This is a genomic window from Rhodanobacter thiooxydans LCS2 (genome assembly GCF_000264375.1).
GTDB lineage: Bacteria > Pseudomonadota > Gammaproteobacteria > Xanthomonadales > Rhodanobacteraceae > Rhodanobacter > Rhodanobacter thiooxydans.
In genome coordinates this window covers 1-47,104 of sequence record NZ_AJXW01000048.1, presented here as the reverse complement: position 1 = coordinate 47,104, position 47,104 = coordinate 1, and the positions used below count along the sequence as shown (strand labels likewise).

At 68.6% G+C, this 47,104-nt stretch carries 51 protein-coding genes and 2 pseudogenes; 18 read left to right on the top strand and 35 right to left on the bottom strand.

Going from position 1 to position 47,104, the window contains the following annotated elements; all coding sequences use genetic code 11:
- Positions 1-42 precede the first annotated feature (42 nt).
- The 5 genes from UUA_RS10985 to UUA_RS10965 form a co-directional block, all read right to left on the bottom strand.
- The gene (locus UUA_RS10985; RefSeq protein WP_008436837.1) at positions 43-780 is read right to left on the bottom strand and encodes a T4 family baseplate hub assembly chaperone; all 738 of its coding nucleotides are present in this window, start codon (positions 778-780) and stop codon (positions 43-45) included.
- Positions 781-785: 5 nt separating this feature from the next.
- Positions 786-1,310: a phage tail protein gene (locus UUA_RS10980; protein WP_008436834.1), complete on the bottom strand. Its 525-nt coding sequence runs from the start codon at positions 1,308-1,310 to the stop codon at positions 786-788.
- Between the two features lie 11 nt (positions 1,311-1,321).
- On the bottom strand, positions 1,322-2,923 hold the full coding sequence (locus tag UUA_RS10975) for a phage tail sheath family protein (RefSeq protein ID WP_008436833.1): 1,602 nt from the start codon (positions 2,921-2,923) through the stop codon (positions 1,322-1,324).
- A 37-nt stretch (positions 2,924-2,960) separates the two neighbouring features.
- Positions 2,961-3,239: a heme-binding protein gene (locus UUA_RS10970; protein WP_235605917.1), complete on the bottom strand. Its 279-nt coding sequence runs from the start codon at positions 3,237-3,239 to the stop codon at positions 2,961-2,963.
- Positions 3,240-3,447: 208 nt separating this feature from the next.
- On the bottom strand, positions 3,448-4,425 hold the full coding sequence (locus UUA_RS10965; RefSeq protein WP_008436831.1) for a sigma 54-interacting transcriptional regulator: 978 nt from the start codon (positions 4,423-4,425) through the stop codon (positions 3,448-3,450).
- A 513-nt stretch (positions 4,426-4,938) separates the two neighbouring features.
- Here UUA_RS10965 and UUA_RS10960 point away from each other — a divergent pair.
- The 3 genes from UUA_RS10960 (at position 4,939) to UUA_RS10950 (ending at position 8,153) form a co-directional block, all read left to right on the top strand.
- Positions 4,939-5,715: a ferredoxin--NADP reductase gene (locus tag UUA_RS10960; RefSeq protein ID WP_008436830.1), complete on the top strand. Its 777-nt coding sequence runs from the start codon at positions 4,939-4,941 to the stop codon at positions 5,713-5,715.
- Positions 5,716-5,831: 116 nt separating this feature from the next.
- On the top strand, positions 5,832-6,311 hold the full coding sequence (locus tag UUA_RS10955; RefSeq protein WP_008436829.1) for a DUF456 domain-containing protein: 480 nt from the start codon (positions 5,832-5,834) through the stop codon (positions 6,309-6,311).
- 69 nt (positions 6,312-6,380) lie between these two features.
- Entirely contained in the window at positions 6,381-8,153 is a 1,773-nt protein-coding gene (locus UUA_RS10950) for a DUF885 domain-containing protein (protein ID WP_008436828.1), read from the top strand.
- 152 nt (positions 8,154-8,305) lie between these two features.
- Here the strand turns inward: UUA_RS10950 and UUA_RS10945 are convergent, their stop codons facing one another.
- From UUA_RS10945 to UUA_RS10935, 3 genes and pseudogenes are all read right to left on the bottom strand, one after another.
- Positions 8,306-8,638 carry a TfoX/Sxy family protein gene (locus UUA_RS10945; RefSeq protein WP_008436821.1) on the bottom strand — a complete coding sequence of 111 codons (333 nt, stop codon included), beginning with the start codon at positions 8,636-8,638 and terminating at the stop codon, positions 8,306-8,308.
- Positions 8,635-9,296, bottom strand: a pseudogene (gene trhA, locus UUA_RS10940) (PAQR family membrane homeostasis protein TrhA). Before trhA ends, UUA_RS10945 begins: the two are co-directional and overlap by 4 nt.
- 159 nt (positions 9,297-9,455) lie before the next feature.
- Positions 9,456-11,597 (bottom strand): TonB-dependent receptor, encoded by a 2,142-nt coding sequence (locus tag UUA_RS10935; RefSeq protein WP_008436816.1) that lies wholly within the window; start codon positions 11,595-11,597, stop codon positions 9,456-9,458.
- A 415-nt stretch (positions 11,598-12,012) separates the two neighbouring features.
- Between UUA_RS10935 and UUA_RS20210 the strand changes: the two genes are divergently transcribed.
- The 6 genes from UUA_RS20210 (at position 12,013) to UUA_RS20010 (ending at position 17,017) form a co-directional block, all read left to right on the top strand.
- Positions 12,013-12,660 (top strand): energy transducer TonB, encoded by a 648-nt coding sequence (locus UUA_RS20210; protein WP_008436815.1) that lies wholly within the window; start codon positions 12,013-12,015, stop codon positions 12,658-12,660.
- A 137-nt stretch (positions 12,661-12,797) separates the two neighbouring features.
- A complete protein-coding gene (locus UUA_RS10925) occupies positions 12,798-13,373 on the top strand; it encodes a cysteine dioxygenase (RefSeq protein WP_008436814.1) in 576 nt (191 codons plus the stop codon).
- A gap of 30 nt (positions 13,374-13,403) precedes the next feature.
- Positions 13,404-14,771, top strand: coding sequence for an FAD/NAD(P)-binding protein (locus UUA_RS10920; protein ID WP_008436813.1), 1,368 nt, complete (start codon positions 13,404-13,406; stop codon positions 14,769-14,771).
- 60 nt (positions 14,772-14,831) lie between these two features.
- Positions 14,832-16,226 (top strand): cardiolipin synthase, encoded by a 1,395-nt coding sequence (cls, locus tag UUA_RS10915; protein ID WP_039953843.1) that lies wholly within the window; start codon positions 14,832-14,834, stop codon positions 16,224-16,226.
- An 8-nt stretch (positions 16,227-16,234) separates the two neighbouring features.
- Positions 16,235-16,660, top strand: coding sequence for a carboxylesterase family protein (locus UUA_RS20015; RefSeq protein WP_008436811.1), 426 nt, complete (start codon positions 16,235-16,237; stop codon positions 16,658-16,660).
- 90 nt (positions 16,661-16,750) lie between these two features.
- Positions 16,751-17,017 carry a prolyl oligopeptidase family serine peptidase gene (locus UUA_RS20010; protein WP_008436810.1) on the top strand — a complete coding sequence of 89 codons (267 nt, stop codon included), beginning with the start codon at positions 16,751-16,753 and terminating at the stop codon, positions 17,015-17,017.
- 7 nt (positions 17,018-17,024) lie between these two features.
- Here UUA_RS20010 and UUA_RS10905 read toward each other — a convergent pair whose 3' ends face one another.
- The gene (locus UUA_RS10905) at positions 17,025-17,459 is read right to left on the bottom strand and encodes a hypothetical protein (RefSeq protein WP_153023005.1); all 435 of its coding nucleotides are present in this window, start codon (positions 17,457-17,459) and stop codon (positions 17,025-17,027) included.
- A 59-nt stretch (positions 17,460-17,518) separates the two neighbouring features.
- On the opposite strand from UUA_RS10905, the gene pncA reads away from it, so the two are divergent.
- Positions 17,519-18,169 (top strand): bifunctional nicotinamidase/pyrazinamidase, encoded by a 651-nt coding sequence (gene pncA, locus UUA_RS10900; protein WP_008436808.1) that lies wholly within the window; start codon positions 17,519-17,521, stop codon positions 18,167-18,169.
- 179 nt (positions 18,170-18,348) lie between these two features.
- On the opposite strand, the gene UUA_RS10895 is transcribed toward pncA, so the two are convergent.
- A complete protein-coding gene (locus tag UUA_RS10895) occupies positions 18,349-18,537 on the bottom strand; it encodes a CPXCG motif-containing cysteine-rich protein (protein ID WP_008436791.1) in 189 nt (62 codons plus the stop codon).
- A 63-nt stretch (positions 18,538-18,600) separates the two neighbouring features.
- Positions 18,601-19,059: a putative toxin-antitoxin system toxin component, PIN family gene (locus tag UUA_RS10890; protein ID WP_008436789.1), complete on the bottom strand. Its 459-nt coding sequence runs from the start codon at positions 19,057-19,059 to the stop codon at positions 18,601-18,603.
- Between the two features lie 68 nt (positions 19,060-19,127).
- Between UUA_RS10890 and UUA_RS10885 the strand changes: the two genes are divergently transcribed.
- Positions 19,128-19,382, top strand: coding sequence for a hypothetical protein (locus UUA_RS10885; RefSeq protein WP_008436786.1), 255 nt, complete (start codon positions 19,128-19,130; stop codon positions 19,380-19,382).
- 44 nt (positions 19,383-19,426) lie between these two features.
- Here UUA_RS10885 and UUA_RS10880 read toward each other — a convergent pair whose 3' ends face one another.
- From UUA_RS10880 to UUA_RS10870, 3 genes are all read right to left on the bottom strand, one after another.
- Complete coding sequence (locus tag UUA_RS10880) at positions 19,427-20,143, bottom strand: HAD family hydrolase (protein ID WP_008436783.1); 717 nt, start codon at positions 20,141-20,143, stop codon at positions 19,427-19,429.
- 100 nt (positions 20,144-20,243) lie between these two features.
- Complete coding sequence (locus UUA_RS10875; protein WP_008436782.1) at positions 20,244-20,762, bottom strand: DUF6630 family protein; 519 nt, start codon at positions 20,760-20,762, stop codon at positions 20,244-20,246.
- Position 20,763: 1 nt separating this feature from the next.
- On the bottom strand, positions 20,764-21,138 hold the full coding sequence (locus UUA_RS10870) for a YciI family protein (RefSeq protein ID WP_008436779.1): 375 nt from the start codon (positions 21,136-21,138) through the stop codon (positions 20,764-20,766).
- A 45-nt stretch (positions 21,139-21,183) separates the two neighbouring features.
- On the opposite strand from UUA_RS10870, the gene tsaA reads away from it, so the two are divergent.
- Positions 21,184-21,750 carry a tRNA (N6-threonylcarbamoyladenosine(37)-N6)-methyltransferase TrmO gene (gene tsaA / locus UUA_RS10865; RefSeq protein ID WP_008436778.1) on the top strand — a complete coding sequence of 189 codons (567 nt, stop codon included), beginning with the start codon at positions 21,184-21,186 and terminating at the stop codon, positions 21,748-21,750.
- Here tsaA and UUA_RS10860 read toward each other — a convergent pair.
- Positions 21,745-21,990 (bottom strand): hypothetical protein, encoded by a 246-nt coding sequence (locus UUA_RS10860; RefSeq protein WP_008436764.1) that lies wholly within the window; start codon positions 21,988-21,990, stop codon positions 21,745-21,747. The two genes, tsaA and UUA_RS10860, sit on opposite strands and share 6 nt — an antisense overlap.
- Before the next feature lie 452 nt (positions 21,991-22,442).
- Positions 22,443-24,125, bottom strand: coding sequence for a L,D-transpeptidase family protein (locus UUA_RS10855; RefSeq protein WP_235605985.1), 1,683 nt, complete (start codon positions 24,123-24,125; stop codon positions 22,443-22,445).
- Positions 24,126-24,283: 158 nt separating this feature from the next.
- On the opposite strand from UUA_RS10855, the gene UUA_RS10850 reads away from it, so the two are divergent.
- Both UUA_RS10850 and UUA_RS10845 read left to right on the top strand, forming a co-directional pair.
- Complete coding sequence (locus UUA_RS10850; protein ID WP_008436760.1) at positions 24,284-24,988, top strand: murein L,D-transpeptidase catalytic domain family protein; 705 nt, start codon at positions 24,284-24,286, stop codon at positions 24,986-24,988.
- Between the two features lie 68 nt (positions 24,989-25,056).
- Entirely contained in the window at positions 25,057-25,848 is a 792-nt protein-coding gene (locus UUA_RS10845) for a DUF4377 domain-containing protein (protein WP_008436758.1), read from the top strand.
- Between the two features lie 199 nt (positions 25,849-26,047).
- Here UUA_RS10845 and UUA_RS10840 read toward each other — a convergent pair whose 3' ends face one another.
- A complete protein-coding gene (locus UUA_RS10840; RefSeq protein ID WP_008436756.1) occupies positions 26,048-26,428 on the bottom strand; it encodes a hypothetical protein in 381 nt (126 codons plus the stop codon).
- A 170-nt stretch (positions 26,429-26,598) separates the two neighbouring features.
- Positions 26,599-28,245, bottom strand: a complete 1,647-nt coding sequence (locus UUA_RS10835; protein WP_081491541.1) for a trehalase family glycosidase — start codon at positions 28,243-28,245, stop codon at positions 26,599-26,601.
- Between the two features lie 105 nt (positions 28,246-28,350).
- On the opposite strand from UUA_RS10835, the gene UUA_RS10830 reads away from it, so the two are divergent.
- A complete protein-coding gene (locus UUA_RS10830; protein WP_008436752.1) occupies positions 28,351-29,202 on the top strand; it encodes an endonuclease/exonuclease/phosphatase family protein in 852 nt (283 codons plus the stop codon).
- Between the two features lie 9 nt (positions 29,203-29,211).
- Here UUA_RS10830 and UUA_RS20005 read toward each other — a convergent pair.
- From UUA_RS20005 to UUA_RS10805, 5 genes and pseudogenes are all read right to left on the bottom strand, one after another.
- Positions 29,212-29,599: pseudogene (locus tag UUA_RS20005) on the bottom strand (acyltransferase family protein); the annotation flags it as partial.
- Between the two features lie 192 nt (positions 29,600-29,791).
- Positions 29,792-30,193 (bottom strand): J domain-containing protein, encoded by a 402-nt coding sequence (locus tag UUA_RS20205; RefSeq protein WP_008436743.1) that lies wholly within the window; start codon positions 30,191-30,193, stop codon positions 29,792-29,794.
- Positions 30,190-30,900, bottom strand: a complete 711-nt coding sequence (locus UUA_RS19615; RefSeq protein ID WP_008436741.1) for a hypothetical protein — start codon at positions 30,898-30,900, stop codon at positions 30,190-30,192. Before UUA_RS19615 ends, UUA_RS20205 begins: the two co-directional genes overlap by 4 nt.
- Positions 30,901-30,903: 3 nt before the next feature.
- Entirely contained in the window at positions 30,904-31,815 is a 912-nt protein-coding gene (locus tag UUA_RS10810; RefSeq protein WP_161940599.1) for a DUF2167 domain-containing protein, read from the bottom strand.
- 343 nt (positions 31,816-32,158) lie between these two features.
- A complete protein-coding gene (locus UUA_RS10805; RefSeq protein WP_008436737.1) occupies positions 32,159-32,569 on the bottom strand; it encodes a YbaN family protein in 411 nt (136 codons plus the stop codon).
- 799 nt (positions 32,570-33,368) lie between these two features.
- Here UUA_RS10805 and UUA_RS10800 point away from each other — a divergent pair.
- Complete coding sequence (locus tag UUA_RS10800) at positions 33,369-34,469, top strand: hypothetical protein (protein ID WP_008436735.1); 1,101 nt, start codon at positions 33,369-33,371, stop codon at positions 34,467-34,469.
- A 17-nt stretch (positions 34,470-34,486) separates the two neighbouring features.
- Entirely contained in the window at positions 34,487-34,822 is a 336-nt protein-coding gene (locus UUA_RS10795) for a hypothetical protein (protein WP_008436733.1), read from the top strand.
- Positions 34,823-35,198: 376 nt separating this feature from the next.
- On the opposite strand, the gene UUA_RS10790 is transcribed toward UUA_RS10795, so the two are convergent.
- The 7 genes from UUA_RS10790 to UUA_RS10765 form a co-directional block, all read right to left on the bottom strand.
- Complete coding sequence (locus UUA_RS10790; RefSeq protein ID WP_008436732.1) at positions 35,199-37,391, bottom strand: M3 family metallopeptidase; 2,193 nt, start codon at positions 37,389-37,391, stop codon at positions 35,199-35,201.
- Between the two features lie 139 nt (positions 37,392-37,530).
- On the bottom strand, positions 37,531-37,689 hold the full coding sequence (locus tag UUA_RS19350; RefSeq protein WP_155943264.1) for a hypothetical protein: 159 nt from the start codon (positions 37,687-37,689) through the stop codon (positions 37,531-37,533).
- Positions 37,690-37,882: 193 nt separating this feature from the next.
- On the bottom strand, positions 37,883-38,392 hold the full coding sequence (locus UUA_RS10785; RefSeq protein WP_081491538.1) for a DUF2127 domain-containing protein: 510 nt from the start codon (positions 38,390-38,392) through the stop codon (positions 37,883-37,885).
- 64 nt (positions 38,393-38,456) lie between these two features.
- Positions 38,457-39,158, bottom strand: a complete 702-nt coding sequence (locus UUA_RS10780) for an alpha/beta fold hydrolase (protein WP_008436728.1) — start codon at positions 39,156-39,158, stop codon at positions 38,457-38,459.
- 101 nt (positions 39,159-39,259) lie between these two features.
- Positions 39,260-40,024, bottom strand: coding sequence for a TerC family protein (locus tag UUA_RS10775; RefSeq protein ID WP_008436726.1), 765 nt, complete (start codon positions 40,022-40,024; stop codon positions 39,260-39,262).
- A 94-nt stretch (positions 40,025-40,118) separates the two neighbouring features.
- On the bottom strand, positions 40,119-40,400 hold the full coding sequence (locus UUA_RS10770) for a TFIIB-type zinc ribbon-containing protein (protein ID WP_008436724.1): 282 nt from the start codon (positions 40,398-40,400) through the stop codon (positions 40,119-40,121).
- A 393-nt stretch (positions 40,401-40,793) separates the two neighbouring features.
- On the bottom strand, positions 40,794-41,345 hold the full coding sequence (locus UUA_RS10765; RefSeq protein WP_008436722.1) for a GNAT family N-acetyltransferase: 552 nt from the start codon (positions 41,343-41,345) through the stop codon (positions 40,794-40,796).
- 81 nt (positions 41,346-41,426) lie between these two features.
- Between UUA_RS10765 and UUA_RS20275 the strand changes: the two genes are divergently transcribed.
- Positions 41,427-41,876: an HNH endonuclease gene (locus UUA_RS20275; protein ID WP_337999122.1), complete on the top strand. Its 450-nt coding sequence runs from the start codon at positions 41,427-41,429 to the stop codon at positions 41,874-41,876.
- Positions 41,877-41,949: 73 nt separating this feature from the next.
- Here the strand turns inward: UUA_RS20275 and UUA_RS10760 are convergent, their stop codons facing one another.
- The 5 genes from UUA_RS10760 to UUA_RS10740 all read right to left on the bottom strand — a co-directional run bounded on the left by UUA_RS10760 (position 41,950) and on the right by UUA_RS10740 (position 46,937).
- Positions 41,950-42,876 (bottom strand): M14 family metallopeptidase, encoded by a 927-nt coding sequence (locus tag UUA_RS10760; RefSeq protein WP_008436712.1) that lies wholly within the window; start codon positions 42,874-42,876, stop codon positions 41,950-41,952.
- Positions 42,877-42,928: 52 nt separating this feature from the next.
- The gene (locus UUA_RS10755; protein WP_008436710.1) at positions 42,929-44,500 is read right to left on the bottom strand and encodes a glycoside hydrolase family 30 protein; all 1,572 of its coding nucleotides are present in this window, start codon (positions 44,498-44,500) and stop codon (positions 42,929-42,931) included.
- A 317-nt stretch (positions 44,501-44,817) separates the two neighbouring features.
- Entirely contained in the window at positions 44,818-45,474 is a 657-nt protein-coding gene (locus UUA_RS10750; RefSeq protein WP_008436707.1) for a thiopurine S-methyltransferase, read from the bottom strand.
- Positions 45,475-45,604: 130 nt separating this feature from the next.
- Positions 45,605-46,120: a DUF3016 domain-containing protein gene (locus UUA_RS10745; RefSeq protein WP_008436704.1), complete on the bottom strand. Its 516-nt coding sequence runs from the start codon at positions 46,118-46,120 to the stop codon at positions 45,605-45,607.
- A gap of 199 nt (positions 46,121-46,319) precedes the next feature.
- Positions 46,320-46,937 carry an OmpH/Skp family outer membrane protein gene (locus tag UUA_RS10740; RefSeq protein ID WP_008436703.1) on the bottom strand — a complete coding sequence of 206 codons (618 nt, stop codon included), beginning with the start codon at positions 46,935-46,937 and terminating at the stop codon, positions 46,320-46,322.
- Positions 46,938-47,104 lie beyond the last annotated feature (167 nt).

Below are 47,104 nucleotides of genomic sequence, written 5' to 3'. Positions count from 1 at the left end.
CGCCACCGATTGCGCGTGCCGCCAGGCGGTCGAGGAAATCGCTCATGGCGCGCACAGCTCCAGGTAGGCCTGGCGGCGGCGCGGGCTCATGGCGAGGATGTCGGCCTCGGTCCAGTGGTAGGCCTGTGCCAGCGTGTCCACCTCGCGCAGCATGTGCAGCGCCCAGGCGTGCAGTTCCTGCCACAGGAAGCGGGCGACGTCGAACAGCGGTTGCCATTCGTGGCCGCAGTCCGGGCAACGGAACGCGAGTTGCAGGTCGGCCTGCGGGTCGGCCTGCGCCATCGCCTGGGCCAGCTCCGCCTGCAGTTCGTGCGGCAGGCTGCGTGGTGCATGCGGTTCGTCGCCGGATCGCGCATCGAGCACGCAGCGTTCGAGCAGCAGCGCGTGCGCAGCCCCGGCGTCGGCGCAGTTTTCCAGCGCCAGCAGGTCGCGGCTGTCGGGCAGGCGGAACTGCACGCGGATGCCGTGCGAGACGTGCTCGATCGTGGGCGCGGCAGCATCCGGAGACGCCAGCCGCAGGTCGTCGCAGTGCAGCGTCGCCTCGATCAGCGCCGCGCACTGCGGGCAGCTCGCCACCGTGTCGATCGCCGCGCCGAACAGGCGCTCGCGCAACTCGAGCAGCCGCACGTCGCGTTGGCCCAGCGGCAGTGCGGCCAGTGCCTCGACGGAATCCTCATCGTCGCAGCTGCAGCCGAGCAGCAACAGCCCGCGTGCCGCGGCGGACGGGTCGCCTCCGCGTTCCCAGACCTGCAGCAGCTGTGCGGGCGTGGGCGTGTGCATGGCGCTCAGGCAGGCACGCTGAAGCTGGGCTCGGTCGGTTCTGCCACGCCGGCGTCGCGCTCCCAGCCCTCGTTCTCCAGCTTCAGGTGCTGGATCGCCACCGCGTTCGCGTTCGCGTCCAGGTCCGGCATCGCCTGGTATTCCGACACCCAGCAGCGGTACAGCTTGTAGGCCAGCGCGAGCTGGCCGGCTTCGTTGTAGACCTCCAGGATCAGGTCCTTGCGGAAGTCCTTCAGCGAGACCTCCGCGCCGAGCCCGGCGCCGAAGTTCCACACCTTGTTCGCCCACTTCTCGAACTCGGTGTCGTGGGTGACGCCGCGCTCGATGGTGATCGCCTCGTACTCGGTGCGCCCGGGCGACTTGCGCGTGCTGCTGGGGTCGCCGCCCTCGCGGTGCTTGACCACCTCGGTGGTGCGCTTCAGGCCCGATACCTTGCTGACTCCGGCCACGTAGCGGCCATCCCACTTCACCCGGAACTTGAAGTTCTTGTACGGATCGAAGCGCTGCGCATTGACGCTGAACTGAGTCATGGCTTTCTTCCTCAGGTCTGGATCTGGCCGGCCATCTGCTGCAACTGGATGACCACGAATTCGGCGGGTTTGAGCGGCGCGAAGCCGACCACGATGTTGACGATGCCGAGGTTGATGTCGTTCTGCGTGGTGGTTTCCTTGTCGCACTTGACGAAGTACGCGTCGTTCGGCGTCTTGCCCTGGAACGCGCCCTGGCGGAACAGGTTCTGCATGAAGGCGCCCACGTTGAGGCGGATCTGCGACCACAGCGGCTCGTCGTTCGGCTCGAACACCACCCACTGGGTGCCACGGAACAGGCTCTCCTCGATGTACAGCGCGAGCCGGCGCACCGGGACGTACTTGTATTCGTCAGCGAGCAGGTCGGCGCCGCGCAGCGTGCGCGACCCCCATACCACCGGGCCCACCAGCGGGAAGCTGCGCAGGCAGTTCACGCCGAGCGGATTGAGCATGCCGTTCTCGGCGTCGTTGAGCGTGACGGCCAGCCCCTGCACGCCGTTCAGCGCCGCGTCGATGCCGGCCGGCGCCTTCCACACGCCGCGCTGCGTATCGGTGCGCGCCATCACGCCGGCGACGATGCCGCAGGGCACGAAGGTGTCTAGCTGGCCCTGGCGTTTCGGATCGGATTCGATCACCCGCGGGAAGTACAGCGCGGCATTGCGCGCGGCCGTGCCGTTGAGGCCGAGAGCCGCCAGCACCGCCGGGGTGATCGTGCCGGCGCTGCCCCACTCGACCGGCGCATCGACGAGCAGCAGTGCGCGCCGCTCCACGCAGAGCGCCATCGCGTTCTGGTAGACCGATTTGCTCGTGTTGCCCCCGCGCAGGTCCGGCGGGATGCACAGCAGGTTGAACAGGTCAGCCTTCTTCAGGGCGTAGATGCCGGTCTTGGCGTCCGTGTTGCCCAGGTAGGCCGCGTCATCCAGCGCGACGCTGTCGACAGCCTGGTCGGCCGCGGCGACACCGGTGGAGGACTTATCCTGCTCCCACACGGTCTTGCCGGCGTCCGGGGCGAGGTGGGCGGCGGGCACGGCGGTGGTCGGCAAGGCCAGCGACGACGCCACGCGCAGCAGCGACGAGCCCGCCTTCAGCACGCGATCGGCGCGGCGCGGGCTCTCCTTCACGCTGAGGTTGAGGAAGCTCTCCTGGATGCCGCTGGCCATGTCGCGCACGGTCAGGTTGAACAGGTCGCCGACCGCCAGCCCGAAGCTGGTGGCGATATCGGTGGACACGTTGCTGTCCACCCGTACGCGCAGCTGGTTGCCCCAGCCGCCGGCCGTGGCCGCTTCCAGCGGCAGATTGGCGATCGCGATGGCCGCCTTCGCCGACTTGCCATCGGTACCCTTGTACAGCCGCACGATCGCCGCCTGCGCGCCACCGTTGAGGTAGAAGTCGCGCACGGCATAGCCCATCGGATAGAGCGGATCGAGGCCGCCGAAGTTGCGCTCGAAGTCGCCGTAGCTGTTGATGATCACCGGGCTTTCCGCACCGGCATCGGTCGGTCCACGCGCGGCACGGCCGACGAAGGCGGTGATCGAGGTGGCCACCCCGGTGATGGTGCGGACGCCGCTGGGAATTTCCTCGATGTAGACGCCCGGATAGGTGAGCGCAGATGGCATGGAATCGGTCCTCCGAAAGTAAAAACCCGTGTCGTGGTCAGTTCGGCTGCGACGACGTGGCCTGCCTGTTCAGCGCGTACAGCACCTCGCCGTCGGGCAACTCGTCGCGGTGCAGCAGGCCCTCGGCGACCAGCCGGTCCAGCACGTGCTCGATGCGCAGGCAGCTGATCTCATAGCGCTGCCGCGGTAGCCACCAGTTGACGATGCCGCGCAGGGTGTCCGCCGCCTGCGGATGGGAATGCAGGTACGCGAGTACCGAGCGCTCGACCTCCATCTCGCCTCCGCCTGCCGTGCTCTGGTCCGGATGTCTGGTCATGACGCCCTGCTGCACACATGCGTGGGGACCGACGCAACATGCGTGCCACCGACGCGGGCCGACTGGATGAGCTGCGCCAAGGCTTGCGGCACGCCGGCACGCGGCCACCGGGTCGACGATGACCCGCTTTGCCGGCGCAGTGGGGAAGATTGCACCCGGGGCCGACGCCCGACGCGGGCTGTACCGGGACCTTGAACGGAACGGGATCTCAGTGCGGACGGAACTGCTTGGTCACGATGCCATGCTTCAGCAGCAGCTTGCCGAGCTGGCGGCGTTCGGTGCCGGACAGGCGGGCGGCGGCGCTGATGTTGCCGCAGGCCTGCTGCATCAGCTGAGTGAGATACTCGCGCTCGAACTGGCGGATGGCGTGCAGCTTGGCCGCACTGAAGCCCAGCTCCGGCTCGTTGGCGCGGCGCCGCGGCGCCATTTCGGTACCGGCGAACGCCGGCTCCGCAGTCACCAGCTCGGCGAAGCCGATGACGGTGCCCTCGGTGGCCATGTAGGCACGCAGCACGACGTTCTCCAGTTCGCGCACATTGCCCGGCCACGCATACGCCAGCAGCGCCCGCAGGGCATCCTCGCCCCACAGCCGGACCGGCCCGCGCAACCGCGCGGCTGCGGCATCGACGAAATGCGCGGCGAGCAGGGCCATGTCCTCGCCGCGCTCGCGCAACGGCGGCAGCTGCAGATGCAGGGCATTGAGCCGATAGTGCAGGTCGCGGCGGAAGCGCCCGGCCGCCACCTGGCGGTCCAGGCAGGCATTGGTGGCGGCGATGATGCGCGCGTCCGACACCCGCGCTGCGCCGCCGCCGACCGGGCGGTACTCGTTGTCCTGCAGGAAGCGCAGCAGGGTCACCTGGCCCTTGTCCGAGAGGGCGTCGACCTCGTCCAGGAACAGCGTGCCGCCGCGCGCATGGTCGACCAGGCCGGGCTGGGCGGCCCTGGCGTCGGTGAAGGCGCCGCGGCCGTGGCCGAACAGCTCGTTCTCGATCAGGCTGTCGGGAATGGCGCCGCAATTGACCGGTACGAACGGATGGTCGCGGCGGGCGCTGGCATAGTGGATCTCGCGCGCCGCCAGCTCCTTGCCGGTGCCGGTTTCGCCCTCGATCAGCACCTGCACGTCGCAGCCGGCGTAGCGCTGCAACTGCGCCCGCACCGCCTGGATCGCCTTGGATTGGCCGAGCATGACCGGCATCATCCGCCCCCGGAGCTACCAGCAAGAACCGCTGCACGCCAACCATCGGCGTGCCATGAAACCCCCTGGTACCCACCGCGAACCGGCCCTGGCGCATCGGACCGCCGGCGACGATGGAGTATGCGCAGTTTCGATGCTGCAGTCCAAGGATGTTCCTGCTGTCGTCCCCGGCTGCTGTCGATGTAGTACCTCTACGGCCGCCGGCGTAGTACACCGCCCTCTTCCGCCGCGGGAATGGCCGCCGGTCACAAACCCGGCATGTCGCACGCCCGGCCAGGGCGGCGACGCGGCACGATGTCGCGGATCGCCTCGCGATCGCCGCCAGGCAGGCGCATTCCGGGGCGCTCGCGTATCCTAGGCAGTTGTCGCCGCGTCCATCCCGGCGCTCGCAAGGCACCGCGGCCACAGCCGCCCTCCCCGCGAGTCCCCGCCACCGGCCTGCCGGGTGGCCTGGCGTGCGACTTCCCCGGCACCCGACAGCGCAACAAGGCGAGACGACCAACCATGGTGGCAATGGCAACCGAGCACGTGATCGACGTGCGGCACTGGAACGACAGCCTGTTCTCCTTCCGCACCACGCGTGACCCCGGCTTCCGTTTCGACAGCGGCCAATTCGTGATGATCGGGCTGGAGACGGAAGGCCGTCCGCTGATGCGCGCCTACTCGATCGCCAGCGCCAGCTGGGAGGAACACCTGGAGTTCTTCTCGATCAAGGTGCCGAACGGCCCGCTCACCTCGCGCCTGCAGCACCTGCAACCTGGCGACCCGCTGATCGTCACGCGCAAACCCACCGGCACGCTCGTGCTGACCGACCTCAAGCCCGGCAAGTACCTGTATCTGCTCGGCACCGGTACCGGGCTGGCGCCGTTCATGAGCATCATCCGCGACCCGGACACCTACGAGCGTTTCGACCGCATCGTGCTGGCCCATGGCGTGCGCCGGGTCGAGGACCTCGCCTACGCCGACTACCTGGAAAATCAGCTGCCGCAGCACGACTACCTGGGCGAACTGGTGCGCGAGAAGCTGATCTACTACCCCACCGTGACGCGCGAGCCGTTCCGCCATCAGGGCCGCATCACCGATGCGATCGTCGACGGCACGATGGGCGCGGCGACCGGCCTGCCGCCGCTGAACCCGGCCACCGACCGCGTGATGCTGTGCGGCAGCCCGGCCATGCTGGAGGACCTGGGCGCCCTGCTCGACGGCCGCGGCTTCCACGCCTCGCCGCGCACGCGCGAGCCGGGCGACTACGTGGTCGAGCGGGCGTTCGTGGAGAAGTAGCGCGCGGCACGCTTCAACGGGCCATCCACGGCCCCGCTGCGCTCCGCCTGGGCGCGACGCTTGTCCACGCGGGCAAACACCCGCACATTGGGCGCGACCAACCGGGAAAACTGCCGATGGAAATCGCGCTCTACCTGCTCGCTGCACTGCTCATCCTCGGCGGCCTCGCCGGCACCGTGCTGCCGATGCTGCCGGGCATCCCGATGATCTTCGGCGGCATCTGGCTGGTCGCCGCGGTCGACGGCTACCGCCACCTGGGCCTGGGCTGGCTGCTGGTGATCGGCGCGCTCGGCGCGCTCGGTGTGCTGGTCGACTTCGTCGCCGGCACGCTGGGCGCCAAGCGGGTCGGCGCCAGTCCGCGCGCGTTGTGGGGCGCCACGCTCGGCACCGTGGTCGGCATGTTCCTCGGCATCCCGGGGCTGATCCTGGGGCCGTTCGTCGGCGCGCTGCTGGGCGAGCTCAGCGCCGGCGCCAGCGTGCTGCGCTCGACCCACGTCGGCGCCGGCACCTGGCTCGGGCTGCTCGCCGGCACCCTGGTCAAGCTGGTGATCTCGTTCCTGATGGTCGGCCTGTTCGGCCTGGCCATGCTGTTCTAGACCTCCGGCATAGGCGCGCCACGGCCGCCACCGGTTACGCTGCGCCGGTCATCCACGGAGGAAAAACCCATGCGCAAGATCCCGGCCCTCGCCCTGGCCGCCACGCTGACCTTCGCCGGAGCGCTGCACGCGCAGGCTGCCCCCGCCGCATGGATCGAGCGCAGCAACGCCGACGCCAAGGTGTTGCTGGATACCATCGCCCGCTTCAACCCGGAGTTTGCCAGCCAGGTCGGCCTGCCCGGCTATGACAGCAAGGTGGCGGACCTGAAACCCGGCATCGACGAGCGCTCGCGCACCGCGCTGGTGCAAGCCAGGGACAGGCTCGGCAAGCTGCTCGCCACGGAGCAGGACCCGAACGTGCGCGAGGACCTCAAGATCATGATCGAGACCACCGCGCAGCGGATCGAGGGCATCGACCTCGACCGCAAATACCTGCTGCCCTACCAGGACGTCGGCGCGCTGGTCTTCAACGGCGAGTTCGTCCTGCTCAAGGACGACGTCGACGCCGCGCGCCGTCCCGCCGCGCTCGCGCGCCTGCAGTGCTACGTCGGCAAGGCACCCGGCTGCACGCCGGTCACCGAGCAGGCCAAGGCGCTGACCACGGCCCGGCTGGGCAACAAGGCGCTGCTCGGCCCCTACCAGGGCGAGGTCGAGCAGAAGCTGGCCAACACGCCGCGCTACGTCGAAGGGATCCGCCAGCTGTTCGCCAAGTACAAGCTCGACACGCCCGAGGGCAACGCTGCACTGGATGCGCTCGATGCACAGCTGAAGCAGTACGACGCCTGGGTGCGCCACACCGTGCTGCCGCGCGCGCGCACCGACTTCCGCCTGCCCGAGCCGCTGTACGCCTACCGCCTGCGGCAGGTCGGCATCGACATTCCCCCCGAGCAGCTGATGAAGCAGGCCGAGCTCGAGTTCATGGAGCTGCGCGGTATGATGCAGGCGATGGCGCCGGCGGTGGCCAAGGCCGAGGGCATCCACGCCACCGACTACCGCGACGTGCTCAAGGCGCTGAAGCAGCAGCAGTTGAGCCGCGACCAGGTCGAGCCGTGGTACCACGAGGTGCTCGGCCACATCGAGGACATCATCCGCCGCGAACGCATCGTCACCCTGCCGCAGCGCCAGATGCAGATGCGCGTGGCCTCGGAAGCCGAAGCCGCGGCGCAGCCGGCGCCACACATGGACCCGCCGCCGTTCCTCAACAATCACGGCGAGCGCGGCACCTTCGTGCTGACCATGGGCAACCCGGCGGCGAACGGCGACAAGAGCCAGGCCTACGACGACTTCACCTTCAAGGCCGCCGCCTGGACGCTGACCGCGCACGAAGGCCGGCCCGGCCACGAGCTGCAGTTCGCCGCGATGGTCGAACGCGGCGTGTCGCTGGCGCGCAGCCTGTTCGCCTTCAACAGCGTCAACGTGGAAGGCTGGGCGCTGTACGCGGAGTCCGAGATGCTGCCGTACGAGCCGCCAGCCGGCCAGTTCGCCGCGCTGCAGGCGCGGCTGCAGCGTGCCGCCCGCGCGTACCTGGATCCGATGCTCAACCTGGGCCTGATCACGCCCGAGCGCGCGCACCAGGTGCTGGTGCACGAGGTCGGCCTGTCCGAGCCGATGGCACGGCAGGAGATCAACCGCTACACGTTCCGCGCACCCGGCCAGGCCACCGCGTACTTCTACGGCTATCTGCGCCTGCAGCAGCTACGCCTGCAGACCGAGCTGGCGCTTGGCCCGAAGTTCGACCGCCTGGCCTTCAACGACTTCGTGATCGGCCAGGGCCTGCTGCCGCCGGAGCAGCTGGCCGAGGCGGTGCGCACCCAGTTCGTGCCGGCGCAGCGCAAGCACTGAGAGGTTGTGACTATTCAACCTCTCAGACCGGCCACGACGGCCGGGCATGAAACAGTCACACGTGACTGTTTCATGTGAGCGAGTACGGGCGTGTACCGGACTCGCGATCGAAGAAAACCACAGGAAGTGGTTTTCTTCACAAGCGCTGAGCGTCAGCGCCGCGCACTCTTCGCCAGCCAGCGGGCGAGTTGCGCGGTGTCGCGACTGAGCGCGGCGGGCAGCACGATGTAGTGCCGACTCGGCGCCGCGCCGGGTTTCGCGACCAGCCGCGCGGTGCCTTCCAGCCGCAGCAGCGCCGACTGGTCGATGGGCGCCAGTTTCAGTGCCAGCCCGGCCGGCGTCAGCCAGGCGCACGGCTGCTCGTCGAGGTATGCCATGAGCGCGCCGAACATCGGCTGGAAGCGCAACTCGTGCGGACGGCCCAGGTGGGTGGCTGCGTCCTCCAGTTCGCGGCGCAGTACCGCGAGGCCCGGCGGCACGCTCACGCCGGGTCGGGAATCACGTACAGCAGCACGGCGAGGAAGTGCAGCACGCTGCCGGCCAGCACGAACACGTGCCACAGCGCGTGGTGGTACGGCAGCCGCCGCCACAGGTAGAACGGCACGCCCAGCGTATAGGCCAGCCCGCCGGCGAGCAGCAGCACGATGCCGCCGGTCTGCAGATGCTCGCTGAGCGGCTTGAACGCGACCATCCGATCCAGCCCATGCCCACGTACAGCAGCACCGCCAGTTTGCGGTAGCGACCGAGCAGGCCCAGTTCCAGCGCGCTGCCGGCCAGCGCCAGCGCCCACACCGCCACGAACAGGCTCCAGCCCCACGCCCCTGGCAACGCAACCAGGGTGAACGGCGTGTAGGTGCCGGCAATCAGCAGGTAGATCGCGATGTGGTCGAGTGCGCGCAACGCCGGCTTGGCCGCCGCCACCGGAATCGAGTGGTACAGCGTCGAGGCGGTGTACAGCAGCACCAGCGAAGTGCCGAACACCGCGCAGGCCACCACCGTCAGCGCATTGCCGTGCAACGCGGCGAATGCCACCAGCGTCGCCAGCCCGGCAATGCTGAGCACGATGCCGAGGCCATGCACGATGCTGCTGGCCAGCTCGTCGCCGAAGCTGTAGCGGGGAATCGCCGCGACGGAGGTGGACATGGCATGGCTCCCGGATCCGGTTCGCGCCTACCTTAGCCGGCGCACCGGCGCTTGCCTACCGGTGACAACCCCATGCGGAAATGCCGCTCCTCTATGCACTTTCCGCCCAGAGCCATGGCCGTCGGCGAGGCGGGCTCGCACTGCCCGCCCCGCCATGGTTCAGAGCCTGACGTTCACCCCCAGGTAGAACGCGCGCGGCGAACCCGGGGTAATGTTGTTGTCGTTGTGCGCGCTGACAAAATACCGTTTGTCGAAAAGATTCTCGACATTCAGCTGCAGCCGCAGCTGCGGACTCAGCGTCAGGAACACCGCCGCGTCGTAGCGGGTGTAGCCCTTCAGCGTCACCCGGTTGCTGGTGGAAGCGAAGACCGGCCCTTGATGGATCGCGCCAACGCCCGCACCCCACATCGGATTGAAGTCGTAGCGGTTCCACAGTGAGGCACTGTGCTTCGGCAATTGCGCCAGCCGGGTGCCGGCGGGGAGACTCGGCGACAACGGCCTGGTGATCTCGCCCTCCTGCCAGGCATAGCCGCCCATGACGCTCCACGCCGAAGTCAGCCTGCCGCTGAAACCAAGCTCGACGCCCTTGATGCGCTGGCCGTCCACCAGCAACGACTGCGGCACACCCGGATTGGTCGCCGGGTCCCAGGCCGGGTTGGTCACCGCCACGTTGCTGCGGTCGAGCCGGTAGACCGCCGCGGTCAGCGCCAGCCCGGGGCTCACATCCCACTTCGCACCGAGCTCGCGGTTGGTGAACCGCTCCGGCTCCAGCGTGCGGTTGCCCAGCGTAAGCGAGGTGAGCTGCTCGCCGGCCCGCGGCTGGTGGGCGATGCTGTAGCTGGCGTACAGCGACAGCGGTTCAACCGGCTTGTAGACCAGGCCCGCGCGCGGCGACACCAGGTTGTCGGTGCTGGAGAAATCCTGGCCACTGCGATTGTCGTGGAACTCCATCGTGAAGCGGTCGTAGCGCAGACCGAGGACCGCCTGCCATTGCGGCGAGAACTCGATCTGGTCCTGGAGATACAGCGCGGCAACCTTGGCGATGCCGTGATTGCTGGGGTCGGTCGCACTCTGCCGGAAATCGACCGGCAGCGTGTAGCGCGGGTCCGACACCGGCACCCTGACCGAAGTCGCGGGGGAGCCGGTCCCGCCGAAATAGCCGGTGCGACGGAAATTGTCGGTGCTCTGCCGGCCCAGCTCGAGTCCGCCGAGCAGGGTGTGGTGGACTGCGCCGGTCAGCAGTTCATACGTCAGGTCGGTCTGGTTGAACAGATTCCGGCGCCGGGTGGCGTTGCTGTAGGCCGAGATCGACACCTGCGTGCCGGCGGCGTTGACCGCACCGGGAAATACATTCTGGTAGAACTTGTCGTAGTCGGCGTAGCGGGTGCGGTTGCGCAAGCCCAGGCCGTTGCCGAAATCGTGGTCGACCAGGGCATTGAACGCGTCCACAGTGACCCAGGTCGGGCTCTGCCGCGGATCGCCGAAGAAGGTCGAGGCGGCGGTGGACAGTGGCAACCCCCGGTACGACGGCACGCCGCGGTCGGTGACCCGTTCGTCGCGGAAATGCTCGTAGCCCAGCGTCACCTGGGTGCGCTCGCCGGCGCGCAACGCGAGCGTCGGATTGATGCCGTAGCGCTTCAGCGTGACGCCGTCGCGGTAACTCCCGGAATCCTCGTACAGCCCGGTCACACGGAATGCGGCACTCTCCCCGATCGGCTCGCCGAAGTCGGCGACAAGGCGCCGGCGCTGCTGCTCGCCCAGTTGCAGTGACAGCTCGCGGTGCTGCTGGCCATCGGCCACCTTGCTGACCCGGTTGAGCACGCCGCCGGAACCGCCGCGGCCGAAGATCATTGCGTTCGGCCCCTTCAGCGCCTCCACCCGTTCGATGTTGTACAGGTCGCGGAAGTACTGCACGTCGTCGCGCATGCCGTCGATGAACAGATCGGCCGTGGAGCCGTTGCCGCGCAGTATCGGCGCATCGCGGTGGCCCTCGCCCTGCCCCATGCCGACGCCGGGCATGTAGCGCACGGCGTCGGCCATGCTCGTCATCGCCAGGTCGCGGATCAGGTCGCCGGTCACCACCGTGATCGACTGCGGGATATCGCGCAGCAGGGAACGCGTCCGGGTCGCCGTGTCGGTGCCGGCCGCCGCGTAGCCGTCGACACTCGCCGCACGGACATTGACCGGCTTGAGATTGGTGGCCTGTTCCGGACCCGACGCGGATCCGGCGACGACGGGCGGGGCGAACGCGAGAAGAAGCGCCGCAGCGAGCGCCGCAGCGAGAGGGTTCGGATTGGACATGGAGCTGCCTTGGGTGGACGGACGGACACATCGGCCCGGTTGGGTATCGGACGATATTGATATTTATTCTCATTTGCAAGATCTTGCGATTGCTCCGGTTGTGCCTTTCGCGCATGCGGGAAGCTGCGCAACGATTGGCTTCGCGGCGCCGCACGCCCGGCGGCCGCGAATCCACGCCCCCCCTGCCCGTGATGGCAACCGGAACCCGTTCGCGGTGGGCTGCACCCATCCTTCCGCACGGCCGCCTGCCGCACCGGCCGGCGCACCGAACCGCCCTTCGACGAACAGCCTTCTGGACGGCCACTTGCGCGGAAACTCTCGCCGGGCATAGCCTGCGGGCGCGTCCCCACGATCCCCCTGCGTCTCCGCGCAGCGTGCACGGACGCATCCAGCCCATCGCTGTCAGGAGGTCGCCATGTCGTCCGCAAGCCTGGCCGTAGCTCATCGTCCCCACCCCGACCGCATCGCCGCCATCAGCGCGGCGATCGCACTCAACCTGGCCGTGATCGTGATCGCCTCGCGGCCGAGCGCCCCGGCGTTCTTCCACGCGATCGAGCAGATCAACCCGATACCCACGCTCCGTCTGGACGAACCGAAGCCGCCCCTGCCTCTGCCGCCGATCACGATGAAACCCCTGCCGCATCCGCCCGCTGCGCCCGTTGCGCACCCGCGGCCAAGTAGTCCGCCGATCGCTGCGCCCCCCGCCGAAGGCAACGTCGCCGCGCCGTCGGCGGCCCCGAGCCTGCTGCCGACCGCAGCCACGCCCGGCCCGACAGCGGCGGCGCCAGTCGAGGCCAGCCTGGCCTATCGCTCGGCCCCGCTGCATTTCCCCACCCGCGCCCTGCAGCAGCGCATGCACGGCACGGTGCTGCTGCGCGTGCTGGTGGATGAAACCGGCAAGCCGGTGCAGGTGTCGGTGGAGCACGGCAGCGGCTACCTGCTGCTGGACCGCAGCGCTGCCGAACAGGTGCTGGCCGGCTGGCAATTCCAGCCGGCGATGGTGGATGGGCAGCCGGTGCGCGCATGGGCGCGGGTGCCGGTGACATTCGACCTGCGCGACTAGCACTTTCGCTGCAGGCGCCCGGCCGGCGAGCGCCGTCCGGGCGCCGCGCGCCGGTGCCGCCGAAACACTATTGGCTTACGCACCTTTAACGATATGCATGCTCCACTGGCGATTGTTCACCCTGCCAGGTTCCACGCATGGGCAAGTACCAGCATCTCCTGAAGATCCTGCGCGCGATCGCGCTCGAGCACACCGCCGTCGAACACCCCGATCTCGCCACCATGGCGCGCGAACTGGGTCGCGTGGTGCACCAGGATGCCTCGGCGCTGGCCGGCCGGCTGGCCGACCTGCGGCAGCGCCGGCACGGTTTCGAACGCTGGCAGCTGGCCGAGCGCAACAAGCCGCCGGTCAGCGTGCTGGTGCTGGCCTGGCCGCCGAACCACGCCACGCCGGTGCACGACCACAGCGGCCTGTGGGGTCTGGAAATGTCCCTGGTGGGCGCGCTCGAGGTGCAGTCGTACGACCGCGCCGATTCCGGCGAACTGAGCCTGCATGGCCGCCATTGGCTCGGCCCGGGCGACGGTTTCTTGTTCGAGAGCGACCGCGCGCAGGCCTACCGCTGCCGCAACCTGTCGCGGCACGACACCGCGCTTTCGCTGCACGTCTACGGCGGCGAGCTGGCCGGGCACGTCATCGGCGCGCGGGCCGAACCTGCCAGCCGCTGGATGGTGCCGCCGCGACGCAGCGCCATCGCCGGCCGCCTGTCCGGCTGACCGCCCGCCACCGCACGCACGGGGGAGTCCATGTTTCGACGGGTCGCCATCATCGGCGGCGGCGCCGCGGCCGCCACGCTGCTCAGCGAGCTGCTGGAGCGCGCGTCGGCGCAGCCGCTGCAGCTGGACTGGTTCACCGGCGACGGCGCGCCGGCACGCGGGGTGGCCTACGGCACCATGTCGGAGCGCCATCTGCTGAACGTGCGCGCGGCTTCGATGAGCATGTTCGCCGGCAGGCCGCGCGGCTTCCTGGATTTCGTGCAGCGCGACGACCCCGCCGTCGCCGGCACCGACTTCCTGCCGCGCCGCCGCTATGGCGACTACCTCGAGTCAGAGGTGGCGCGCGCGCTGCAGCATGGCAAGACGCGCGGGCACCACATCAACATCATCCCGTTTGCGGTCGATGCGCTGGTGCCCGAGCGTGATGGCGTCACCGTGATCCACGGCGAAGAAAGCCATCAGGCCGACGCCGCCGTGCTGGCGCTGGGCGCGCTGCCGCCGCAGCCGCTCCCCGGGGTCGGCGCTGCCGCGCTCGCCAGCGGCCGCTACGTGGTCGACCCGTGGCCGCTACTGGCCGGTGCCGCCGAGCTGCAACCGCCGCCGCGCAAGGTGGTGCTGATCGGCCTGGGGCTGACCGCGGTCGACGTGCTGCTGGAACTGTCCGTGCAGTGGCCGCAGGCCGAGTTCGTCGCGATCTCCCGCCACGGCAGCTTGCCGGAGGCGCACCTGCCCGCAGCCGCCGCCCCCAGCGGCGACGGCGCCGAGCTGGTCGAGGCGATGCGCGACGCGCCGGAGATCCGCCGCTGGATGCGCCTGCTGCGCGAGGCGATCGCGCAGGAAGGCACCGAGTGGCGCGCCGTCGTCGACAGTCTGCGCCCGCACCTGCCGGCACTGTGGGCCGAGCTGTCGCCGGAGCAGCGCGCGCGCTTCATGCGCCACGCGCGCTGGGCATGGGAGCGCGTGCGCCACCGCATGCCGCCGCAGGTATGCGAGGCGATCGCTGCGCTCGAACGCGACGGCCGGCTGCAGCGCCAGTGCGGACGCGTGCACGCGGTGGAGCTCGCCGGCGATGCGCTGCAGCTGACCGTGGGCCACGCCGGCGCAACCCGCACGCTGGACGCCGACCTGGTGATCCAGACCGTGGGCCTGGAGACCGACCTGCGCCGCTGCAACCACCAGCTGCTCAGCCAGCTGCTCACCAACGCGCACATCGCACCCGACCCGCTCGGCCTCGGCGTGCAGGCCGACAGCGACGGCCACCTGTGCGATGGCGAGCGCTACTGGCCGAACCTGTTCGCCATCGGCAGCCTGCTGCGCGGCACCTTGTGGGAATCCACCGCGATGCCGGAAATCCGCCAGCAGGCGCGCCACCTCGCCGACCAGCTGCTCGGCGGCTGAGCGACTGTTCATGATCTCCACATGCCCGGCGTTGCCATCGAGCGGCCCGCGGCGCCCGCGATGACCGCCAGCCTGCTCACCGCCGGCATCGCTACGGCGCACCTGCTGGGCCTGTTCGCGGCGATGCATGCGGTGATGCACATGCGCACGCCGCAGGGCGCGGTTGGCTGGACGCTCGGCCTGCTGCTGCTGCCCTACGTGACCCTGCTGCCCTACCTGTACCTGGGCTCCAGCCGCTTCCTCGGCTACCACGCCGGACACCGCGCGCCGGCGGCGCCCGCGCTGTCCACCACGGCCGACGCCGCGGCGCCGGTCGACCCGGGCTGCGAGCGCTACGCCGCGATCAGCGCGCTGCAGCGAAGGCCGTTCCGCAGCGGCCACCGCCTGCGCCTGCTGATCGACGGCGCGGCCGCGTTCGAGGCCATGCTCGGCGCGATGGCCGACGCCCGGCACAGCCTGCTGGTGCAGTTCTTCATCATCCACGACGACGCGCTCGGCCGGCGCCTGCAGCAGGTGTTGCTGGAACGCGCCGCCGCCGGCGTGCGCGTGTGCGTGCTGTTCGACGGCATCGGCAGCCACGCGCTGCCGCAGCACTACGTCGAGACCCTGCGCACCGGCGGCGTGGCGATCCACCGCTTCGCCACCCGCCGCTGGCGCAACCGCTTCCAGCTGAACTTCCGCAACCACCGCAAGATCCTGGTGGTGGACGGCACGCGCGGCTTCGTCGGCGGGCTCAACGCGGGCGACGAATACCTGGGCCTGAAGCCGCCGCTGGCGCCGTGGCGCGACACCCAGCTGGAACTGGCCGGACCGGCGGTGGCCGACCTGCAGCAGCTGTTCGCCGACGACTGGCAATGGATCACCGGCACGGCGCTGCCGCTGTGCCCGGTGCCGCCCGCCGACGGCCATGCCAGCGCACTGGTGGTGGCCTGCGGCCCGGCCGATCCGCAGGAGACCGGCTCGCTGTTCTTTGCTGCCGCGATCAACGCAGCGCGCCAGCGCGTGTGGCTGAGCACGCCATACTTCGTGCCTGACAATGCGGTGCGCGCCGCGCTGCAGCTGGCGGTGCTGCGCGGGGTCGACGTGCGCGTGCTGATCCCCTCGCGCCCGGACCACCGCACCGTATTCCTCGCCTCCACCCTGCACGCCTACGCCGCCGTGCGCGCCGGCATCCGCGTGTTCCGCTACCAGCCCGGCTTCCTGCACCAGAAGGCACTGCTGATCGACCGCGACACCGCCGCGATCGGCAGCCTGAACCTGGACAGCCGCTCGTTCCGGCTCAACTTCGAGGTCGCCGCGCTGGCAGTGGACCATGCCTTCACCGCCGAGGTGGCGGCGATGTTCAACGCCGACTTCGCCCGCGCCAAAGCCATCGACGAGCGCGAATACCGCGAGGCGCCCTATCTGCGCCGGGTGGCCATGCATGTGGCACGCTTGTTCGACCCCCTGCTGTAGGAACACCCGTGCGCCGACTCGTCCTGTTGCTCTGCCTGCTGGCCACCAGCGTGGCCGCTCGTGCCGGCGAGGCGCCGCGCTTCGTGGAACGCTTGCTGCAGCTACACGGTGCCAGCTACCGCTACCAGGTGTTCGTGCCGGACGGCTGGACGGCCAAACGCGACTGGCCGGTAGTGCTGTCCCTGCACGGCAGCGGCGAGCGCGGCAGCGACAACCGCGCCCAGCTTGGCCAGGGCCTGCCGCGCTGGCTGGCGCAGCACGGCGCGGATTTCCCGGCCGTGGTGGTGATCCCGCAGGCGCCTGACGGCAGCCAATGGAACGGTGCGATCGAGGCGATGGCGCTCAAGGCGCTCGACGACAGCATCGGCGAATGGCACGGCGACCGCCGGCGGCTTTACCTCACCGGCCTGTCGATGGGCGGCTACGGTTCCTGACAGATCGCGCTGGATCACCCCGGCACGTTCGCCGCCGCCGCGATCATCTGCGGCGGCATCCGTCACCCGAACGACAGCCTCGAGCTGCAGGTGGAGGGCATTCCCGCCGACGTCGGCGACCGCTACGCCTGGGTCGCCGCACATATCGGCGCGCTGCCGACGTGGATCTTCAACGGCGCCGATGACGACGTGGTGCCGCCGGCGGAATCGCGCCGCATGTACGCCGCGTTGCAGGCGCGCGGCAGCGAGGTGCGCCACACCGAATTTCCGGGCGTCGGCCACGTCTCCTGGCCGCAGGCCTACGCCACCGCGTCGCTGTGGCCGTGGATGTTCGCGCACCGCCTGCCGGCGCGCTGAGGAACCGCTACCTGCGCCCGCCGAAGCGGCGACGCCAGTCGCCGCTGGCGACTACCCAGCCGACGTAGATGCCGAGCGCCACGCCGAGCAATTCGCACAGCGCGCGCAGGCCCATGTGATCCGGGTCATGCACTCCGGCCAGCTTCACTTTCAGCAGCTGCAGCGACTGCAACCGGCCGTAATTGAAATAGAACAGGTTCCACAGATCGCCACTGGCGGTCAGCGCGGTCGCCAGCAGGAACGACCAGCCGATCTTCTGGCCCCAGCCCCAGCCGTTGCGCCGGCCGAGCCAGTGGAACACGAAAAACAGCAGCAGTCCCGCCGCCGCCGAGATCAGGCCGGCCTGGAGCCCGCCGACGATCCCGTAACCCATCCACGACTGGTCGTACTGCATCACCTGCCCCTGATTCGTATTGCCGCTGCAGCGCGCATTATGGGTCATGCCGGCGCATCGCGGTACGCGCGCTAGACTGGTCGGACCCTCCCTGCGCCTCCCACGCCATGAGCCAGCCCCTCTTATCCCATGCCGCGCTGATCGTGGTCGACGTGCAGCCAGACTTCATGCCCGGCGGCACGCTGGCCTGCCACGAGGGCGACGCGATCGTGCCAGGCCTCGACGCACTGCTGCGCGCGCGCCGCTTCCGTCACGTGGTGGCGACCCAGGACTGGCACCCGCGAGGACACGTCTCATTCGCCAGCTCGCACCCGGGCCACGCGCCGTTCGAGCAGATCGCGCTGTACGGCCAGCCGCAGACACTGTGGCCGGAGCATTGCGTGCAGGGGACGCCCGGCGCCGCATTGCATCCGGGTGTGGACTGGTCGGCGCTGAACGCGGTGATCCGCAAAGGCAGCGACGGCGCCGTGGATTCCTACAGCGGCTTCCGCGAGAACCACGGCCCGCACGGCACGCGCCCCAGCACCGGCCTGGCCGGCTGGCTGCGCGAGCGCGGCGTGGACGAGGTGGTCGTGTGTGGACTGGCGCGCGACGTATGCGTGCTATGGACCGCGCAGGACGCGCAGGCACTGGGCTTCCGCGCCAGCGTGCTATGGGACCTCAGCCGCCCGGTGACGCCGGCCAGCGACGAGGCCACCCGCGCCGCGCTGCAGGCGCAGGGTATCGGCATCGTGGAATCAACGACGTTCGCCGGTTGACGGCGAGGCACGGCTCCCTCCCCTGCAACGCAGGGAAGGGTCGGGTGGGGTGCTCTTGCCCTTTTTCGCCCGCGTGGAGCACCCCCTAAGGACTCCCTGCGGTCGCCAACCTCCCCCTGCCTTGCAGGGGGAGGCGCATGGCGTTGACTTCCCCGCCCGCGGTGCGGGGTGCCCCCAATTCAGGTTTCGTCCTCGCCGCTGGCGCGCACCCGCGGTTCGCCATCCGCGTCGATCTCCACGCTGAGCGTGATCGGCCGGCAGCAGACCTGGCAGTCCTCGATGTACTGCTGGCTGGGGATCGAGGCATCGACCAGGATCTCGATCGGTTCGCCGCAGTAGGGGCAGTCGATAGTGTGCGGGGTGAGCATGGCGCATCTCGGCAAGCGGGTCTGCGAGTACACCACGGCACCGTACCGGCGACGCTGCGACGCTCAACGCTCGTACGGCGGCCACGCCTGCGGCAGGCCGATCCAGAACAGCGCGTCGCGGGCGCAGCGCGGAGCCAGCTTCAGCAGTTCGTTGTCCTTGCTGATCAGCCAGCGCGCGCCCGCAGCCTGCGCCAGTTCCAGGAATTTCTGGTCGTCCGGATCGGCGCAACACGGCAGCGGCAGCGCGGTCGGCGCCATGGCCAGCTCGTCGGGCAGGCAGCGCACCAGCGCATCGAACGCCGCCTCGATCGCCGGCCGGGTGGCGTCGGTGACCGGCAACTGCGGGTAGTGCAGCACGCGCCGCCACTCGTCGCGGCAGTCCGCTCGCGTCACCGCCTCGATCGTGCCGCGCTGCATCGCCACGTGCAGCGCGGCGGACTGCGCGTCGTGGAACACGAACAGGTCCAGGCACACGTTGGTGTCCAGCACGATGCGTGGCACGGGCGGCTCGTCTGCGTTCATCGCGCCATGATGAGGCAAGCGGGCCACGCGATACACTGCACGCCCCACCCCAGCCGGAGCCGCCGCCGATGGCCGAGCGCGAGTTCAACGACTACCTTGCCCGCTCCGGCGCCACGCTGGAGGGCTCGCGCTACGCAGCATGGCTGGCGATCACCCCGCGCCGCCACGGTTTTCCGGTGTACTACGCGATCTGCGAGAACCGCAGCTTCCGCGACAAGGACCTTGCCGAGGCCGCTGCTGCCAAGGCGCTGGCCGACATGCAGGGGCTGGAAGCGGACGGCACGCCGATCTTCCCCGAGGATTACACGGGCTTCGACGATTAAGCGCTGGGCCTGCTTGTGATGGCGAGCGGCGGGCAGTGCCCGCCCTACGCCGCGGCAAACTCCTGCAAGCGTTCCACCGCCGCCGGGATCGCTGCCGGCGCGTCCACCGTGAGCATGCGCGGCTCGTCGGCGGCCAGGCCGTTCTCCAGCTCGTGCGCCCAGGTCACGTGGTAGGGTAGGTGCACGCCCCAGCCGCCCAGGCGCAGCACCGGCTCGATGTCCGAGCGCAGCGAGTTGCCGACCATGGCGAACTGTTCTGGCTGCAGTGCAAATTCGCCCAGCACGCGGCGGTAGGTGGCGGCGTTCTTTTCCGAGACGATCTCGATGCGGCGGAACAGGTCGGCCAGCCCGGACTCGGCCACCTTCTTCTCCTGGTGGAACAGGTCGCCCTTGGTGATCAGCACCACCTCGTACTTCCCCGCCACCGCCTCGACCGCTTCGCGGATGCCCGGCAGCAGGTCCACCGGATGCTGCAGCACCGTCTTGCCCAGCTCGACCAGGCGATGGATGTCGGCCGCCGAGATGCGACCATCGCTGACCGCGATTGCGGTCTCCACCATCGACAGCGCCATGCCCTTCGCACCGTAGCCGAACAGCTTGAGGTTGCGCTGCTCGGTGGCCAGCATGCTGTCGTGCACGTGCTGGTCGCCCAGGTCCACGTAGCGCCCCATGATCGCGGCGAACGCCTCGCCGGCCGCGCGGTAGTAGCCCTCGCTGTGCCACAGCGTGTCGTCGCCGTCGAAACCGATCAGTTGCAACATGCTCGTTCCGTTCCCTCTGTTCCGTCGCCCGGAGTTCGTGAAGAATCGGGCCTCGGCGCATGGCCGGACTCGCCCATGCGGCCGAAAAATTCAAAGCCTCTCAGCCGAAATCGCTGCCGGGACGCAGGTTGATGTGCAACGCGGCAGCCAGTTCGCGCATCGGCTCGCTGTCGCGGGTCAGGGTGATCCAGCCGGCGTATGAATCGTCGTCGGTTTCCCACGTCCACAAGGTATAGCCGGATTCGGCCAGCCGATCGTAGGCGATGCCGAGCAGGCTGCCGGCATCGGCATCGTCGAAATAGTCGTCGTCGTCCGGATCGCCGCCCCAGTCGATCGACAGGTTCCAGCGCGCGGCCAGTTCGTCCAGCGCCTGTACCAGCGAACGCAGGTCATCCTCGGCGACCATGAAGCCCGAGCGCCAGTCGATCACCCGCGCGATCAGCGCCACCGGCTCGGCGTCGCCGTCTTCGGCGAACGCCTCGCGGTATTCGCCGAACTGCTGCAGCGCCGTCTCCTCGTCGCCGGGGTTGATCAGCAGCAGCAACTGCCACACCTTCGCCTCGACCGAGTCGTCCTCGTCGAAGTCGTGATCGTCCTCGAAATCGTCGTCGTCGCGCATTTCAGGCGCCGACCCGCCGCCGCACCGCATCCATGTCGCGGATCGGGCGAACCTCGATCGCGCCGGTACGCGACCACGGGAAGGCCGAGGCAATGCGCACCGCCTCGTCCATGTCGGCGGCCTCGATCAGGTTGAAGCCGCCCAGGTATTCCTTGGTCTCGGCGTACGGGCCGTCGACCACGCTGGTGGCGCCGTTGCGTACGCGCACGGTACGCGCGGTCGAGGGCGCCTCCAGCTGTTGCGAGTCGTGCAGCTGCCCGTTCGCGCGCAGGGCGTCGGCCTTGGCGAAGCAACCGTGCATCAAGGTGTCGAACTCGCCTTCGGGCAGCGCGTCCAGCAAGGTATCGTCGCAGTAGATCATCACGAGAAATTTCATGGCGTCCTCGGCGGGGAAGCAGGGCGAAGGAGCGATAATGCCGCAATGAGCACCGCGCCCGATAGCTTGCACGCCCTGTCCTGCCATCCGATCGCCTTCGTGCGCTCGCCGTATGCGCAGCGCATCGACGCGCCGCACCAGCCCACCGTGGTGGCCGGCACCGAGACCGGGGTAGCGGCCGAGGCCGTGATCGAGTTCGTGCCAGGCTTTCCCGCGGCGGCGTTCCGCGACCTGGCCGGCTTCGAGCGGATCTGGCTGCTGTTCGCGTTCCACCGCAGCGAGGGCTGGAAAGCCGAGGTGCGCCCGCCGCGCGGCGGCGGCAAGCGCAGCGTGCTGGCGACGCGCTCGCCGCACCGGCCGAACGCGCTCGGGCTGTCGGCGGTGGAACTGGTGGCGGTGGAGGAAGGCGCGCTGCGGGTGCGCGGGGTGGACCTGCTCGACGGCACGCCGATCCTCGACATCAAGCCTTACGTGCCTTACGCGGACGCGTTTCCGCAGGCACGCGCAGGCTGGATCGACACAATCGACGCGGCGCAGGGCCGCGGCTCCGCGCCGGGGCCGCGCAAGCCGCGGGCGCGGCCACGCGGCGCCGGCGACGTCAGCGCCTCATGAACAGCTGCCGCAGCAGGTGCTGCCGCCGCTGACGTGGATCTGCTGCGGCTCGGACACGCGAGCGGCCTCGTAACCCGCCTCGCGCAGGGCGGTGATGACCTGGCCGGAGGTCAGCTGCGCCGATACGTCGATCTGTCCGGCGACGGCATCCGCGGTGACCTTCGCGGTGGCGTCATGGGCACGCAGGATGGCGGCGATGGCGCCGGTGTCGCCGGCAAGATCCTTCACTTGAAACAGCATCGGTACGGTCTCCAGGGTTGAGGGCGGCCTATCCGCCGGCGGCGATGGTGACGGCCGCCCCGCCCGGGCGCCCTGACCGGGATCAGGGCAATCCCAGTCGGTGAGACGCGCGCCCGGCATGCGGCGCGGGCCGGCGCGGAGCGCTCCGCCGCCGTCACCGATGCATTGGCAGTGGATCGGTTCCAACCCTGGCCGCGCCATTTCCGCACCTGGCGCGGCCTTTTTTTGCTTCATGGAGCGCCGCCTCGACTCGAAATGTCCACCCCCGTCGTCATTCCGGCGAAGGCCGGAATGACAGTGGGGAGGATTGTCGCAGCCTCGACACTGTGGGCAGTGATCAGGGAAAAGACCCCGCGGCGGGCCACGGCGTGCGGCGAGCGCGCTTCTGAAAATATTCCGGACAGCAGGCGCAAGCCGGGATGACGAACAAAACCGGATTGTTCGGGGTTCCCTCACGGCGGCGTCGCAACCACCGGCAGCCACGGCGACACGCGCGGGCGATCCAGCGCGGCGAGCAGCGGCGGGTCGCGGTCGTACACGTCGGGGCGGAAGCCGACCCGGCCGTCCTCGCGCAGGTCCACCGTCCAGTACGCCAGCAGCAGGGTCACCGGCTTGCGCAGCATCACGGTCTGCGTCTTCAGCGTGTCGATCGCGCCGTCGATGCCCGCGCGGTTCCAGCGCTGCTGATCATCCAGCAGCAGCTCGGCCAGCTCGCGCGGGCGTTCCACCCGGATGCAGCCGGAGCTGAAGGTGCGCTGCTCGTTGGCGAACAGCTCCTGATGCGGGGTGTCGTGCATGTACACCGCGTAGTCGTTCGGGAAGCGGATCACCAGTCGACCCAGCGAATTGCCCGGGCCGGCGTCCTGGCGCAGCACGATGCCGCGCGGGTTGGCCCAGTCCACGCTGGAAGGCGACAGCTCGCGGCCCTGGCCGTCCAGCACGCGGATGCGGTTGGCGGCCAGGTAGCCGCGGTTCTTGCGTACCTTGGGCAGGATGTCGTTCTTCAGGATGGTCGGCGGCACCGTCCAGGTCGGATTGAGCGTGAGGTAGGTGATCTTCGACTTGAACACCGGCGTGCTGCGATAGGGCTTGCCCACCTGCACGCGCGAACGCCACACCGGCTTGCCGTCCTTGTAGTAGGCGACCTGGTAGCCGGCGATGTCGACCACCACGAAATCGCCCTGCAGCTGGTACAGCAGCCAGCGCGCGCGCTCCAGGTTCACGCGCAGCTGGCCGATGCGCGCCGCGACCGGCACGTTCAGCGCCGCCAGGGTGGCCTTGCCCAGGTGGCCGTCGGGCGCCAGGTACTGTTCGCGCTGGAACTGCTCAAGCGCAGTTTCCAGCGCCGGGTCGTACAGGTCGTCCGTACCACTGCCCACCGCGAGACCGCCCTGCTGCAGCCGCTGGCGCAGCGCCGGCACGCGCGCGTCGTGGCTGCCCGGTTTCAGCGTGGGGCCGTCGGCGATCGCGGGCCAGCCACCTTGCGCCGCCACCTCACGCAACTTCACCAGCGCAGTGCGCAGCTGGGCATACAGCGGGTTCTGCGGCCGCGCCCGCGCGAACAGCTCGCCGATCGCGCCCCGCGCCAGCGCGTCGCGCACGGCCTTCAGGCCCTGTGCCGGATCGAGCTGGCGCGGGTCGTAGTTCCAGTGCGTGTCCAGCGTGGCGGGGTCGACCTTGCCGCGATACAGATGCAGCAGCGCCGCCAGGCAGGCATCGGTGGCCAGCAGGTCCAGTTGCGCACGCTGCGTCGGCGTGGCGCGCGGGTCGGCCAGCACGCTGCGCTGGCGCTGCAGCTCGGCCAGCGAGTAGTCCTGCGGGTCGAGGCCGTCGTCGGCCACGTCGCGCAGCGCGGCCAGCAACTGGTCGAGGTCCACCGCCCGCGTCCACGCCGGCGCGAACTGGTTCTGCTCGTAGAACATCGTCACCGCATCGCCGGGCGTGGTGAGGACATCGGCGTTGGCGTGCGCGGCGCGCCACTGCTCGACCCGCTCGCGGATCTGCTCGGCCACCGGACTCAGCGGCTGCTCCGGCGCGGGCTGCGGCAGCGCGGGCTGCTGCGCATGTGCCGCAGCCCCCACCAGCAGGCCCAGCACGAGGACGCCGTGAACGATGCGGGAAAATCTGGATGGCACGGCACGATCCTGCGCAAGGGACCGCCTTGTCATAACACAGCCTCCGGTCAGCGCAAGCGGACGACGGGTTCGCACGGGCCTCACGGGCGAGTACGAACAGGCTCTTAACAGAAGACTGCTAGGATCGGCAGCCACATGTTCGCCCCCTAACCGTTTCGATGAGCCGACTCCCGCGCCACGCTGCCGCCCTGACGCTGTTCCTCGCTGCCGCCGGTTTCAGCGCGGCCCACGCGGCCACGCCGTCGCTGCAGGACGCCCTCAGCCAGCTCGCCCCGCAGGCGAACCCGAAGGTGATCGGGCTGGCGCTGGCCGCCACCGAATGCGCTGCGGCGCAGGGCCAGCCGCCGTCCGACCGGCTGGCGGTGATCGACTACTCGAAGCCTTCGACCGAGCCGCGGCTGTGGGTGTTCGACCTGGCCAAGCGCAAGCTGCTGTACCACGAGCTGGTGGCGCACGGACGCAACACCGGCGACAACCTGGCAACGCGGTTCTCGAATACGCCGGAAAGCCTGCAGTCCAGCCTGGGCCTGTTCCGCACGCTGGACACCTACGCCGGCCGCAACGGCTACTCGCTGCGCATGGAAGGCCTCGAACCGGGTACCAACGACCACGCGCTGGAGCGCGCGCTGGTGATCCACGGCGCGGCCTACGTCAACCCCGCGCTGGCCCATCAGCAGGGCCGCATCGGCCGCAGCTACGGTTGCCCGGCGGTGCGTAGTGCGATCGCGCGGCCGCTGATCGACGCGCTCAAGGGCGGCCAGTACGTGTTCTCCTACTATCCCGATTCACGCTGGCTCAACGCGTCGCCGTACCTCAAGTGCAGCAGCGGGCGGGCCATGACCGCCAGCATCAACGCGCCCTGAACCGCCGCCGCCACGCCGCGCCGCTGCCGGGTTACCCTGCCGGCATACGCCCCCGCCGGAGGCATCGCATGAAAACCCTGCCGTGGCTGCTCCCGCTGGCCCTGGCCGCCTGCACGGCGGCACCGGACTCCGGCACGCCGGCGCCCGCGCCTGCCGCGGCCAGCCGCATGGCAGCATCGACCGCTACCCTGACGCGCTACCACTGGCAACTGCACGACGCCGTCGACGCCCGCAACCGGCGCCTCGACGCGCTGTTCGGCCAGACCGACCGGCCGCCGTTGCAGCTGGAGTTCAGCGCTGGCCAGCTCAGCGTGCGCAACGCCTGCAACGCGATCGGCAGCGACTACCGGATCGTCGACGGCCACCTCCTCGCCACCACGCCGCGGCAGACCATGATGGCCTGCACCGACGCTACCCTGGTGCAGCGCGAAGCCACCATCAAGGCCGTGCTGCAGGGTAGGCCCTCGCTGATCGTGTCGACCGCCGACGACACGCCGCTGCTCACCCTGGCCACCGCCAACGGCCGGACGCTCACCTTTGCTGGCCAGCCCACCGCCGAAACGCGCCATGGTGGCCCCGGCGAAACGGTGTTCCTGGAAGTGGCCGCGCAGACAGTGCCGTGCCAGACCGCGCACGGAAGCTGCCTGCAGGTGCGCGAACGCCACTACGACGCGGACGGCCACCGCGTCGGCGAACCCGGCCCCTGGCAGCCGCTGCCACAGGACATCGAGGGCTACCGGCACCAGCCCGGCGTACGCAACGTGCTTCGCGTGAAACGCTACGCGCCGGAACAACCGCCGGCCGGCGCGTACGTGCTGGACCAGGTGATCGAGAGCGAGACCGTCAAGGCGCAGCCCTGAGCCGCGTCAGAGCGTGCACGCCGGCGCTGCGCCGATCGCCCCCGGTGTAGTCGAACACTGCGCCGTCGGCGCCCACGCGGCGGAAGGTGACCCCGGTGCGCTCGACGCGGAACCACGAATGGTGCGCGCAGCCGAGTTGCTGCGCGCCCGTCGCCGTGTCATCCGCTTCGGCCTGTAGCCGGGGCCCGATGCCCGCGCCTCAGCGCGTCGCCCCCAGCAAGCCCACGTGATACCCGGCCGCACGCAACCTGGCGGTGGCCTTCGCGTTCAGCACCAGCAGCACGATCAGGCTGACCAGCGGCACGAACATCAGCACGATCAGGATCACCCGCACCGGCATCGAATAACCCAGCCCCGAGCACAGGCGGAACGTGCCGATCAGCCCCATCAGCACCGCGCCCAGCACCAGCAGCAGGCCGATCGGGCCCAGGAAGGTCCGCGCGGCGGCGCCGGCGAAATAGGCGAGGATCGAATAGATGATCAGTTTCTGCGCGCTCGCCACCTGCTCGATGCCGGCGTCGTTCGCCACCGGCGCGGCCATGGCGGCCTTCGGCGCCTCGTAAGGATTGTAGGTGTTCATTCCCTTTCCCCTGTTGGTTGACTGGAACCTCGGCGGCGGGAACCGGCCGATGCCGCCACGCGTGGGCAGCTGCCGTCCCGGCCCGAAGGCCGGGGCGGAAAACTCCCGCGCCGCGATACGTATCCCCTGCTCCCTCCGCCGGCGATTATGCCCGACGCCGATGCGTCCGCTTACGGCTCGCCGGGGCGATCGCGCAACAGCGCCCGCATCTTCAGGTACACGCCGTTGCTCCAGCCGAAGCCGATCACGTTGGCGGTGTAGCCGGCGCTTATCTTCACGTCGGCGTTGCCGCTGGCCATGTTGTATTTCTCGCGGATGGTGCCGTCGTGGGCGAGGCTGCGGTCGATGGTGGCGGTGAATTCGCCCGCGATGCGGCGGGCGTCGTCGTGGAAGCCGTAGGCGTCCAGCCCGGCCACCGCCAGCCAGTTGGTCGGCGCCCAGCCGAACGGCGCATCCCACTGCGCGCCGCTGGCGTGGTCGCTGGTCTGCAGGCCGCCCTTGCGCTCGAAGATGCCGAGCTTGCCGCGCAGCGATTCGGCCTGCGCCGGCGAGGCCGCGCCGGCCCACAGCGGGTAGAAAGTGGCGACGAAGTGATAGTCGGACGGCTTGCCGCGCACGAAGTCGTAATCCATGTACATGCCCTGGTCGGCGCGCCACAGGTACTTGTCGATCGCCGCGCGCCGTGCCGCGGCGGCATCGGCCCAGCGTGCGGCATCCGCCGTGTTCCCCAGCTGCACGGCGAAGTCGTGCAGGTCGCGCTCGTAGCGATACAGCAGGCTGTTCAGGTCGACCGGCGCGTAGTGGTGGGTGGAGCCGCTGAACGGACCCACGCGGAAGCTGGTGTCGAAACCTGACTCGCGCATCGCGCGGTCGCCGAGGTAGAAGTCGGCGCTCAGGCGATAGCCTTTCGACCAGGCACCGGCGCAGACCTTCGAAGCCTCGACGTCGCAGCTGGTGGTCTTCAGCCGCGCGGCTTCCGCTGCGTCCGGATGCTCGGCGGCCTTGACCAGGTAGCCAGGATCCTGCGACGGGTGCTTAAGCAGCCAGTCGATCACGCCGCGCAGGTAGCTGCTGTCGCGCATCTCCAGCACCGGCGCGGCGCCGCCGTAATCGTAGTAGCGCGCCAGGCCGGTGGCGCCGGCCTGATGCTCCTTGCGCGTCCAGGTGGAGTAGTCGCGCACGGCGAGCGGGTACGCATGTTCGAGCCACGCGCGGGCTGCGGCCTTGCTCTTGAAGCTGTCCGGGTCGTCCAGCACGGCACGCATCATCGAGCTCAGGAACGGCGGCTGCGAACGGGTCAGGTAATAGGTGCGGTTCGCGTTGAGCACCGCGCCGTAGTACTGCACCTCGAACAGCGCGTTCTCGACCATGTCGCGCGCCAGCGCCTCGCGGTGATCGGCAACCAGGCCAAGCACGATGAAATAGCTGTCCCAGCCGTACATCTCGTTGAAGAAGCCGCCCGGCACCACGTACGGATGCGGCAGATAGAGCAGCCCCTGCCGCGGCAGCGAGGTCGGCGCGACGTCGCCGAGCTGGTCGATCGCCCGCGGCAGCACGTGCACGTCGACGTTGCAGCGTTGCTTCACCGCGGCCAGGTCCGGCGGCGTCGGCAGGTTCGCCGGCAGGTACAGCACCGGCTGCGTGCCCACCTTGGGATCACGCAGCGCCGAGCAGTCGTCCATCGAGCGCGTCAGCGTGGTCCACGCGCGGTGGATGTAGGCCTGCGTCTTCTGCGCATCGGGCGCCTGCTTTGCCGGCACCGCGGTGACGAAGACAAACGACGCGACCAGCAGGAGGATTCGGGACAGCGGTTTCATCGACATGATCTTGCGTCCGGGGAAGGGGCGTGGCCCTGCATCATCACGCGGCTGGCACCGTTATGCTAGCGACGCCCCCGTGCCGATGCGTTCGAAGGAACCGCCATGCGCCTCATCCCGCTGCTGCTTGCCGTAGCCATGCTGTCGCTCCCGTTGCCGCCGGCGGCGGCGCAGACGCTGCGCGTGATGAGCTTCAACGTGCGCCTGCCCAGCCCCGACGACGGCGCCAACCGCTGGGAGCTGCGCCGCGACCTGATGGTGCGCACCATCCGCGAACAGGCACCCGACCTGATCGGCACGCAGGAGCTGTACAAGCTGCAGGGCGACTATCTGGTCGGCCAGCTCACGCACTACGCCTGGTTCGGGCGCGGCCGCCGCGGCGGCGACGGCGACGAGCACATGGGCGTGTTCTACCGCACCGACCGGCTCAAGGTGGTGGAGTCCGGCGACTACTGGCTGTCCGATACACCGGACGTTCCCGGCAGCATCAGCTGGGGCCACCCGTTCCCGCGCATGGTGACCTGGGCGGTCTTCGAGCTGAAGGCCGGCGGCCAGCGCTTCTACTACGCCAACACGCACTTCCCCTACCGCGACCAGGACGAACCGGCGCGCACCCGCGCGGCGCAGGAAATCCTCCATCGCCTCGAAGCCGTGCCCGCGAACCTGCCTATCGTGCTGACCGGCGACTTCAACACCACCCCGGCCAGCCCCGCCCACGCACTGCTCACCGGGCTGCTGCAGGACGCAAGGCTCGCTGCCGACACCCACGGCGGCCCCGAAGCCACCTTCCACGATTTCACCGGCACGCCGGACCGGCGCATCGACTGGATCCTCTACCGCGGCCTGCACGCCGATGCGGCACGCACGGTCACCACGCATCAGGACGGGCGTTACCCGTCCGACCACTTTCCGGTGGTGGCCGAATTCCGCTGGCCGCAGCACGACCGGGCGCACTGAGCCGCCTCCTCAATCAGTAGCGGCCGCCGCCGGCTGGGCTGCCGCTGCGCCCGGCGCCAGCGAATTCGCCCGCGCCTTGCCGCGTTCGCGCAGGCGCAGGAACGGGCGTTCGACCAGATAATGCAGCGCCGCCCCCAGCAGCAGGACCGCCAGCGCATAGGTGGCGAAAGCAAGCGCGCGCTGCCCCTGCAACGCGGTGCCGAACGTCACCTGCATAGGTGCAAGGCGATCTTGTGGCTGAGGTAGAGGGTGTAGGAAACCGCCGCCAGCCAGCCCGCGCCCGGCACGCGCCAGCGGCCGATCAGGCTGTGCCGGTCCGCGCCGGCAAACACCAGCAGGCCGAAGCCGAACGACAGCACTGGCCAGCCCGCGCGTTGGCGAGCAGGCCGGTACGTTCGCTGTTGCCGTAGCTGGTCAGCAGCCGTGGCGACGAGCAGCGCCGACGTTCCGGACAGGGCAGGCGGCAGGAATGTTCTCATCGTCATGGATCAGCCCGTGGTGCATGCACGACATGCCTGTAACCATGGCCCCCGCCGATGCGACCAACACCATCGGACCTCGCTGGCCCCACGTCCTGCCACCCTCACGGCTATCCGCGTCGCAACCGGCAGGCGATGTCGTACGCGGCGTTGATCTCCCTGGAGCGCCGTTCGGCCAACTGACGGAGATCTTCCCCGAGTCGGGCCACCTTGTCCGGGTGGTACTGGCTGATCTGTTGTCGGTAGGCACGCTCTATGTCGCCCAGGCTGGCGGATTCGGCAACACCAAGCACCTGGTACCACGCGGCCGGCGGCGCGGGCGGCGGCGCATCGCTCCATGCCGGGCCGTAGTCGCGCCAGTGGCCGTTCGCGTCGCCCCGCCCGTCCTGTCCATCGGACGGGCGACGCGATGACCTATCCTGTTCACCGGTGCCCGGCGAAAGCAGGTGGCTGACCAGCCGGTAGCCAAAGAACAGTCCGGCGAGAATGATGACGACCTGCGTGAGGGTCATGGCGTGTTGTCCTCGAAGTGCGTCAGGCAGGCCTGCAACGAATCGCTGGCTGCACTGCCCGGCTCCACGAAATCCAGGCTGGTGCGAATCCGCCCGCGCAGCAGATCGAGCAGCGTTGCCTGCTGCGCAGGTGGCAGCATCGACGCGGCGGCGCGACGCAGGTCGGGAACAGCTTGTTGTCGCAGGCTGATCTTCCTGACGATGTTCAGCGCGAATGGCGCGCACAGCAGCGCGTCGAAGGCCAGCGCCAGCACTGCCCGCGGCGAAAGGTTCAGCGCCTTCCGGCGGCGATACACCTGGACCAGCATCGCCACGATCACCAGGTAGGTCAGCAGCAGCCAGCCCAGCAGCACCGCATGCGAACCGAGCCAGAGCGCACATGGCAAACCCGCGAAGAACAGGCCCAGCAGCAGCCACGTCCACGGCGCCAAGGTCGCCAGCGTGAACCGGACGCGCTGCCATCGCACCCGCTGCAACGGCGATGCCGTGCCGGACCAGGCCAGCCGCAGCAGCACTCGATGCGGGCAGCACGGGTTCGGCAGGAACAGGTGCCGGCCGCCAAGTTCCAGTGACGAACCGCCGGAGACGACGAAACCGCGCCGCCGCGCCTCCAGCACCACCTCATCGTGGAACAGCAGCTGGGCGGCGTCGTACAGGTACAGGCCAAGCACACCGCCCATCAGCAACCACGGCTCGGACAACGCCATCCCTCAGCGCTTCTTCAGGAAGAACGACTTGAACCTGGCGCCCACGGCCACGAGGCCGACCAGCAGGAACTTCCAGGCCGCTGCCAGGAAACCGCCGATCACGGCGAAGAAGCCTTTCTTCGCGGCAACCGCCGCGGCTCCCCCGGTGATGAGCGCCGCCAGGCCATAGGCCGCGACGTGATCGCCGGGCTGGTACTCGCCGTAGGTTTCACCGGGCGAGAACTGGAAGCCCGGCACCGTATCCTTGAAGCTGCCGACGGCATCGCCGAGCCTGTCGGGCGCAGTGACGACCACCACTTCCATCACGCCATAGCGGCCCAGCAGGCGGGTGTTGTAGTTCACCACCTGCTGCTGCGTGCTGACGTCCTCGGCCAGGATCGACCAGGCCAGCGACTTGAGCTGGGTGTCGTATTCAGGCTTCGCGCTCCAGCCGAGCACCCGCAGCTCGTCCCAACCGCGCGAGCGCCGCTCCTTGTTGCTTTGCTCGGTGCCCCTGCGGATGGAGTCGAGGATGTCATCGGGATCGATCTGCTCGTTGTCTTTGATGTAACCGGTATCCGCGTACGAAAAATACGCCACCCAGTCGCCGCCATCGTCCACCAGCGCGTATTCGTCGTCATCGTTCGAGGGATTCTGCATCAACAGGTTCAACGCCTTGGTGCCCTTGTTGTCCAGGAACGCGTAACCCTTCGGCACCTGCAGCGAGGCGTGCGTGCCCAGCGAAACGGTAGTCGGCCCCCGCTGCCAGGGCAGCGCCTCGATCGGGTCGGTTTGCGCCGTGGCGGGCGCGCACAGGCATGCCACAAGCAGTGCCGCAAGCACTGGAAACAATCGCTTCATCCTTTTCCCCTGTTGATCCGTGAATATCCCCATCACGGCGTGCAGCCCCCGCTGCGTCGGTGACGGCACGCTCATGGAGCGTGCATCGGACTCGCCATGCCTGCGCACTTTGACGCCGGGCCGGCCATATATCAACCGTCCACCCTCGCTTGCGCACGGCATAGCTGCATGGCGAGAAGCGCGGCGCCCCGCTCACGCAACCTGCGGCGCACACCCGGCCCCTTCCCGGCGTACCGACCTGCATCACGCACCGGTGGAATACCTTCGGCGATCCGTGCGCATGCTCACCTGCGTTCACGACGCCGCCACCAAGCTTCCCCGGCGGCGGCGCTCAACTGCGAGCTCAACGCACCTTTCGTCGGGTCCCCATTGCGCGCTTGGTCCGCCTTTTCGATCAGTGACTACCGCGACTTGGTCATCACGCGCCGTCGCGCGTTTCCCGCAGGCGCAGGATGAACACGATCACCGGCACCGCTACGCCCGCCAGCGCCCATGGCAACCAGGCGTGATCGCGCAGCAGCCAGATCGACGTGGTCATCGACAACACGATCAGCGCGACCGCGCTGAACTTGGCGCGCCGCGGGATCGTGCGCTCACGCTCCCAGCGTGCGATCGCCGGCCCCAGCCGCGGCCGTGCCAGCAGCCAGCGGTGCCAGCGCGGCGAAGCACGCGACCAGCAGGCGGCGGTCAGCAGCAGGAACGGCACCGTCGGCAGCAAGGGCAGCACCGTACCGACCACGCCCAGCACCAGCGACACCGCGCCGAGCGCGAACAGCAGCGCGCGCACGAGGCGGGCGCGGCGTGGTTCCGGGGTGGTGGGATCGGGCATGGACAGAAGGCAGGCTCGTGGGCAGGTGCCGGTCGACTCTAGCGCATGCGGACAGGATGGATCAGCGGCCCCGGGAGATTCTGACCAGCACGCTGCCATGCTGATTATTTCTAGATCGACGGCGGCTACCGACCCATTGCTGCCGGGCGCGAGCGTCTGCTTTGTGGAAGGCTGATAACCCGTGAATATTGGCCTCATTACGAGAGACTTCTGCGAAGTCGACCCGCAAAGCGGAGTGGACATGATTGAATTATCACGTCTCATCTAATGCGCTGATAATGTGCAGATCCCGGCAATAAATGAACATCATTCCGGTAACCCCTGACCATCTCGCTGGTACTGATCAGGGCGCCGAGCTGCGGGATTCGGTCAGGCCCTGCATGCAGGCATGATCATGAGCGGGAGGTTCACTGCTGCGGAACTCCGAGAATTCCCAGCGCACCTATGTCCAGTCTATCCATCAGCCCCGGTCGCGTGTTGCGGCGACGACCAACTCATAGAGCGCACGGCACGGTAGCGTTTTCGCCCCTCCAGACCCAACTCATTCGCATCCATCCGTAGCCGCCGGTCGTGGGAAAAACTCCATTGCGTTCCACCGACTACGGGTGTAGAACGCGTCAGATGCAGGGAGGGGAATGTAATGGGGATCAAAGTTTCCTTGTGCAGGGTGTCCGCGCGAGTGTGGCTTCGCCGTTCGGCAATCGCTTTGGTACTGACGCTCTCTGGCTGCGCATCCGTGGTTTACATGGACTCAGCGACGTCATTCGCGGCTGCGGGACGTACCGCGGAAGCCCAACTGATGAAGTCGTCAAATCAGCTCGATACAGCGCTTGATGCGGCGAGGCTCTCCAAGATTAACTCGGACTCGACCTGTCCCATCGCCGACGCGCACGTCTACGTCCGCTCGGGTTCTCCAACACTGCCAACCGTGACCGCTGCGCTCGCGCGGTTCAAGAACCAGGCGGTCCTGGCCGGTTGCAAGCGGCTCAAGGAATGCGCGGGTGGCGGCACGGCAAAACCCGGCCACCTGCCTGCAGCCTGCAAGTCGGCTTGCTATTCGCGCGACGAGGGCAACTGCCTCAGCCAGCTCGAGCGAAGTTATGCCATCGAGATCAAGTCGCCGACCGACAGCTCATCCGCGTACATCGATGCGCTGCAGAGTGAAGCATCAGACTTCGTCGCTCTTCTCGATGAGGTGCAGTACCAGCGCCCTGGTAGCGTCGAGAACACGCTGGCAGCCTCCGGCGTGCGCGCACTTTCCGAGTATCTCGACGTCCTGAGCAAGGTCGCACAGGGGCGAAAGTCCGAGTATCTGGCCGACGCCGCGCATCTATCGGACAGGCTGACGTTCCTGAGTAACAAGGTGGAAGAGGTCTCTGGCAAACAGCTATCGAGCTCGACGAAGGAGACCAAAGAGCAAGTTCAGACTGCTCTCGGCGCGATCGGCAAGCTCGCTGGCATCCTCCAAACGATGGGAAGCAACGCAACAAGCGCGAACGAGATAAAGCGATTGGTCCGTGAAAATAAAGGTACGGTGGATGGGTTGATCCAGTCATTGCGGGCCGTAGCACTTGGCGATAGCTCGCTGGCCCAGACCTACTCGGATCTAGTCGTCCGAAATCAGCGGTTGCTCCTGGAACAGAAATTCGCCAACGCACGCGACGATTACGATCGGCGGCTGATTTCAGCTCAATTGGAAAACTATCAGTACGGCGATGACCAAGCGATGGCCACTGCCATCAATGCCATGTTCGACAACCTGTCAGCCGCGAACGAGTCAATGGTTTCCCTAGTAGAACATCCAACAGACGAGCAGAAGAAGCTCATTGCGAACGAGCGACTGCAGAATCTAAAGGCAGCCGTCGGCGCCTTGGTCGAGGTCGCCCAGGCGGTCAAATAGTCCATGCGGAGGTCCTCGTGGCAAACCTCAAGACAATCCAAGCGCTCTACCAAGACACGTGCAGCCTCGCCATCAAAGAGACGCACATGTCGATTGACCCTCGTGCGCCATTCGTGCCGAAAGACGCGCAAGCGTTGGCCGATCAGGCCATGCAAGTCGCCGACGCGGCAAAGAGCCTTCGAACCCGGGCGCCGGCGGGGCTCGCCAAGGCCAAGGTGGATGACGCGGCGAGCGCAGTCCTGACGGCGCTCGCGCTGTTCGACTACATCAACAATACCAACCGAAAGCCGCCCATCAAGAGAGACGTACTAGGCGCGGTGTCGAATGCTCTCGACGCACTGGGCGCCATCTGAATAAAAACTCGTCAAAGTGCACTTTCGAGCGGCCGCTCATGGCCGGTAGCAGCCCTTCGCAACAACATCATCAGATCCGCCGGCTGCTCATTCCAGATCGCTGACGATGGTCAGTCCGTTCCGGTTCCTTGACCAATCCATCCCGGCATTCGCGCATCAGCGCATGCCGGCACGCCGGAAGGCACGCAAACGACGAAGCACCGGGGGTGAAGGGCATCGTGCGTTCCGGCGGGGACCTGGCGGCAGGCAACCGGCGCTGATGCTTGCGCCTGGATGGAGTCTACGGGAATCGGCACCTGCTCCCGTGCCCGGCGTCGCGCAAAAAAAACCGCCCGGATCGCTCCGGGCGGCTGCGTTTCCAGCAGTCGGTGCCGGCTCAGTCGAGCGCGCCATCCAGCCCGCGCCGCTTCAGCAGCGGCTCGATCTTCGGTTCCTGACCGGTGAAATCGCGGAACAGCTGCAGCGCGTCCTTGCTGCCGCCGCGCGACAGCAGGGCGGCGCGGAAGCGGTCGCCATTGGCGCGGGTGAGGCCGCCGTTCGCCTTGATCCACTCCACCGTGTTCGCGTCCAGCACCTCCGACCAGATGTAGGCGTAGTAGCCGGCCGCGTAGCCACCCATGATGTGGCTGAAGTACGGCGTGCGGTAACGCGGCGGCACCGGCGCGTAGTCGGTGCCGTTCGCCTTCAGCGCGGCGGCCTCGAACGCCATCACGCCGTTCGCTTCGGGGATCTTGTCCGCGCCGAGCTGGTGCCAGCTCTGGTCGAGCATCGCCGAGCCGAGGTACTCGGTGGTGGCGAAGCCCTGGTTGAACTTCGAGGTAGCCAGCACCTTGTCCAGCAGCACCTTCGGCATCGGCGCGCCGGTCTGGTAGTGCTTGGCATAGTTGGCCAGCACGCTCGGCCAGTCGGACCACATCTCGTTCACCTGCGACGGGAACTCCACGAAGTCGCGCGGCACGCTGGTGCCGCTGAAGTACGGGTACTGCACGTTCGAGAACATGCCGTGCAGCGCATGGCCGAACTCGTGGAACATGGTGGTCACCTCGTCCCAGGTCAACAGGGTCGGGCCGCTGGCCGGCTTGGTGATGTTGAGGTGGTTGGCCACCACCGGCAGGTTGCCGGTGAGCCCGGACTGCTGCACGTAGGCGTTCATCCAGGCACCACCGCGCTTGGACGGCCGCGCGTACATGTCGGCCAGGAAGATCGCCAGCTGGCTGCCGTCGGCGTTGTACACGTCGTACACCAGCACGTCGGGGTTGTAGACCGGCAGGTCGGTGCGCTGCTTGAAGCTGAGCCCGTAGAGCTGGCCGGCGGCGTAGAACACGCCGTTCTCCAGCACGTTCTTCATCTCGAAGTACGGCTTCAGCTGGCTCTCGTCGAAGTCGTACTTCTCGGCGCGCACCTTCTCGGTGTAGTAGGCCCAGTCCCATGGCTGCAGCGCGAACGTCGGCTCGCCCTTCGCCGCCTGCTCCTTGTTGATCATCGCCTGCAGCGCCGCGCCTTCGCGCTTCGCGTTGGCCACGGCCGGCGGCGCCAGGCGGGTCAGCATGGCGTTGACCGCTTCGGGCGTCTTCGCCGTCTCGTCGGCCAGCACGTAGGCGGCCCAGGTGGGATAGCCGAGCATCTTCGCCTTCTCGGCGCGCAGCTTCAGCACCTGCGACACGATCGCGGTGTTGTCGTACTGGTTGCCGCGGCTGCCGCGCGCGATCGACGCCTCGTGCAGGCGCTGACGCAGCGCGCGATCGTGCAATTGCGCTTCCGGCGGCTGGCCGGTGGTGTTGAGCAGCGCGATCAGGTATTTGCCGTCCAGGCCCTTCGCCTTCGCGGCGGCCGCGGCGGCGCCGATCTGCTCGTCGGTGAGGCCGGCCAGCTCTTCCTTGGTGTCGACCACCACGGCGGAGTCGTTCACCTCGGCCAGCACGTTCTGGCTGAACGTGGTGCCCAGCTTCGCCAGCTCGCCGTTGATCTCCTTCAAGTGCGTCTTGTCGGCGTCGGACAGATTGGCGCCGGCGCGCACGAAGTTGGTGTGGTAGCGCTCGATCAGGCGCATGCCCTCGGCATCCAGGCCCAGGCTGTCGCGCGTGTCGTACAGCTTCTGGATGCGCGCGAACAGCTGCGGGTTCAGCGAAATCGCGTCGCGGTGCGCCGCCAGCTTCGGCGCGTACTCGGCCTGCAGCGCCTTGCGCGCGTCGTTGATGTCCACCCCGACCAGGCTGAAGAACACGGTCGAGGTGCGGGTGAGGGTCCGCCCGGACTTCTCCAGCGCGACGATGGTGTTGTCGAACGTGGGCGCCTCGGCGTTGCCGGCGATCGCCTGCACTTCCGTGAGCTGCTCGGCCATGCCGCGGTCGAAGGCGGGCGCGAAGTCGCTGTCCCCGATCTTGTCGAACGGCGGGTAGTGCAGCGGCAGCGGGCTTTCGCGGAACAGCGGGTTGCCGGTATCGGCAGCCAGCGTATCGGTCTGCGCCGGCGGCGCGGCGGATTCGCTCTTGCCGCTGCCGGCATCGGTGCAGGCGGTCATGGAGCCGGACAGGGCAATGGCCAGGGCCAGCGCGATGGGATGCTTCATCGGTACGGATCTCGTCGTGGGCTAAACCCCTGATCCTACCCAACGCGCGCCGCTTTCATGCATGACTAAAGGCATGGTGTGCGGCGATCCGCCGTCGCCACTTGCCTGCGCACGATGGCGTGCCGGCGCGCCTCGGCCTTCAGCCGGCCGAGGCGACCGGAACCACCACCGCTGCATGAGCCGCGCCGGCCAGCTGCACCGGAGCCGGGGTGGCCGTCAGCATGGCGCCCATGACCAGCGCGCACACGGCGAAGCAGACGACGAACAGGCCGGCCAGGATATGGGTTTCGAATTTCATGATGTGTCTCCGCGTGCGTGAATGTTCCCTGTGATGCAGAGGGAGCAATCACCGTGCCAAGCCACCATGAAGCGTGCAAAGCCTTGCCCCGCCTGCCTTGGACGCATGCGCGTCCGGTGCCGGCGAGCTGTCCGCGGACAGCCGCCGCCGTGCGCCCGGACAGCCGGACAGCCGCGACGACGACACGCGCCGGTCAGCCCGCCGCGCGCGATTTGCCGGCGGCATGCCGCAGCCGGCGGTACTCCACCACGGTGAGCGCGATGATCAGCAGGTCGAACAGGGTCAGCGCCACGAAGCCGAACGAGGGGCCGGCCACCGCCATGTGGTAGATCTGGTACGCGGCAAACGCCGCGGTCAGCCAGATCAGGCCAGGGTAGGCCCACAACCTGCCGCGCAGGATCTCCACGATCACCACCAGTTTCGCCGCGCCGTGGGACAGCAGGTAGGCCGCCGCGAACAGCACCGAGCCCTGGTCGAACTGCGCGGCCCAATGCAGTACGTGCGTCGCGATGAAGTCAGTGGGGTCCTGGTTCAACTCCGGCGCGACCAGCGCGCCGATCCAGGCCTGCAGCCGCACCGGACCGATCAGCAGCAGCCACAGCCCGCCCACGACCTCGGCGACGCCGTCGAGCCCCTTCAGGGCGAGGCCGATGGCGAAGGCCTTGTCGGACAGGGTTCGAACGCGCAAGCCGGTCATCGTCATGCTCTCCTGTGGAGATTGCGGAGATCCGCGCCGCCCGATCCGCAGCGTAGCCGGCGCCGACAGCTTACGCCGTCAGCCAGTCGCGCATCGCCCGGGTCACCGCCGCGGGTTGCTCCATCGGACTCATGTGGCCGCTGTTTTCCACCACCACCAGCCGCGCCTGCGGCATCAGCGCCGCCATCGCCTCGTGCAGTGCGGGCGGCGTGAGCGCGTCGAGCCGGCCGCACAGCACCAGCACCGGACAAGCCAGCCCGCGCAATGCCGCCTCGCCGTCTTCGCGCCGCATTGCGTTCTGGCGGATGAACACCTCGCGCCCCTGGCGCAGCGTCATTGCGTTGATCCGCTGCGCCAGCGTGGCGTCGTGCAGTCGCGGCGGCGCCACGAAGCTCGGCAGCAGCTGTTCGGTCATGCCACGGAACTTCCCCGGCAGGCTGACCGTGCGGTTGGCCGCCAGCCGCTGCGCGAGGCGTTCGGGCGTGTCGGCGCGGAACGAGGTGTCGAGCAGCGCCAGCCGCGCGATGCGCTGCGGCGCGTGGCGCGCGATCTCCTGCGCCACGTAGCCGCCGAACGAGAAGCCGGCCAGCGCGAAGCGCGGCGGTGCCGCGTCCAGCACCTGCCGCGCCAGCGCGGCGATGCTGTCGGCGTGGCCGAGGTCGGCCACCGTACACTCGGCGAGGTCGGCCAGCCCGGTCAGCTGGTCGCGCCACAGGTCTTCATCGCACAGGAATCCGGGAAGCAGCCACAGCGGCTGCCGATGCTGGGCCATGATCACGCCTGCCGGTCAAAAGGGAGACATTATCGGCCACCTTGCATGGGTAAATCCTCGAAGGTGACCCTGCCGCCCTGCCGAGCGAGGGACAAGCGAACCTATCCGGCATCGCCTTGCGCGTACTTCTCGTGCAACGCCACTGGCGGCGCCTTTCGTTTCGCGCGCCGGCGGATCGCCAGGTTGATCAGCTCGACGAACACCGAGAAGGCCATCGCGGCATAGATGTAGCCCTTCGGAATGTGCTGGCCGAAGCCGTCCGCCATCAGCACCAGGCCGATCATGATCAGGAAGCTCAGCGCAAGCACCTTGACCGTGGGGTGGCGCTCGACGAACTCGCCGATCGGCCGCGCGAACGCCAGCATGAAACCGATCGAGGCGAGGATCGCGGTGACCATGATCCAGCGCTCGTCGACCATGCCGACTGCGGTGATGATCGAGTCGAGCGAGAACACGATGTCGAGCAGCATGATCTGCGCGACCACGCCGCCGAACGTTGCCGCCGCCGTGCCGATCGTCACCTGCTCGGTGGCGCCTTCCAGCTTCTGGTGAATCTCGTGCGTGGCCTTGCCGATCAGGAACAGTCCGCCGCCGATCAGGATCAGGTCGCGCCATGAGAACGCATGGCCGAACAGCGAGAACAGCGGCGCGGTCAGCCCGACGATCCAGGCGATCGCCAGCAGCAGGCCCAGCCGCGTGACGGCTGCCAGCACGATGCCCGCGCGACGCGCCTTGTCGCGCTGCGACGATGGCAATTTGCCCGCCAGGATCGAGATGAAAATGATGTTGTCGATGCCCAGCACCAGCTCCAGTGCCGTCAGCGTGGCAAGGGCGATCCAGGTTTCGGGATTGGCCAGCAATTCCATGGGAAGTCTCTTTGGTCGGCGAGGAGTTGCGCGCGATCACACCGCTTGCGGCGTGACGGCACGGTTGGAACGCGGAAAGGCGGATCGTCGCCGCTCAGAAATCGAACAGCTCCCCCAGCAGCGACTTGCGCCGCCGGGGCCGCTGCTCGTGATGCGCGTGACCGCCGTAGCGATCGTCGCGCTGCAGCGGCGGGTAGTCGCGCTGGGGAGCAGCCGCGTGTGCAGGCGCGGAAACCGCCCGTTCGGCGCGCTCGATCAGCCGGTCGAGTTCGCCGCGGTCGAGCCAGATGCCGCGGCAGCGGGGGCAGTAGTCGATTTCGATGCCCTGGCGGTCGGTCATCGACAGGTTCACGTCTTTGCAGGTGGGGCACAGCATGGGGTATTCCTCGGGAAGGGGTCGGCCACGCACACGCGCGGGCCGGCCGGGGCGGACCCGGCGAATGAAAATGACGAATGCGCGCGGGCGCGCTTCACGACTTCAAATGGACGTCCAAATGGCACGCGGATGCTCCGGCAAGGCTCGAAAGGCCACGGCGGAAAAGGCATCTGTGATGGACGCACCTTCGCCGTGGAACGGCGAAGGTCTTGCTCGCAAACCAGTGGATGGCTTGCTGCTGCACCGGAGCCCAGGCTCGTGGAGCACGGGTTCGTCATGACGGCGACAGCGACTGGGAGCTACTCCCCTTCGGTAACGAAGGCTAGCAGGTCGGCGCCGCGCCAGGCAATCCGCGCAGGCGGCTCCGCTGCGCCTTGCGCAGCAATCAACTACTCAGTCGGCAGACATCGCCAGCGGGGTGTCACCCGCGGCGACGTCGAGCGCCTGCAGCGAGACGGTCTTCCTGCCGCCGTACAGCGACTGCCGCCCGACTTCGCGAAAACCCAGCCGCGCGTGGAAGCGCGCGGACACGGGGTTGGGCGGCTCGACATCGAACTCGCAAGTGATCCACGGCACCGCATCGCGCCGCGCCTGCGCCTGCAGCTCGCGGTACAGCACGGTGCCGGCCCCGCGCGCCTGCGCATCGCCGGCCACCACCACGCGATCCACATACAGGAAGCGCGGGTAGCGCTGCGCGAACCAGCGATAGTTGGGGCTGTCGTAGTCCGCGCCTTCGCGGAAGGCGAGCAGAAACGCCGTCACCCTCCCCTCGACATCGGCCACCCGGTGCAGCGCCGCCTGCGCATGCAGCCGCGCCAGCCGCGCGGCATCGAGCGGACTCAGCACCGCCACGAACGCCTCGTTGAGGGCGAGGATGGCGGGGAAGTCGGCGGGAGCGGCGTCGCGCAATATCATCGTGGAGAGGCGCCGGTACGAGGAATCCATGGGATCCGGAATGGTTGCGGTCTTGCGAATCTTGCAGTTATAAAGCACCTGCCGTCCGGGTTAACCGGCGGCGTTTTGCCCATGACGAGTTATCGCTGGGTGCCCGGATTGATGTCGTATCGACTCACCGGGATCTCCCTCACTCATCCAGCGAGACTCCTCATGTCCAGCAAACGGACCTCCCTGCGCAACCGCGCCTACCGAAACCAGCACGGCCGTTGCTTCTACTGCGGCCGTGCGATGTGGCAGTCCAGCCCAGTGCCGTTCGCCCAGAGGTGCGGCCTGACCTCACGGCAAGCCAGACAAATGCAAGCCACGGCAGAGCATCTGCTTGCCCGCTGCGACGGCGGCAAAGACACGGAGTCCAACATCGTCGCGGCCTGCGATTTCTGCAACCGCCATCGCCATTGCCGAAAAACTGCGCCTTCCCCGGAGCATTACCGCACACTGGTGCAGCAACGAGTCGCAGCCGGAAGATGGCATTGTTGGGTCGGCAAACCCAGGGAGGCGGCAAGGCAGAAATCCGGGTGATCGGGGCGCCGCCTTCGACCGCTGTAAAGCGCCTTGCAGGCATGCCGAGCAAAGGTCGATTGATCAGACTCCCTCAAACGGACTCGTGCGCCAGCGCGTAGTCGATCGCCGCGCATACCGCCGCAGCTTGCGCGGTGTTGCATTGTTCGGGCGTGGCGCGCGGGCTGTCGGGGTAGACCTCGGTGGTGGTGCGGTACGACGCGTCGGTGATGCCGGCGCACAGGCCCAGCTTGCGGCAGTCGTATTCGATCACGCCATGCGCCACCACCGGCGAGCCGATGATGGTGCCATCGGGATCGGCCGGCGCAATGTGGGTGACCTTCGCCACCGCGGCGATCACCGCTTGCTGGAACGCCGGCTGCGGCTTGGCGCTGTCCGCGCAGAGATAGAAGCCATCGGGGATGGTGCCAGGCTCGTACGGCTTGCCGTCGCGCGCGGCCAGCGCCGGGCGGAACTCGCTCTCGTCGCTGTCGGTGGTCTCGTGCAGGTCGATGTGCACCTGCACGCGCTCGCGCCACGGCGCGACCAGGCGCATCAGCGCCGCCGATTCCTGCACCGGGCTGTGTTCGCGGAACGAGCGGTTCGGGTCGAGCGCGTCCGGATTCCAGCGGTGGATGCGCTCGTAACCCCACGGGCTCACGCACGGCACCACCAGCAGGTTGGCCCGCCCCGCATAGTCCGCCGCATGCCGCTCGACGAACTGCAGCGCGCCGTGCACGCCACTGGTTTCGTAGCCGTGCACGCCGCCGGTCACCAGCACCACGGGCAGTTCATCGCGCCAGCCGCGGCTCCTGATCGCGAACAGCGGATAGCTGCCGGAGGGATAGTCGAGCCGGCCGTACTCCGCCACATCGAAGCGTGCGCGCAAGGCCTCGATCACGCTCGCCACCTCCGCCGCATAGCTGCGCTGCACGCGCTGCAGCGATCGCCAGGCCACCACCTCCGCGTCGCCCCAGGGACGTCCGGGTGTGCCGATGGGGTAGAAGGCCGGGTTGGTCATCGCGCTGCTCGCTTCGCTGTGGCTAGGGGAGCGCAGCACTGTAGCACCGGACTCAACCGCCGACCTCGCGCGAGGTTGCGGCCGCGGCGGCAGTGGCCGGCGACGGCGGCGGCGCCGCGGGCGGGCGGGCGCTGGCCGGCCGCCATTCGAAGGTGGCCACGCTTTGCGCCGGCAGGGTGTAACCGAAGCGGGTCCGGCCCTGCGCCACGGTGACGCGGCGCGGCTGCGCATCGCCATTGACCATCACCAGCACCACCGACCCGCCGGAGGCGTTCTGGAACGCCACGTTGGCAACGTCCTTGCTCGTGTCGGTGGATCGCACCCGCACCGCGCCGGGCAGCACGAAGCGGCTGAAGTGCGCGAACGCGTAGTACTCGTCGTTGCGGCTCACCTCGCCGGTGCGCGAGTCGATCAGCACCACGCCTTTGCACAGGTCGCAGCCGCCGAAATGCGGGCCATGCTGCTCGTCCAGCGCCAGGTTCCAGTACACGATGCCGCGCGCCCACTGCCGCAGCCCGACCAGCATCAGGTCGCGCGTGAACCACAGCAGCTCGCCGTTCCTGGCCGACTCCCAGTCGCCGCCGGAACACTCGGTGATGTAGGTGTCCTTGTCCGGGAACGCACGATGCACCTGGCCCTGCGCATACGGGCTGCCGCTGTAGCAGTGCCAGGCGATGCCGTCGACATAGGGCCCGGCGTCGAGGTCGCCCAGCACGCCGAGCGGCTGGTCCGGCTGGTCCCAGTTGTGGTCCCAGCCGAGGATGAGCGTCTTCGGGGTGCGCAACGCCAGCGCCGGCCCAAGGTACTGCGCGATGATGCGCGAGCGCGTGGCCGGCGGCATTTCCATGCCCGGGTAGGTCAGCGGCACGAAGGCCGGTTCGTTCTGCAGGGTCAGCGCAAAGATCGGGATGCCGTAGCTGCGGTAGGTGTCGACGTACTTGACCAGGTAGTCCGCATAGGTGCTTTCGTACTGCTCCAGCAAGGCGCCGCCGATCAGGTTCGCGTTGGTCTTCATCCATGCCGGCGCGCTCCACGGCGAGGCGATGACGCGCAGCTGGGGATTGACCGCCAGGATCTCGCGCATGGTCGGTATCACGTCCTGCAGGTTCGCCGCCACGTTGAAGTGCAGCAACTGCGGGTCGGTGTCGCCGGCGGGCAGGTCGTCCAGGGTGTAGGGCTGCAGCGAGAAATCCGAGGCGCCGATGGTCAGCCGCGTCATGCTGAGGTTGAGCCCGGGCGGCGGACCGAACAACTCGCGCAGCAACGCGGTGCGCTGCGGCGCGTTCAGCCGGTTCTGCAGCAGCCACGCCGACGAGTCGGTCAGCGCCGCGCCGAAGCCGACAATGGACTGGTACTTGCGGTCGATGTCGATGACCACGTCGGCGGGCGACGGCTCGCCGGTGCCAGCCTCGATATCAGGCTGCCGCGCCAGGAGCAGCCGGCGGTCCGCCGTGCTCAGCCACAGCCTGACCGCGGCCTCCGGCGACGGCGGCGCCAGGATCACCTCGCCCACCACCGCGAAATGCACGCGCCGCGGCGTGAGCGCCCACAGAGCCAGCAGGGTGATCAACGCGAGGGATGCAACGGCCAGCCAGCCGGGAACACCGTTGCGCTCACCCGTCATGCGCGCAAATCCCATCGACCTCATTGCGGTTCACTGGCAACAACCCCTCGATCACGAAGCCCCCTGGCTGCGCATGACAGGTCGGCGAGGAGTACGGCGAAAGCGGAGTCGCGTCGACCCGCAGCGCGCGGCCACTCGTCTGCCTGGCGCATCTTCCGCGGGCGCCAGCCGACCTGCCCGGCCAAGCCGGTGCCGGCAGTCTGCCACTGTTTCGGCCACCCTGCGGCCGTCTGAAGACCACGCCGCCGGAAACGCGGAACCCGGTCCCATTTTCTCGCCGGCGGCAGCGCGCGGCTTGCGACAAACCCTGCGAAGCACTAGCGCTTGGCAAGCCGGTACGCCACCGTCTCCAGCGCGCTCACCCCTTCGGCGGCGAACCCCGGCTGCTGCGCGAGGATGTCGTATCGTTCCAGCGTCGCCACTGTCCAGTCGCGGCCATACAACTCGCGCACTTCGGCTTCCGGCACCGAGAACGGCGGCCCCTGTTTCGCGTGCTGCGGATACTCCAGCGTGATCAGCAGGTCCTGGCAACCGGCCGGCAGCCGCGCGTGCAGCTCGCGCACGTAGCGACGGCGCAAGTCCGGCGGCAGGGCGATCAGCGCCGCGCGGTCGTAGACCGCCGCACAATCGGCGAGAGCCGCGGCGTCCAGATCGAACACGTCGCCGCAGATCAACTCGATCTCGCCGGCCACGTGGTGCAGACCAAGGCGCGAGGCATGCACCTGCGGAGTCAGGCCGTGCTCGTCGAAGAACTGCGTCACCGCCAGCGGCGACAACTCCACTCCCAGCACGCGATGCCCCTGCCCCGCCAGCCACAGCAGATCCATCGACTTGCCGGCCAGCGGCACGAACACCCGGCTGCCCGCCGCCAGCGCCAGCGCCGGCCAGTGCCTGAGCAGCAGCGGCGTCGGTGCGGCCTGGTGGAAACCAGTGCGGCCCTCGCGCCAGCGCTGCAACCAGAACTCAGGCTCCATGGGAATCTCCTGTCGACAAGTGGACGAGCCGGCCGGCCATTGTGCATGCCGGCCAGCGGCGAAGCGAAGCATGCACGACTTTCAGCCGGCCTGCCGCGGAGGTGCCGGCGCGAATCCGCCGAATGGCCGTCTAAAGGCTATCGGTGCCCCGGCGCAGCCAGAGATCGATCAGGGACTTCTCGTAGCGCAACGAGTCCTGGTCGACCGGCGAGCTGCTGCTCAGGAAGGCCGCGTTGCGCAACTTGCGCTGGCCCTGGCGCAGCACCTTGTCGTCGGCGCCGTACAGGGTGAAGTTGAGGTCGATGCGCGGCGGGTAGATGTCCTTGACGATGCGCACGTCGTTGAAGTCGGGGCCGCGCCAGGGTTCGTAGGCGCCGGCGCGGACCACGTCGGTCACCTCGATCTCCAGCCGCTGGCCCGGCGCCAGGATGCGCGAGGCGCGCTGGACGATGTACGCCTTGAGCGGCGCCAGGTAGGCGTCGGGGTTGACCAGGTGCACGCCAAGGCTGCGCTTCGCCTCGGTGAAGTGCTGCGGGTCCTTGTAGCGCACGCTCACGTTGTCCGGCGTGGTCGCGGCCTGCGCGACGGCGGCCGCGAGGGCAAGGCAGGCAAGACACAGCAGGCGCAGCAGTGGAGAAGATTTCATGACGGCTCTCCCGGAACGGGTCGGGCGGCCGCAGGGGACGGTTGTCGCGGCCGTGGCGCAGCGGGCATCAGTATACGTCCGGGCAAGCGCGGAGCGGGAACCGTCTGCTGCGGACGATTCCCTGCCCGGTTCTCGCCCGCCGGTCGCTGGCCGATGTCGGCCAGCACACCCAACCCGTCTCGCCCACCACGTCCCGGATTTACTTGCCGGTGTTCGCGGGTGCGGGCGCCGGCTCGAGGTTGAAGTTGAGCGTGGTGATCTTGCCGTCCAGGCCGCGCACCACGTCGCTGGTGAGGTCGTTGGTGGCGTTGCCGCCGAGCACGGCGTCACGGTTCAGCAGCAGGCCGCAATGGTGGCTGGTGTAGGAGCTGGCGATGACTGGCTGGGCCTGCTCGCCGATCTGCTGCATGACCTTGGCGCGGGTGAGCTGGATACGCTCGCCAAGCTGGTTCACCTGCGCCTGGTAACCCTGCATGCGCTGCTGCAGAGCCGGGCCCTGCTGCTGGCGCTGCGCTTCGGTGAGCGAGGCGGCCTTCTGCTGGAAGGCCTGGATATCGGTATCCAGCGGCTTGCGCAGGTTCTCCAGCATCGACTGCTGCTGCGTCGCCAGCTGCTTCAGCCGCTCACTCGCCGCCTGCCCCACCTTGGACTGCGCGAACACCGCCTCGCGCGAAAGCATGCACACACCCGGCACCGGATTGCCGCCAAGCGCATTGCTGGCGGGCGCGGCGGCGGTCTGCGCCGGCGTCACGGGGGCGAAAGAAAGACCAGCAGCGGCGGCCAGCACGGCGACCAACAGGGAACGATGCAGGTTCATGGGGAAGGTATCCGATGGTCAGGCCTGGAAGTTCCGCGTCCGGTGGCTCGCGGCGACACGCCAGCATACTCGCAGCCGGCTGCCGGGATGGGGCGACGCCTGATTCTCCCCGGGCCGATGCCGGGTTCCTATCGCTGCCCCGGTATGCCTTAGAACTTATCCGTAAT

What these genes read in the sequence shown, in the direction of transcription:
- UUA_RS10985 (WP_008436837.1), bottom strand. Translation starts at nt 780, where the DNA reads ATGCACACGCCCACGCCCGCACAGCTGCTGCAGGTCTGGGAACGCGGA.
- UUA_RS10980 (WP_008436834.1), bottom strand. Translation starts at nt 1,310, where the DNA reads ATGACTCAGTTCAGCGTCAATGCGCAGCGCTTCGATCCGTACAAGAAC.
- UUA_RS10975 (WP_008436833.1), bottom strand. Translation starts at nt 2,923, where the DNA reads ATGCCATCTGCGCTCACCTATCCGGGCGTCTACATCGAGGAAATTCCC.
- UUA_RS10970 (WP_235605917.1), bottom strand. Translation starts at nt 3,239, where the DNA reads ATGACCAGACATCCGGACCAGAGCACGGCAGGCGGAGGCGAGATGGAG.
- UUA_RS10965 (WP_008436831.1), bottom strand. Translation starts at nt 4,425, where the DNA reads ATGCTCGGCCAATCCAAGGCGATCCAGGCGGTGCGGGCGCAGTTGCAG.
- UUA_RS10960 (WP_008436830.1), top strand. Translation starts at nt 4,939, where the DNA reads ATGGTGGCAATGGCAACCGAGCACGTGATCGACGTGCGGCACTGGAAC.
- UUA_RS10955 (WP_008436829.1), top strand. Translation starts at nt 5,832, where the DNA reads ATGGAAATCGCGCTCTACCTGCTCGCTGCACTGCTCATCCTCGGCGGC.
- UUA_RS10950 (WP_008436828.1), top strand. Translation starts at nt 6,381, where the DNA reads ATGCGCAAGATCCCGGCCCTCGCCCTGGCCGCCACGCTGACCTTCGCC.
- UUA_RS10935 (WP_008436816.1), bottom strand. Translation starts at nt 11,597, where the DNA reads ATGTCCAATCCGAACCCTCTCGCTGCGGCGCTCGCTGCGGCGCTTCTT.
- UUA_RS20210 (WP_008436815.1), top strand. Translation starts at nt 12,013, where the DNA reads ATGTCGTCCGCAAGCCTGGCCGTAGCTCATCGTCCCCACCCCGACCGC.
- UUA_RS10925 (WP_008436814.1), top strand. Translation starts at nt 12,798, where the DNA reads ATGGGCAAGTACCAGCATCTCCTGAAGATCCTGCGCGCGATCGCGCTC.
- UUA_RS10920 (WP_008436813.1), top strand. Translation starts at nt 13,404, where the DNA reads ATGTTTCGACGGGTCGCCATCATCGGCGGCGGCGCCGCGGCCGCCACG.
- cls (WP_039953843.1), top strand. Translation starts at nt 14,832, where the DNA reads ATGACCGCCAGCCTGCTCACCGCCGGCATCGCTACGGCGCACCTGCTG.
- UUA_RS10905 (WP_153023005.1), bottom strand. Translation starts at nt 17,459, where the DNA reads ATGACCCATAATGCGCGCTGCAGCGGCAATACGAATCAGGGGCAGGTG.
- pncA (WP_008436808.1), top strand. Translation starts at nt 17,519, where the DNA reads ATGAGCCAGCCCCTCTTATCCCATGCCGCGCTGATCGTGGTCGACGTG.
- UUA_RS10895 (WP_008436791.1), bottom strand. Translation starts at nt 18,537, where the DNA reads ATGCTCACCCCGCACACTATCGACTGCCCCTACTGCGGCGAACCGATC.
- UUA_RS10890 (WP_008436789.1), bottom strand. Translation starts at nt 19,059, where the DNA reads ATGAACGCAGACGAGCCGCCCGTGCCACGCATCGTGCTGGACACCAAC.
- UUA_RS10885 (WP_008436786.1), top strand. Translation starts at nt 19,128, where the DNA reads ATGGCCGAGCGCGAGTTCAACGACTACCTTGCCCGCTCCGGCGCCACG.
- UUA_RS10880 (WP_008436783.1), bottom strand. Translation starts at nt 20,143, where the DNA reads ATGTTGCAACTGATCGGTTTCGACGGCGACGACACGCTGTGGCACAGC.
- UUA_RS10875 (WP_008436782.1), bottom strand. Translation starts at nt 20,762, where the DNA reads ATGCGCGACGACGACGATTTCGAGGACGATCACGACTTCGACGAGGAC.
- UUA_RS10870 (WP_008436779.1), bottom strand. Translation starts at nt 21,138, where the DNA reads ATGAAATTTCTCGTGATGATCTACTGCGACGATACCTTGCTGGACGCG.
- tsaA (WP_008436778.1), top strand. Translation starts at nt 21,184, where the DNA reads ATGAGCACCGCGCCCGATAGCTTGCACGCCCTGTCCTGCCATCCGATC.
- UUA_RS10860 (WP_008436764.1), bottom strand. Translation starts at nt 21,990, where the DNA reads ATGCTGTTTCAAGTGAAGGATCTTGCCGGCGACACCGGCGCCATCGCC.
- UUA_RS10850 (WP_008436760.1), top strand. Translation starts at nt 24,284, where the DNA reads ATGAGCCGACTCCCGCGCCACGCTGCCGCCCTGACGCTGTTCCTCGCT.
- UUA_RS10845 (WP_008436758.1), top strand. Translation starts at nt 25,057, where the DNA reads ATGAAAACCCTGCCGTGGCTGCTCCCGCTGGCCCTGGCCGCCTGCACG.
- UUA_RS10840 (WP_008436756.1), bottom strand. Translation starts at nt 26,428, where the DNA reads ATGAACACCTACAATCCTTACGAGGCGCCGAAGGCCGCCATGGCCGCG.
- UUA_RS10835 (WP_081491541.1), bottom strand. Translation starts at nt 28,245, where the DNA reads ATGAAACCGCTGTCCCGAATCCTCCTGCTGGTCGCGTCGTTTGTCTTC.
- UUA_RS10830 (WP_008436752.1), top strand. Translation starts at nt 28,351, where the DNA reads ATGCGCCTCATCCCGCTGCTGCTTGCCGTAGCCATGCTGTCGCTCCCG.
- UUA_RS20205 (WP_008436743.1), bottom strand. Translation starts at nt 30,193, where the DNA reads ATGACCCTCACGCAGGTCGTCATCATTCTCGCCGGACTGTTCTTTGGC.
- UUA_RS19615 (WP_008436741.1), bottom strand. Translation starts at nt 30,900, where the DNA reads ATGGCGTTGTCCGAGCCGTGGTTGCTGATGGGCGGTGTGCTTGGCCTG.
- UUA_RS10810 (WP_161940599.1), bottom strand. Translation starts at nt 31,815, where the DNA reads ATGAGCGTGCCGTCACCGACGCAGCGGGGGCTGCACGCCGTGATGGGG.
- UUA_RS10805 (WP_008436737.1), bottom strand. Translation starts at nt 32,569, where the DNA reads ATGCCCGATCCCACCACCCCGGAACCACGCCGCGCCCGCCTCGTGCGC.
- UUA_RS10800 (WP_008436735.1), top strand. Translation starts at nt 33,369, where the DNA reads ATGAAGTCGTCAAATCAGCTCGATACAGCGCTTGATGCGGCGAGGCTC.
- UUA_RS10790 (WP_008436732.1), bottom strand. Translation starts at nt 37,391, where the DNA reads ATGAAGCATCCCATCGCGCTGGCCCTGGCCATTGCCCTGTCCGGCTCC.
- UUA_RS19350 (WP_155943264.1), bottom strand. Translation starts at nt 37,689, where the DNA reads ATGAAATTCGAAACCCATATCCTGGCCGGCCTGTTCGTCGTCTGCTTC.
- UUA_RS10785 (WP_081491538.1), bottom strand. Translation starts at nt 38,392, where the DNA reads ATGACGATGACCGGCTTGCGCGTTCGAACCCTGTCCGACAAGGCCTTC.
- UUA_RS10780 (WP_008436728.1), bottom strand. Translation starts at nt 39,158, where the DNA reads ATGGCCCAGCATCGGCAGCCGCTGTGGCTGCTTCCCGGATTCCTGTGC.
- UUA_RS10775 (WP_008436726.1), bottom strand. Translation starts at nt 40,024, where the DNA reads ATGGAATTGCTGGCCAATCCCGAAACCTGGATCGCCCTTGCCACGCTG.
- UUA_RS10770 (WP_008436724.1), bottom strand. Translation starts at nt 40,400, where the DNA reads ATGCTGTGCCCCACCTGCAAAGACGTGAACCTGTCGATGACCGACCGC.
- UUA_RS10765 (WP_008436722.1), bottom strand. Translation starts at nt 41,345, where the DNA reads ATGGATTCCTCGTACCGGCGCCTCTCCACGATGATATTGCGCGACGCC.
- UUA_RS20275 (WP_337999122.1), top strand. Translation starts at nt 41,427, where the DNA reads ATGACGAGTTATCGCTGGGTGCCCGGATTGATGTCGTATCGACTCACC.
- UUA_RS10760 (WP_008436712.1), bottom strand. Translation starts at nt 42,876, where the DNA reads ATGACCAACCCGGCCTTCTACCCCATCGGCACACCCGGACGTCCCTGG.
- UUA_RS10755 (WP_008436710.1), bottom strand. Translation starts at nt 44,500, where the DNA reads ATGACGGGTGAGCGCAACGGTGTTCCCGGCTGGCTGGCCGTTGCATCC.
- UUA_RS10750 (WP_008436707.1), bottom strand. Translation starts at nt 45,474, where the DNA reads ATGGAGCCTGAGTTCTGGTTGCAGCGCTGGCGCGAGGGCCGCACTGGT.
- UUA_RS10745 (WP_008436704.1), bottom strand. Translation starts at nt 46,120, where the DNA reads ATGAAATCTTCTCCACTGCTGCGCCTGCTGTGTCTTGCCTGCCTTGCC.
- UUA_RS10740 (WP_008436703.1), bottom strand. Translation starts at nt 46,937, where the DNA reads ATGAACCTGCATCGTTCCCTGTTGGTCGCCGTGCTGGCCGCCGCTGCT.